54 protein-coding genes and 1 riboswitch (1 of these 55 running past the window's edge) are annotated in these 57,671 nt (G+C 52.7%); of the genes, 35 read left to right on the top strand and 19 right to left on the bottom strand.

Going from position 1 to position 57,671, the window contains the following annotated elements; translation table 11 throughout:
• Positions 1-962 precede the first annotated feature (962 nt).
• From GC101_RS23335 to GC101_RS23395, 13 genes are all read left to right on the top strand, one after another.
• On the top strand, positions 963-2,168 hold the full coding sequence (locus GC101_RS23335; RefSeq protein ID WP_171719229.1) for an MFS transporter: 1,206 nt from the start codon (positions 963-965) through the stop codon (positions 2,166-2,168).
• A 121-nt stretch (positions 2,169-2,289) separates the two neighbouring features.
• Complete coding sequence (desA, locus tag GC101_RS23340; RefSeq protein WP_039303661.1) at positions 2,290-3,357, top strand: Delta(5) desaturase DesA; 1,068 nt, start codon at positions 2,290-2,292, stop codon at positions 3,355-3,357.
• A gap of 150 nt (positions 3,358-3,507) precedes the next feature.
• Positions 3,508-4,644, top strand: a complete 1,137-nt coding sequence (locus GC101_RS23345) for a sensor histidine kinase (protein WP_171719230.1) — start codon at positions 3,508-3,510, stop codon at positions 4,642-4,644.
• Positions 4,644-5,246: a response regulator transcription factor gene (locus tag GC101_RS23350; protein ID WP_042136705.1), complete on the top strand. Its 603-nt coding sequence runs from the start codon at positions 4,644-4,646 to the stop codon at positions 5,244-5,246. The genes GC101_RS23345 and GC101_RS23350 overlap by 1 nt, the downstream gene beginning before the upstream one ends.
• Before the next feature lie 576 nt (positions 5,247-5,822).
• A complete protein-coding gene (locus tag GC101_RS23355; protein WP_171719231.1) occupies positions 5,823-7,268 on the top strand; it encodes an SWIM zinc finger family protein in 1,446 nt (481 codons plus the stop codon).
• Between the two features lie 74 nt (positions 7,269-7,342).
• On the top strand, positions 7,343-9,190 hold the full coding sequence (locus GC101_RS23360) for a HEAT repeat domain-containing protein (protein WP_171719232.1): 1,848 nt from the start codon (positions 7,343-7,345) through the stop codon (positions 9,188-9,190).
• Between the two features lie 60 nt (positions 9,191-9,250).
• Positions 9,251-10,354 carry an AAA family ATPase gene (locus GC101_RS23365; protein ID WP_039303646.1) on the top strand — a complete coding sequence of 368 codons (1,104 nt, stop codon included), beginning with the start codon at positions 9,251-9,253 and terminating at the stop codon, positions 10,352-10,354.
• Positions 10,351-12,699, top strand: a complete 2,349-nt coding sequence (locus tag GC101_RS23370) for a DUF5682 family protein (RefSeq protein WP_171719233.1) — start codon at positions 10,351-10,353, stop codon at positions 12,697-12,699. The genes GC101_RS23365 and GC101_RS23370 overlap by 4 nt, the downstream gene beginning before the upstream one ends.
• On the top strand, positions 12,700-13,926 hold the full coding sequence (locus GC101_RS23375) for a VWA domain-containing protein (RefSeq protein ID WP_171719234.1): 1,227 nt from the start codon (positions 12,700-12,702) through the stop codon (positions 13,924-13,926).
• 122 nt (positions 13,927-14,048) lie between these two features.
• Positions 14,049-15,134 carry an aspartate-semialdehyde dehydrogenase gene (gene asd / locus GC101_RS23380; RefSeq protein ID WP_042136717.1) on the top strand — a complete coding sequence of 362 codons (1,086 nt, stop codon included), beginning with the start codon at positions 14,049-14,051 and terminating at the stop codon, positions 15,132-15,134.
• Between the two features lie 146 nt (positions 15,135-15,280).
• Entirely contained in the window at positions 15,281-15,478 is a 198-nt protein-coding gene (locus tag GC101_RS23385; RefSeq protein WP_171719634.1) for a DUF3934 family protein, read from the top strand.
• Between the two features lie 85 nt (positions 15,479-15,563).
• Positions 15,564-16,265 carry a pseudouridine synthase gene (locus tag GC101_RS23390; protein ID WP_171719235.1) on the top strand — a complete coding sequence of 234 codons (702 nt, stop codon included), beginning with the start codon at positions 15,564-15,566 and terminating at the stop codon, positions 16,263-16,265.
• A 56-nt stretch (positions 16,266-16,321) separates the two neighbouring features.
• Positions 16,322-17,266: a hypothetical protein gene (locus GC101_RS23395; RefSeq protein WP_171719236.1), complete on the top strand. Its 945-nt coding sequence runs from the start codon at positions 16,322-16,324 to the stop codon at positions 17,264-17,266.
• 90 nt (positions 17,267-17,356) lie between these two features.
• On the opposite strand, the gene GC101_RS23400 is transcribed toward GC101_RS23395, so the two are convergent.
• The 9 genes from GC101_RS23400 to GC101_RS23440 form a co-directional block, all read right to left on the bottom strand.
• A complete protein-coding gene (locus GC101_RS23400) occupies positions 17,357-19,189 on the bottom strand; it encodes an ABC transporter ATP-binding protein (protein WP_246354481.1) in 1,833 nt (610 codons plus the stop codon).
• On the bottom strand, positions 19,189-19,665 hold the full coding sequence (locus tag GC101_RS23405) for a MarR family winged helix-turn-helix transcriptional regulator (RefSeq protein WP_171719237.1): 477 nt from the start codon (positions 19,663-19,665) through the stop codon (positions 19,189-19,191). The genes GC101_RS23400 and GC101_RS23405 overlap by 1 nt, the downstream gene beginning before the upstream one ends.
• A gap of 207 nt (positions 19,666-19,872) precedes the next feature.
• A complete protein-coding gene (gene thiE, locus GC101_RS23410) occupies positions 19,873-20,544 on the bottom strand; it encodes a thiamine phosphate synthase (RefSeq protein WP_171719238.1) in 672 nt (223 codons plus the stop codon).
• Positions 20,541-21,368 (bottom strand): bifunctional hydroxymethylpyrimidine kinase/phosphomethylpyrimidine kinase, encoded by an 828-nt coding sequence (gene thiD / locus GC101_RS23415; protein WP_171719239.1) that lies wholly within the window; start codon positions 21,366-21,368, stop codon positions 20,541-20,543. The genes thiE and thiD overlap by 4 nt, the downstream gene beginning before the upstream one ends.
• Positions 21,369-21,395: 27 nt before the next feature.
• Entirely contained in the window at positions 21,396-22,193 is a 798-nt protein-coding gene (gene thiM, locus GC101_RS23420) for a hydroxyethylthiazole kinase (protein ID WP_171719240.1), read from the bottom strand.
• Between the two features lie 77 nt (positions 22,194-22,270).
• Complete coding sequence (locus GC101_RS23425; RefSeq protein ID WP_171719241.1) at positions 22,271-23,350, bottom strand: ABC transporter substrate-binding protein; 1,080 nt, start codon at positions 23,348-23,350, stop codon at positions 22,271-22,273.
• Positions 23,347-24,123, bottom strand: coding sequence for an ABC transporter permease (locus GC101_RS23430; protein ID WP_171719242.1), 777 nt, complete (start codon positions 24,121-24,123; stop codon positions 23,347-23,349). The genes GC101_RS23425 and GC101_RS23430 overlap by 4 nt, the downstream gene beginning before the upstream one ends.
• The gene (locus tag GC101_RS23435) at positions 24,104-24,886 is read right to left on the bottom strand and encodes an ABC transporter ATP-binding protein (RefSeq protein ID WP_246354482.1); all 783 of its coding nucleotides are present in this window, start codon (positions 24,884-24,886) and stop codon (positions 24,104-24,106) included. Before GC101_RS23435 ends, GC101_RS23430 begins: the two co-directional genes overlap by 20 nt.
• A 112-nt stretch (positions 24,887-24,998) precedes the next feature.
• Positions 24,999-25,101, bottom strand: a riboswitch (TPP riboswitch).
• A gap of 68 nt (positions 25,102-25,169) precedes the next feature.
• Positions 25,170-25,871 (bottom strand): TetR/AcrR family transcriptional regulator, encoded by a 702-nt coding sequence (locus GC101_RS23440; protein WP_171719243.1) that lies wholly within the window; start codon positions 25,869-25,871, stop codon positions 25,170-25,172.
• Between the two features lie 297 nt (positions 25,872-26,168).
• On the opposite strand from GC101_RS23440, the gene GC101_RS23445 reads away from it, so the two are divergent.
• From GC101_RS23445 to GC101_RS23460, 4 genes are all read left to right on the top strand, one after another.
• Positions 26,169-27,689 (top strand): DHA2 family efflux MFS transporter permease subunit, encoded by a 1,521-nt coding sequence (locus tag GC101_RS23445; RefSeq protein ID WP_171719244.1) that lies wholly within the window; start codon positions 26,169-26,171, stop codon positions 27,687-27,689.
• 262 nt (positions 27,690-27,951) lie between these two features.
• Positions 27,952-28,806: an amino acid ABC transporter substrate-binding protein gene (locus tag GC101_RS23450; RefSeq protein WP_171719245.1), complete on the top strand. Its 855-nt coding sequence runs from the start codon at positions 27,952-27,954 to the stop codon at positions 28,804-28,806.
• Positions 28,807-28,899: 93 nt separating this feature from the next.
• Positions 28,900-29,568, top strand: coding sequence for an amino acid ABC transporter permease (locus tag GC101_RS23455; protein ID WP_171719246.1), 669 nt, complete (start codon positions 28,900-28,902; stop codon positions 29,566-29,568).
• A gap of 12 nt (positions 29,569-29,580) precedes the next feature.
• A complete protein-coding gene (locus GC101_RS23460) occupies positions 29,581-30,330 on the top strand; it encodes an amino acid ABC transporter ATP-binding protein (RefSeq protein ID WP_039303603.1) in 750 nt (249 codons plus the stop codon).
• A gap of 115 nt (positions 30,331-30,445) precedes the next feature.
• Here the strand turns inward: GC101_RS23460 and GC101_RS23465 are convergent, their stop codons facing one another.
• Together GC101_RS23465 and GC101_RS23470 are read right to left on the bottom strand one after the other, a co-directional pair.
• Positions 30,446-31,120: an S-layer homology domain-containing protein gene (locus GC101_RS23465; protein WP_171719247.1), complete on the bottom strand. Its 675-nt coding sequence runs from the start codon at positions 31,118-31,120 to the stop codon at positions 30,446-30,448.
• Positions 31,121-31,252: 132 nt separating this feature from the next.
• On the bottom strand, positions 31,253-31,828 hold the full coding sequence (locus tag GC101_RS23470; RefSeq protein ID WP_171719248.1) for a hypothetical protein: 576 nt from the start codon (positions 31,826-31,828) through the stop codon (positions 31,253-31,255).
• Between the two features lie 253 nt (positions 31,829-32,081).
• Here GC101_RS23470 and fur point away from each other — a divergent pair, with 253 nt between their 5' ends.
• Positions 32,082-32,555 (top strand): ferric iron uptake transcriptional regulator, encoded by a 474-nt coding sequence (fur, locus tag GC101_RS23475; protein WP_171719249.1) that lies wholly within the window; start codon positions 32,082-32,084, stop codon positions 32,553-32,555.
• Between the two features lie 138 nt (positions 32,556-32,693).
• The gene (locus GC101_RS23480; RefSeq protein WP_039303591.1) at positions 32,694-33,284 is read left to right on the top strand and encodes a TetR/AcrR family transcriptional regulator; all 591 of its coding nucleotides are present in this window, start codon (positions 32,694-32,696) and stop codon (positions 33,282-33,284) included.
• A 102-nt stretch (positions 33,285-33,386) separates the two neighbouring features.
• Here the strand turns inward: GC101_RS23480 and GC101_RS23485 are convergent, their stop codons facing one another.
• Entirely contained in the window at positions 33,387-34,067 is a 681-nt protein-coding gene (locus tag GC101_RS23485) for a TIGR00266 family protein (RefSeq protein WP_076244752.1), read from the bottom strand.
• A gap of 260 nt (positions 34,068-34,327) precedes the next feature.
• Here GC101_RS23485 and GC101_RS23490 point away from each other — a divergent pair, with 260 nt between their 5' ends.
• A complete protein-coding gene (locus GC101_RS23490) occupies positions 34,328-34,540 on the top strand; it encodes a hypothetical protein (protein WP_171719250.1) in 213 nt (70 codons plus the stop codon).
• A gap of 2 nt (positions 34,541-34,542) precedes the next feature.
• Here GC101_RS23490 and GC101_RS23495 read toward each other — a convergent pair whose 3' ends face one another.
• Positions 34,543-35,361: a helix-turn-helix domain-containing protein gene (locus GC101_RS23495; RefSeq protein WP_039303582.1), complete on the bottom strand. Its 819-nt coding sequence runs from the start codon at positions 35,359-35,361 to the stop codon at positions 34,543-34,545.
• Positions 35,362-35,674: 313 nt separating this feature from the next.
• On the opposite strand from GC101_RS23495, the gene GC101_RS23500 reads away from it, so the two are divergent.
• From GC101_RS23500 to GC101_RS23520, 5 genes are read left to right on the top strand one after another with little or no spacing between them, the layout of a single operon-like run.
• Complete coding sequence (locus GC101_RS23500; RefSeq protein WP_171719251.1) at positions 35,675-36,442, top strand: sugar phosphate isomerase/epimerase family protein; 768 nt, start codon at positions 35,675-35,677, stop codon at positions 36,440-36,442.
• A complete protein-coding gene (locus GC101_RS23505; RefSeq protein ID WP_171719252.1) occupies positions 36,435-37,532 on the top strand; it encodes a Gfo/Idh/MocA family protein in 1,098 nt (365 codons plus the stop codon). The genes GC101_RS23500 and GC101_RS23505 overlap by 8 nt, the downstream gene beginning before the upstream one ends.
• Before the next feature lie 48 nt (positions 37,533-37,580).
• Positions 37,581-38,651 (top strand): Gfo/Idh/MocA family protein, encoded by a 1,071-nt coding sequence (locus GC101_RS23510; RefSeq protein ID WP_171719253.1) that lies wholly within the window; start codon positions 37,581-37,583, stop codon positions 38,649-38,651.
• A 39-nt stretch (positions 38,652-38,690) separates the two neighbouring features.
• Positions 38,691-39,659, top strand: a complete 969-nt coding sequence (locus tag GC101_RS23515; RefSeq protein ID WP_042136766.1) for a sugar phosphate isomerase/epimerase family protein — start codon at positions 38,691-38,693, stop codon at positions 39,657-39,659.
• A 3-nt stretch (positions 39,660-39,662) separates the two neighbouring features.
• Positions 39,663-40,634, top strand: coding sequence for a phosphotransferase family protein (locus GC101_RS23520; protein WP_171719254.1), 972 nt, complete (start codon positions 39,663-39,665; stop codon positions 40,632-40,634).
• A gap of 85 nt (positions 40,635-40,719) precedes the next feature.
• Here GC101_RS23520 and fabV read toward each other — a convergent pair whose 3' ends face one another.
• Positions 40,720-41,910, bottom strand: coding sequence for an enoyl-ACP reductase FabV (gene fabV / locus GC101_RS23525; protein WP_171719255.1), 1,191 nt, complete (start codon positions 41,908-41,910; stop codon positions 40,720-40,722).
• Positions 41,911-42,180: 270 nt separating this feature from the next.
• On the opposite strand from fabV, the gene GC101_RS23530 reads away from it, so the two are divergent.
• From GC101_RS23530 to abnB, 3 genes are all read left to right on the top strand, one after another.
• On the top strand, positions 42,181-42,723 hold the full coding sequence (locus GC101_RS23530; protein ID WP_171719256.1) for an HXXEE domain-containing protein: 543 nt from the start codon (positions 42,181-42,183) through the stop codon (positions 42,721-42,723).
• 140 nt (positions 42,724-42,863) lie between these two features.
• A complete protein-coding gene (locus GC101_RS23535) occupies positions 42,864-43,934 on the top strand; it encodes an ABC transporter ATP-binding protein (RefSeq protein WP_171719257.1) in 1,071 nt (356 codons plus the stop codon).
• A gap of 280 nt (positions 43,935-44,214) precedes the next feature.
• The gene (gene abnB / locus GC101_RS23540) at positions 44,215-45,624 is read left to right on the top strand and encodes an arabinan endo-1,5-alpha-L-arabinosidase AbnB (protein ID WP_484549365.1); all 1,410 of its coding nucleotides are present in this window, start codon (positions 44,215-44,217) and stop codon (positions 45,622-45,624) included.
• A gap of 117 nt (positions 45,625-45,741) precedes the next feature.
• Here the strand turns inward: abnB and GC101_RS23545 are convergent, their stop codons facing one another.
• Entirely contained in the window at positions 45,742-46,908 is a 1,167-nt protein-coding gene (locus GC101_RS23545) for an MFS transporter (RefSeq protein WP_171719259.1), read from the bottom strand.
• Positions 46,909-47,074: 166 nt separating this feature from the next.
• On the opposite strand from GC101_RS23545, the gene GC101_RS23550 reads away from it, so the two are divergent.
• Positions 47,075-47,950 carry a LysR family transcriptional regulator gene (locus GC101_RS23550; RefSeq protein WP_171719260.1) on the top strand — a complete coding sequence of 292 codons (876 nt, stop codon included), beginning with the start codon at positions 47,075-47,077 and terminating at the stop codon, positions 47,948-47,950.
• 407 nt (positions 47,951-48,357) lie between these two features.
• Here the strand turns inward: GC101_RS23550 and fabF are convergent, their stop codons facing one another.
• Positions 48,358-49,596 (bottom strand): beta-ketoacyl-ACP synthase II, encoded by a 1,239-nt coding sequence (gene fabF, locus GC101_RS23555; protein WP_171719261.1) that lies wholly within the window; start codon positions 49,594-49,596, stop codon positions 48,358-48,360.
• A gap of 171 nt (positions 49,597-49,767) precedes the next feature.
• Here fabF and GC101_RS23560 point away from each other — a divergent pair, with 171 nt between their 5' ends.
• Both GC101_RS23560 and GC101_RS23565 read left to right on the top strand, forming a co-directional pair.
• Positions 49,768-50,613, top strand: coding sequence for a helix-turn-helix transcriptional regulator (locus tag GC101_RS23560; protein ID WP_171719262.1), 846 nt, complete (start codon positions 49,768-49,770; stop codon positions 50,611-50,613).
• A 119-nt stretch (positions 50,614-50,732) separates the two neighbouring features.
• Positions 50,733-51,842, top strand: coding sequence for a citrate synthase/methylcitrate synthase (locus GC101_RS23565; RefSeq protein WP_171719263.1), 1,110 nt, complete (start codon positions 50,733-50,735; stop codon positions 51,840-51,842).
• A 117-nt stretch (positions 51,843-51,959) separates the two neighbouring features.
• Here the strand turns inward: GC101_RS23565 and GC101_RS23570 are convergent, their stop codons facing one another.
• Positions 51,960-52,247 carry a hypothetical protein gene (locus tag GC101_RS23570; protein ID WP_171719264.1) on the bottom strand — a complete coding sequence of 96 codons (288 nt, stop codon included), beginning with the start codon at positions 52,245-52,247 and terminating at the stop codon, positions 51,960-51,962.
• Between the two features lie 358 nt (positions 52,248-52,605).
• Here GC101_RS23570 and GC101_RS23575 point away from each other — a divergent pair, with 358 nt between their 5' ends.
• Positions 52,606-53,373: an exodeoxyribonuclease III gene (locus GC101_RS23575; RefSeq protein ID WP_039303545.1), complete on the top strand. Its 768-nt coding sequence runs from the start codon at positions 52,606-52,608 to the stop codon at positions 53,371-53,373.
• A 79-nt stretch (positions 53,374-53,452) separates the two neighbouring features.
• Here GC101_RS23575 and GC101_RS23580 read toward each other — a convergent pair whose 3' ends face one another.
• Entirely contained in the window at positions 53,453-55,003 is a 1,551-nt protein-coding gene (locus GC101_RS23580; protein WP_171719265.1) for an amidase family protein, read from the bottom strand.
• A 30-nt stretch (positions 55,004-55,033) separates the two neighbouring features.
• On the bottom strand, positions 55,034-56,164 hold the full coding sequence (locus tag GC101_RS23585) for a VanZ family protein (protein WP_171719266.1): 1,131 nt from the start codon (positions 56,162-56,164) through the stop codon (positions 55,034-55,036).
• A 217-nt stretch (positions 56,165-56,381) separates the two neighbouring features.
• Between GC101_RS23585 and GC101_RS23590 the strand changes: the two genes are divergently transcribed.
• The 3 genes from GC101_RS23590 to GC101_RS23600 form a co-directional block, all read left to right on the top strand.
• Positions 56,382-56,729, top strand: coding sequence for a hypothetical protein (locus GC101_RS23590; RefSeq protein WP_171719267.1), 348 nt, complete (start codon positions 56,382-56,384; stop codon positions 56,727-56,729).
• 135 nt (positions 56,730-56,864) lie between these two features.
• The gene (locus tag GC101_RS23595; protein WP_171719268.1) at positions 56,865-57,413 is read left to right on the top strand and encodes a hypothetical protein; all 549 of its coding nucleotides are present in this window, start codon (positions 56,865-56,867) and stop codon (positions 57,411-57,413) included.
• A 103-nt stretch (positions 57,414-57,516) separates the two neighbouring features.
• Positions 57,517-57,671, top strand: partial view of an aminopeptidase gene (locus GC101_RS23600; RefSeq protein WP_171719269.1) — the beginning only. It continues 1,078 nt past the right edge of the window; the window shows 155 of its 1,233 coding nt (coding positions 1-155); the start codon lies at positions 57,517-57,519; the stop codon falls past the right edge of the window.

The raw sequence follows: 57,671 nt of genomic DNA on the forward strand, positions 1-57,671 counted from the left end.
TAAAAACGCTATTGTAATCTGCATGCCCATGAATGACGAACATCGGAAAGCCGTATGAGGGAAAACCTCACGTACGGTTTGATGAGGAGGGGCTGGGTCATACCAGCCCCTTACTCTAGTTATAGAAATGATGATGTTCTTCAGTAACCCCTCTGGTTTCACCGGACGCGAGCCTAGGGAGAGCCAATGTATGCGAAAAACCGAATACAATGTGTCTCCGCGAAGGTAATCCGGCCGAATGTATGCGAAAAATCGAATACAATATGTCTCCGCGAAGGTAGATGGACCAAATTTATGCGAAAAACCGAATACAATGTGCCTCCGCAAAGGTAATCAGACCAAATGTATGCGAAAAACCGAATACAATGAGCTTACGCGAAGGTAACCGGACCAAATGTATGCGAAAAATCGAACACAATGTGCCTCCGCGAGGGTAATCAGGCCAAATGTATGCGAAAAACCGAATACAATGTGCCTCCGCGAGGGTGTTAGGGCCAAATGTATGCGAAAAACCGAACAGCAATGAGCTTCCCCGAGGATAATCAGGCCGAATGTATGCGAAAAATCGAATACAATGTGCCTCCGCGAGGGTGTTAGGGCCAAATGTATGCGAAAAACCGAATACAATGTGCTACCAGGAAAAATGAGGAGGATACGGGCGTTTGTTTCTGGAGGCGGCCCAAAAGTAATCTAAATGAAGTAATGTGCGGTGGTCTTCTTAATATCTTATAAGCTGAACAAGCCGCACAAGCTCCAGGATCATTCACTTGATCGGAGCTTTTTTCATGGAACAGTGTCCATCTGTGACGTTATAGGATTCGATCCGCATTTACAGTTATAAATTAGATCAATAAAATAATAATCTATTTTATAACTAGACAAAACAACTTAATATCTATATATTAATAAACAGATTAGATATATATCTATTTAGTCTATATTAATGTATGGGGGATAGGATCGTGTTAAGGAACAAGTATGTAAGAACGATTATTATGTCAAGGGTATTGCTGCAGCTTGGAGTATGGGTGAGGAACTTTGCGATTCTGCTGTACGTGACGGATATTACGCATAATGATCCCTTCTATGTCTCGCTCATTTCGGTGGCCGAATATGCTCCGATCTTTCTGTTTGCCATTATAGGCGGTACCTTCGCGGACAGGTGGCTGCCCAAGCGGACGATGATGATCAGCGATGCGTTATCGGCGTGTTCCGTCATTGTGGTGCTGCTGGTTGTCATGTCCGGATCGTGGAGAGCACTGCTGCTGGCCACCCTGGTATCAGCAATATTGTCACAGTTCTCGCAGCCTTCTGCGATGAAGCTGTTCAAACAGCATGTGCCTGAAGATCAGCTCCAGAGTGTGATGGCCATGTTCCAGTCACTGTCTGCTTTCTTCATGGTGATTGGTCCGGTAATCGGCGCTTTCATCTATAATCATTACGGGATTGAGGTATCGCTGGCTGTAATGGGCGGTATGTTCATTGGCTCTGCGCTCATACTGGGCCTGCTGCCCAAAGACGCGCCGCAACAGGCCGGAAAGCTCCGGAACGGGATCGTGGCTGAAATGAAATCCGGACTGGATTATGTGCGTTCGAGCCGGGTGCTGAGGAATCTGGGTGCAGCTTTTGCGTTTGCGGGGCTTGCCGCAGGACTGATCCAGCCGCTGGGGGTATTCGTAATCATTGAGAATCTGGGCAGGGACAGAGGGTTCCTGCAGTGGATTATGATGGCGAACGGGGCATCGATGCTGCTCGGCGGAATGCTTATTATGAGCAAAGGCAAAGCCGTGAAGCCACAGACAATGCTGGCATTCGGCCTCCTGGTGAGTGCGGCTGGAACGGTCGGCGTGGGGTGGTCGCATCATACAGCATTGACGGTCACACTGCAGACGCTGACCGGATTCTTTTACCCGTGTATCCATATCGGCATCAACACACTGATTCTGCGGAATACCGAGGCCGGCTATATGGGCAGGGTTGGCGGTATTATGGGGCCGATGTTCATGGGCTTCATGGTAATCGGGATGTCTGCCGCGGGCTATTTGAAGGAAGCCTTCTCGCTGTTCACGGTATTCACCGGAAGCGGCATACTGTTCCTGATCGCGATGCTGATTCTGCTGCCGATGGTCAGGGCGAAGGAGCCGGGACAGCAATCTCTTCAGGGGTGACTATGACATATGTCATACACCGGGGTTGATGTTTGTGACTTACAGGGGTGACACTTTCTTCTCTATAATGTAGAGAGATAAGTATCCTTGAATGGATGCATCCGAGGAGGAAACGATCCCGATGACTACAAACCAGACATCCCAGCTCTCCAGCTTGAAGAAAAGCGTAGCCCCTTACGAAAAAACAGACCGTAAAGCGAGCATCTACCAGCTCATTAATACACTTGGACCACTAGTGCTCCTATGGACTGCTGCTTATTTCAGCTTATCCGTTTCCTACTGGCTGACGCTGCTGTTCGCCGTTCCGGCTGCAGGTTTTGTCATCCGCACCTTTATTATTTGTCATGACTGCTGTCACGGCTCATTCTTCAAGAACCGCAAAGCGAACGATATTTTCGGAACAATAACCGGTGTGCTCACTCTGGTCCCTTACCGCCAGTGGAAGCACAGCCATTCGATACATCATGCGGGAAGCAGCAACCTCGACAAAAGAGGCATCGGCGACATCTGGATTATGACCGTGGATGAATATGCAGCCGCGAAACCGCTGCAGCGACTATACTACCGGATCTATCGTAACCCTCTGGTTTTGTTTGTACTCGGACCCATTGCCGTCTTCGTGATCCAGTACCGTTTCAACGCCAAAGGTGCCAGACGCAAGGAACGCATGAATACGTATTTGACGAATGTCTCGATAGTAGCTCTGTACGGTACGATGATTATGCTTGTCGGTTGGCAGGCATTCCTGCTGGTGCAGCTGCCGGTTGTGTTCGTCTCCGGGTTTCTCGGCATTTGGCTGTTCTATGTGCAGCATCAGTTTGAAGATACCTACTTCGAGCATGATGAGGAATGGAGCTATGTCAACGCCGCAGTAGAAGGAAGCTCATATTATAAGCTGCCGAAGCTGCTGCAGTGGATTACCGGTAACATCGGTTTTCACCATGTGCATCATTTGAGCCCGAAAGTGCCTAACTATAACCTGGAATTGGCCCACAATGCCACCCCGCCGCTGCAAAAAGCGACAACTATTACACTCAGCACCAGTCTGCAGGCCTTGAAGTACCGTCTGTGGGATGAGGAGCACAAAACGTTCGTCAGCTTCAAGGAAATGAAGCAGCGGCTGCAGCAGAAGAAGCCTGCGGCAGCCGAGGTGCTGAAGGTAATCAAACCGGGATTCCAGAGTAAATAGTAGCCGCCACAGAAGAGGAAGGCAGGACCGGGAGCGCAGTTGCCGGGCCTGTTCTTTCTTTTTGTCCGAAACATTGCGCGGAATTGCCGGTTGCAGGGTGGTTTATGCTAAAATGGGGGTATAATCTTGCTGGCAAAAAGGATGGCTAACATGCAGAAGTGGCATCATATTTTTCATAAAAGCACGGGACTGAGCCCTTATGTATGGGTCGTTTTTTACATTCTTCCGTTCTATTCGATCTTTCGCTCGGCCTCGGCAGGCCGCTGGGTATACGGAATTCTGATGATTATCGTCTTCTTCGCCTGCTACGTGCTGGCATTTAAGTCGAAAGGATGGGTAGTCTATTTCTGGACCAGCGTGCAGATTGTGGTCTCAATAACGATGACGCTGCTCTTCGGGTATATGTACTTTGCGCTGTTCCTGGCTTTTTTCATCGGAAATATCCAGAAAAGGGCCGCTTTCTTCACCCTATACTCGATTCATCTGCTGACAACGATCGTGGCCATCAACTATGAGCTGATTACGCGTAATCCGGTATTCCTCTCGCAGCTGCCGTTCGTGCTGGTCAGTATCATTGCCGTGGTGCTGCTGCCGGTCACGACCTATAACCGCAACAATCAGGATAAGCTGCAGGGACAGCTGGAGGATGCCAACAAACGGATCTCCGAGCTGGTCATTATGGAGGAGCGCCAGCGGATCTCCCGTGATCTGCATGATACGCTGGGGCAGCGGCTGTCGCTGATTGGCCTTAAGAGTGACCTGGCCGGCAAGCTGATCACTAAGAATCCGGCGCAGGCCCAGATCGAAATTAATGATGTCCGGATGACGGCCCGCAGCGCCCTCAAGGAAGTCCGGGAAATGATTACCCAGATGCGGGGCATCCGGCTTGAAGATGAGCTGGTCCGTATCCGTCAATTACTCCAGGCGGCAGAGATTGGCTACATGCTGGAGGGTGACCCTAACCTGACCAACACTTCCCTGATTACCGAGAATGTGCTGAGCATGTGTATGAAGGAGGCCGTGAACAATGTGGTCAAACATAGCGGTGCCTCGCTCTGCCTGATTCAAATCGAACCTTCCCGGACCGACCTGATCATCAAGGTGAAGGATAACGGCGCGGGAATTGAAGGGACTAATCACTACCATAAAGGTCATGGGCTGCAGGGGATGAGGGAACGGCTTGAATTCGTCAACGGCAGTATGGAAGTGGTGCGTGACGAAGGAACAACGATTGTCATTAAGGTGCCCAATGTTGCACAGCGGCCGGAAATGGAGGTAAACGTGTAATGATTACGATAGTGATTGCCGAAGATCAACGCATGCTGCTGGGGGCGCTCGCTGCTCTCCTGGATCTGGAGGAGGATATGAAGGTTGTGGGCCGGGCAGGCAACGGGGAAGAGGCTGTGAAGCTGGTGAAGCAGCATCAGCCGGATATTTGCATCATGGATATTGAAATGCCGGCCATGACGGGTCTCGAAGCGGCGGAAGCGCTGAAGGGATCGGGCTGCAAAATCATGATTCTGACCACGTTTGCCCGGACCGGTTATTTCGAACGTGCAGTTAAGGCCGGAGTTGATGCCTATCTGCTCAAAGACAGTCCAAGCGAAGAATTGGCCTTGTCGATCCGCAATGTGATGGACGGCAGACGGATATATGCGCCGGAGCTGATGGATGAGGCTTACAGCAGCGAAGCTAATCCGCTCACGCAGCGTGAGAAGGAAGTGCTGGGGCTGATCGCAGACGGCAAGAATACGAAGGAGATCGCCAGCCAGCTGTATATTACGACCGGAACGGTCCGTAACTATATCTCTGTGATCCTGGACAAGCTGGATGTCGGCAACCGGATTGAAGCGATCACGCGCTTTAAGGAAAAAGGCTGGTTTAAATAAAATAACTTGCTTGGAATATAGGAACGGCAGCTGTCTTCTGTGACAGCGGGCCGTTTCTTTTTTTTGCAGACAGAGATAAGGCTTATTCTAGTGGTTGTAGGGCAGACGATTAGACGGGCAGATGTAAGGAGTGGAGCAGACCCGGACTTTGCTTGAAGCAGAGAAACCAGCCTGGCTCTAACTGTATTTAGTGCAACTAAAATCGCCTGACAGTACGAGTTAAGCGGGATAACTATATTTTATACACTTATATAGACTACCTTTCGTTGAATGATCACTTTTCGTAATTTTTAGTTGTACAGAATATAATTAACGGAACAAATCCGCTGGAAAGCCTGTTGTTAACTGTACGAAATACACTTATTCCCTGCCTGCGCTAACTGGATAAGTAAGCTAGGTCATATTAACTATTTTAACCCTGTGACAGCCTTCTGGATTGGATCGGTGGAATATTTTTGCTAAGATAAATGCAAACATGTGATCTTATCCGTTGAAGTTGGGTAATAACTTGCATGTGTCATAACCGCACTCCTATTTATGCCGCGTACATCCTATTTCAGCCGGGAGGAATCTGATTTGCCTGAACTTACTTCATCATACGTTGATTCACTTGCACCCAATGCTGCAGCCATCAAGAACGGTCAAGGTCTGGTCCGCAAAAAAAGCTTCATAGAGCTCCATCAGTCGGAGGACGGAGAGCTGCTGTTTGGAAAATGTGCAGGGAGCGGCAAAACTCCCTATGAGTGTTCTGTGGATTTCATCGTGCCGGACAATCCGGTATTCCGTTGCAGTTGCCCCAGCCGCCAGTTTCCCTGTAAGCATGCGTTGGGTCTGCTCTATGCCCGTGTAGAAGGCCAGACGTTCAGCCCTGCTCCCGTCCCTGAGGACATAGCCTCCAAGCGTGAGAAGGCTGAGAAGCGGGAAGAGAATAAGGTGAAGCAGGCGGCCGAAGGGGCAGAGCCTAAGCCGAAGAAGATTAACAAATCCGCGCTTAAGAAAAAAATTACCGCCCAGCTTGAAGGGCTCGATATGCTTGAGAAGCTGGTGCTGGGGTTCGTCCGCGGCGGACTGTCCACCATTGACCGTTCGAGCATGAAGACGATTCAGGAGCAGGTGAAGCAGCTTGGCAACTATTATCTGTCAGGAGCACAGATTGAGCTGCGCCGGTTTACGATTCTAATGTTCGGCGGCAAGGACCAGGAACAGAATTATACATATGCGATGGAGCAGTTGTCACGGCTTCATGCATTTATTAAGAAGGGCCGGGCGTATCTGCTGGCCCGGAGCGAGGACCCGGAGCTTGCACTCGACCATGAATCGACCATCGATGAGTGGCTGGGGCATGCCTGGCAGCTGAGCGAACTGAAGGAATACGGGCTGGTGAAGGATGGGGCAGAGCTGCTGCAGCTCGCCTTCTACAGCTTCAATGATATGGCCCGGCTGGAATATGTGGATCTCGGGTATTGGGTGGACCTCACTGCGGAAGGCGGGAGGATCCACCGGACGGTCAATTACCGGCCGTATAAGGCCGCTAAGCTGATGCGGGAGGAAGACAGCTTCTTCGAGATTGCTGTGGTCCCTCAGCTGTATACTTATCCGGGAGATATGAATGCCCGGGTCCGTTTTGAAGCCATGTCTCCAAGAACAGTGCAAGGCCCGGATATAGAACGGGCTACTGCTCAGGCTCACCGCTCCTACGCGGAAGCTGTCAAGATGGTGAAGAATCAGATCAAGAATCCGCTCAGCGACAAGCTGCCGGTGATGCTGCTGCATGCCGCCAGTCTGGGCATTACGGAGAGCGGCCAATATGTCATAACGGATGAATCCGGCAGCAGGCTGGCGCTGGAGGATATTCCGTCCCTGCCGCAGGGAACCGTGCATATGCTGCCGTTTGTGCCGGCTGCCGCGCATACGGATTGCTATCTGCTGGTGATGTTCGAGCATAACCTGGACAAGGGAAGGCTGACTGCCCAGCCGCTGACAGTCATTAAGGGTGAAGAAATCATCCGGTTGCTGTATTAGAAGTTCAAGGAAGGATAGCGGCGAGCATCTGAATTCTAAGGTAACTCAAGTTCATTCATATAGGAGGACAGTCCATGAGCACAGCGTTATTACAGGAGCTGCATCAGGAGATTAGAAGACTGTATATTGCCGGAAGCGGGCTGGCGGCCGGAGACTTCCGCCTGAAACGACTGCTTCCGCAGTTTCAGCAGCTGGGGGAACGCGCACCGGTCTTTAAGAAGCTGGGCGAGGGCGTGGCTTCATTACTGGAGCCTGACGGTGCTGAAGAGGCCGCTCCCGGTGTTCAACTGCAGGAGCTTACGCTGCTGCTGGAGTCAGTGCTGTATACCCAGGGGACAACAGCAGTGGACGGAACCCCCGGACCTTTGCCGGCCTTGAGCTTTGAACTTAAGACGAATCAGCCCTACCGCAAGATTGGTGCCGTTCAGCAGGCGCTCAGCACAACGGGAAGCGGAAGATATGAAATTGTAATTGATGCTTTTAAGGACGGTGTTTTTCAGGATTTGCGGCTGCTACCGCCGGCAGTCTCGGCACTGAACGATCCATATTCGGAACTTGCAGACTTTGCCATGACTGATATTCTTCCGTCCTATGGACCGGACATTGCCGGATTCCTCTTCGAAAGCCTGAATCCAGCCGGCGGCAGGAGCGAGGTCCGCAAGCTTGAGGTGATCGGCAAGGTGGGAGGAAACCGGTATCTGGAGGAGATGTTCCGCATCGCCGGAAGCGGCAGTGAAGACATCCGGGTAGCTGCTATGAAATGGCTCGCCGGTCATGAGCCGTATGTGGACGCACTCTTGGAGTGGACAACAGATAAGAAGAAGGCCATCCGTGAAGCTGCCTTCTCGGCGCTGGCTGCAGGCGGTTCGCAGCAGGGCGGTGAACGGCTTGTGGAGGCTTTCACGGCGAAAAAGGACCGTGAGATGGTTGCCGGTGTAGTGGCTGGCAGAGCTTCCGCAGAGGTGTCTGATAAGCTGGCGGTATTGTTCATGGAAGAACTGCAGAAGGCGCCGCAGAATAATGCGGACAAGAAGCTGACAGAGAGTGCATGGAATAGCCTTCTTCCATTCTTGACCGCTCTGCGCCATGAGCGGAGCCCGCAGCTGGATGAAATCTACAGCTATATCCTTCAGGAGTACGCCCGCTTCTCCCCGCTCGGCTGGATTCCGCTCATTGACCAGGCAGCCTGGTATAAAGAGAATACTCCGGGCGGAGCTGCGCTGGCAGAGCTGGAGGCACTGGATAAGCGCAGTGTGCGTTTCCTGCCGAATTATTTCCACGCCGCCCAGCGGGTAATGACGCCCAAGGAGCTGTACAGCCGGTTCGGCGGAACCTTTATGGACAAATTGAAAGCACTGGTGGGCAAGGATGCCAAAGATGCGGCTCAGCGCGCCCAGCTGCTGATTAGTACGATTGAGGAGCAGATCGTGGATATCCGCCGGAGAGCGTATGAGGTAGAGTGGGATGCTGCAGGAATCAGGCAGCCTTACAGCAGGGAGATGCTGTCAGCCGAGGAGATTGCGGCAGCCTGGGATTCCCGCTGGCTGGACTGGTTCATTCAGCATGATGCGGTGAACCTGGCAAGCGCTTTTGCCCGGCCGGGTCATAAGGGCGTGCGGGACTACCTGCTTGGTAAGCTCCAGGAGCCGTTTAAACGCACGACGTATGATCTCCTTTCTAATATTTTCAAGGGTCTGGAGAGGGCGGGGGTGCCGGAGCCGGAGCGTCTTGAGCTGCTGATGACCGCCCTGGAGAATAAAAATGTTCATACAGCTTACACATTTGAGCTCTACTTATTCAAACTGATGGAGCGCTTCCCGGTCAGCTATGTGGGACGTCTGGAAGCGATTGTCCCTAAATATAGATATGAATGCAAGCAGCAGCTGGAGTATGTGCTGAACAGCTTGAAGAGTGCGCAATAATCCTGGGCGGATGTAGCTTAAGAAATCTAATTGATGAGTTCTTATAAAGGAGAGGTGTTCATGTCGACGGAACAAAGTCAGCTTCAGGATTACATGCGTCTGCCAGCCGAGGTTCTATACCGTGAGGAACTGGAGGCGTTGCGCAGGGAAGATACAGGCCGTATCCCTGCCGGGTGGCAGATGTCGCCGCGTTCGGTGTTAACCTTCATTGCCGGAGGCAAGGCGGGCAAGACCGTGATTACCCCGAAATATATCGGTAACACGCGGCTGATAGAGATGGCAGTGGCCACGCTGGTAACAGACCGGGCGCTGCTTCTGATCGGTGAGCCGGGAACGGCGAAGTCCTGGCTGTCCGAGAATCTGGCGGCTGCGATCTACGGCAACTCGGGCCTGGTCGTGCAAGGGACTGCCGGAACCAGTGAGGAGCATGTACGTTATTCATGGAACTATGCCATGCTTCTGGCGAACGGGCCAACGCCGGAGGCGCTGGTCAAGAGTCCGATTATGCGGGCAATGGAGGACGGCGGGATAGCGCGGTTTGAGGAGATTTCCCGCTGCGCTTCCGAGGTGCAGGATGCGCTGATCTCCATCCTCTCGGAGAAGACGATCTCCGTGCCGGAGCTGGGCAAGGAGACCAGTGCCCGCAAAGGCTTCTCCATTATTGCCACTGCCAACACGCGTGACCGCGGCGTGAACGAAATGTCAGCGGCGCTCAAGCGCCGGTTCAACATCATTGTGCTGCCGGCACCGTCTGATCTGGAGACCGAGCTGTCGATCGTGAAGAAGCGGGTTGCAGAGATTGCTTCTTCGTATGAGCTTCAGGCTTCTGTTCCGGCGGATGAAGCACTGCTCAAGGTAGTGACGATCTTCCGCGAGCTGCGCAGCGGCATGACGCTCGACAAGAAGGAGAAGGTGAAGACACCGGCCGGTGTAATCTCCACGGCGGAAGCCATCTCCCTGCTGACGAACAGCATGGCCCTGGCAGCCAGCTTCGGCAGCGGAGAATTGACCGATGGGGATCTGGCTGCCGGCCTGCAGGGGGCTATCGTCAAGGATGATGACAAGGATAAGCTGGTCTGGAAGGAATACCTCGATAATGTAATGAAGAAAAAAGGAGCGGACTGGCGCGGATTGTATCAAGCCTGCAAGGAGATGAACGAGTGAGTGGGGCGGCTGTTGCTGCCGTTGTGAATATTTTCGGGGTGCGCCATCTGTCTCCGGGCGGTGCGAAGCATCTGCTGGAATACTTGAATGAGCTTCAGCCGACCGCCGTCCTGATCGAAGGACCCAGTGATGCAACTGATGAGATCCGTCATTTGACTCACACCGTCACGAAACCTCCGGTTGCGATTCTGGCCTTTACTGAGGATTTGCCTGTGCGGACGGTGCTGTGGCCGTTCGCTGTCTACTCCCCGGAATATCAGGGGATGCGATGGGCAAAGGAGCATGGGGCAGAAGCGGAATTCATCGATCTTCCCTCATCCGTAACCCTGGGTCTGCAGGATGCCCTGCGGCTTGAATCCGGGAGCAGGCCGGTGCTTAAGCCTGCGGCGGATGAACAAGGTGAGCCTACGGATGATGAGCTGCAGGAGCAGGAATCAGTATACAGCCGGATTGCCCGGCTCGCTGGTGAATCTGATTATGATATGTATTGGGAACGCAATTACGAGCATAACGCCAGCAGCGGAGCGTACCGTGCGGCGATACTGGCGTTCTCTGCCCGGATGCGTGAGCTGTCAGAGTCCCGGGAGCTGATAGAGCAGCCCCGCGAATATGCTTATAACGCGCTGCGCGAAGCTTATATGCGGCGCCAGATCCGGAAGAAGATTGAAGCCGGCCATCAGCCGGAGAAGATAGTAGTGATCTGCGGCGCTTACCATGCTGCTGCACTGGCAGATCTTGCAGACGGGATGACCGACAGCGAGCTGGCGTCACTGCCTGCACGCAGCACGAAGCTGACGCTGATGCCGTATTCGTATTACAAGCTCTCTACAATGTCCGGTTATGGTGCAGGCAACGGGGCTCCGCATTACTTCGAGCTGATGTGGGAGCTGATGGAGTCCGGCAGGGCTGAGGAGCTGCCGCATCTCTACCTGTCCTCCGTGGCTAGGCAGGTACGAAGATCCGGGACGCACCGCTCCACGGCTGAAGTCATTGAAGCGGTCCGGCTGGCAGAGTCGCTGGCAGCACTGCACGGCGGGAGCGCGCCTACACTGCGTGATCTGCGCGATGCCGCCCAGACACTGCTCGGCCATGGCGACCTCTCGGTTGTTGCCGAATCGCTGGCCCGGGTAGATGTCGGTACGGCGATCGGCAGCCTGGCCGAAGGTGTCAGCCAGACACCGATCCAGGATGACCTGAACCGGCTGCTGAAACGGTATAAGCTGGAGAAATACAAGTCCACTGTAGCCAGTGACCTGGCGCTCGATCTGCGGGAGAACCGCCGGGTATCCAGCGCCGAAGCGGCCTACCTGGATCTGCACCGTTCCGTGCTGTTTCACAGGCTGGAGCTCCTGGGCATATCCTTCGTGCGGAATATGCCAAGCGGTCAGTCCGGGGCAACCTGGTCAGAGCACTGGATTATCCAGTGGTCACCGGAGGTGGAGATTCAGGTGGTTGAATCGACTCTCTTAGGCGAGACCATTGAAGTCGCTGCAGCTTATGTGCTGAGGGAGAAGCTGCTGGAGTGCCGCTCCATTACTGATGCGTCTGCGCTGATCCGCATCGCCTGCCAGTGTGCGATGACCTCGCAGATGGAGGAGAGCAGCCGGGTGCTGCAGAGCCTGGCGGTGGACAGCCGCGATGTAGTTGCTATTGCCGCCGCTGCCCGGGAGCTGGCGACAATTATCGGCTTCGGCGATATCCGCAAGGTGGATACCGCTCCGCTCGTGCCGCTGCTGGAGGAGCTGTTCCGGCGCGGCTGCCTGTTCCTGCTGGATGCGAGCGGCTGCAATGACGAAGCTGCGGCGCTGATGATCAGCGCCATGAATGAGCTGAACGGCATCTCGCTGGAACATAGCGGGACTCTGGATACTGCCCTGTGGCTGCAGGAGCTGCAGCAGCTGTCACAGCGGGATGACCGTAACCCCCGGCTGTCCGGCTTCGCCTGCGCGATCCTGATGGAGCGGGCTGCGGTCTCTGCGGAAGATGTGGCCGCAGAGGTGTCGCGCCGGCTGTCTCCAGGTATCCCTGCTGATCTGGGGGCGGGCTGGTTCGAAGGGCTGTCTATGCGTAACCGCTACGGCCTGTTATCGCGGATGAGCCTGTGGGAGCAGCTGAATGATTATATTAATGCCCTGGACGATGAGGAATTCAAACGTGCCCTGGTCTTTCTGCGCCGGGCATTCAGTACCTTCTCTTCCCGGGAGAAGACGATGATCTCCGAGCTTCTGGGTGAGCTGTGGGGTGTGAACACAGAACAGGCTGCTGAGATTCTTACAGGCGAGCTGAAGGAGGAGGAAGCCAAAATGCTGGATGAGCTGAATGATTTTGACTTCGGTGACCTATAGATGGCGGAGGATATTAAGGATAACGGGCGGAACGGGGCTGTGTCGCGCTGGAGGCTGATATTGGGCCAGGAAGTAGAGGAAGCTTTATCCGGTTACGGGGCAGGCGGCGGGCCTACACTGACCGAGGAAGAGCGGATTATGGATGCGGCGCTGGCTGCCATCTATAATGAGGCAGGTGCTGGCGGAGCTGACGGGACCTCTCAAGCGGGTTCGAAGGGCAGAGGGGCGGGATCAGGGCATGCCGCTATTAACCTGTCCAAATGGCTTGGGGACGTGCGCACCTTCTTCCCGGAGGATGTTGTCTCAATTATCCAGAGTGATGCCATGGAGCGCAAAGGCTGGAAGCAGCTGCTGTTCGAGCCGGAGCTGCTGGCGGCAGTGAAGCCGGATATCCAGCTGGTCGGTACGCTTCTGGCACTCAAAGGCAAAATTCCCGAGAAAACAAAGGACACCGCAAGAATGCTAGTCCAGGCACTGGTTGATGAGCTGGTCAAGCTGCTGGAGACGGATATCCGCCGTGCGGTCACCGGCGCGCTGAACAAGCGGCAGCATTCTCCGCTGCCGTCCCTGAGCGGGCTGGACTGGAAGCGGACCATTGAGCGCAATCTGAAGCATTATGATGCAGAGCGGCGGATGATTATCCCCGAGCGGTTCTTTTATTTCGACAGGGCCCGCCGCAGCAAGGAATGGACCGTGATCGTGGACATTGACCAGAGCGGATCGATGGCCAGCTCTGTCATCTGGGCTTCGGTGATCGGCTCGATCTTCGCCAGCATTCCGGCGCTTAACACGCGTGTGGTCGCTTTTGACACTGAGGTTGTAGATTTGACTGAGCAATGTGCCAATGATCCTGTAGACATGCTCTTCGGCATTCAGCTTGGCGGCGGCACGGATATCCATAAGTCCGTGAAGTATTGTGAGCAGTTCATTGAGGAGCCGAAGAAGACGCTGTTCATCATTGTTTCCGATCTGTATGAGAACGGCAACCAGGCCGGACTGGTCCGGCGGATGCGTGAGCTGCGCGAATCCGGTGTGCGGACGATGACACTGCTGGCCCTGTCGGATGAAGGGAAGCCTTCCTACGACGAGCGCCTGGCCGCCCAGCTCACCCGTGACGGAACCCCTTGCTTTGCCTGTACCCCGGCGTTACTGCCTGTTTTGGTCGAGGGAGCGCTCAAGGGCCAGGATCTCGGTGAATTGTCCAAGCGTCTGGGGATGGCGCGATAATTTTAAGGAACAGGAAACACTTACTTTATAATCACATATTGTGTAACATGCATATATCATTTATAATCGGTTATTAAAAAGCACCTATCGCTAGGCGCTGCTTGAAAGGAAATGAATTTCTTATGTCAAGTAAGTTGAGAGCGGGTATTGTTGGCGGTACCGGAATGGTCGGCCAGCGTTTCATTGCACTTCTTGAGAATCATCCCTGGTTTCAGGTAACGGCTATTGCCGCGAGCGCGAATTCGGCCGGTAAGACGTACGAAGAGTCCGTCAAAGGCAGATGGAAGCTGTCTACACCCATGCCGGAGGCCGTTAAGAGCATTATGGTTCAGGACGCCTCCAAGGTAGAGGAAGTGTCTGCGGATGTGGATCTGATCTTCTGCGCTGTAGATATGAAGAAAGAAGAAATCAAGGCACTGGAAGAAGCCTACGCACGCACCGGCACTCCGGTTATATCCAACAATTCCGCGCACCGCTGGACGCCGGATGTTCCGATGGTGATTCCTGAGATCAACCCTGAGCATCTTGAGGTGATTGCCCAGCAGCGCAAACGTCTGGGTACCGAAACCGGATTTATCGCTGTCAAGCCTAACTGTTCCATTCAGAGCTACATGCCTACACTGCATGCGCTTCATGATTTCAAGCCTTCGAAGGTTGTTGTGACGACGTATCAGGCGATTTCCGGAGCCGGTAAAACCTTTGCCGACTGGCCGGACATGGTGGACAACGTGATTCCGTTCATCGGCGGTGAAGAAGAGAAGAGTGAGCAGGAGCCTTTGCGGATCTGGGGGAAGGTAACCGAAGAGGGGATTGTCAAAAGCGAACAGCCAGTGATCACCACACAGTGTATTCGTGTACCGGTTGCTGATGGCCATATGGCTGCGGTATTCGCCTCCTTTGAGCAGAAGCCTAGCAGGGAAGAGATTCTGGAACACTGGAACAGCTTCCAGGGACGTCCGCAGCAGCTGGGACTGCCAAGCGCACCTAAACAGTTCATTACCTATTTCGAAGAAGAGAACCGTCCGCAGACCCGTCTGGACCGTGATATTGAGAACGGAATGGGAATTTCGGCCGGCAGACTCCGTGAAGATTCACTCTATGACTACAAATTTGTCAGCCTGTCCCACAACACTGTAAGAGGTGCTGCCGGCGGTGCTGTCCTGATCGCTGAGCTTCTGAAGGCTGAAGGTTATATTCAGCCGAAATAAGCAGCAGCAACAGCTTCATTTCCGTTCGTAATGCAGCCTGCCGGAGCCTCTCCGCGCAGGTTGTTTGCGGTTTTACCTGACATTACCCCCGGAATAATGGTAAGATAGAGGAATGCATGACGAAAACTGAATACTGACGGAGTGATATTGTGGCAAAAAGTAAAGGCGGCGGCACAGGCAGAGGGACAGGGAGCAAGGGCTGGACCCGCTGGAATAAGACGGCGAAACCCGTGAAGCCGGCAAAAAGCGGACCTCCCGGAAGCCCGGGTACCAAACCGGGAACTAAGGGAGCAGGCGCAGCCAAGGGCAGCGGCGGCGGCAACAAAACCGGAGGCAGTAAATAAGGCGGCCATGTGCCCATATGCAACATCTGATTTGTAAGTGAATCAGGTGTTCTTTAATATGTAGGGCAGGAAAGCGGGTACTGGAGTGAGAATTAATAAATATATAAGTGAGACAGGCGTATATCCGCGCAGAGAGACGGACCGGCTGATTGCGGCGGGACGGATAACCATTAACGGTATAGCCTGTACAGCGGGGGCCAGTGTTGAGCCTGGAGATACGGTGGCCGTTGACGGCGTTACGCTGAGCCCGGACCGGGAAGAACGGGTCTATCTGGCTCTTAACAAGCCAGTTGGGATTACCTGTACAGCTGCCCGGCAGGTGGAAGGGAACATCATTGATTATGTCGGTTATCCTTCCCGGATCTTTGCTGTTGGCAGGCTGGACAAACAGTCCGAAGGGCTGATACTCATGACCAATGACGGGGCCGTGGTTAACCGGATGATGCGCTCCGAGCATGGGCATGAGAAGGAATATAACGTTACGGTGGACAAGCCGGTGACTGAAGCATTCCTTCAGGAGATGTCAGCCGGTGTGGATATTCTCGGGACCCGGACCAAGCCTTGCCTCACCCGCAGGATCACGGACAACGAGTTCGCGATTATTTTAACCCAGGGGCTGAATCTTCAGATCCGCCGGATGTGCAAAGAACTGGGTTACCGGGTGCTCCGCCTGGAGCGCATCCGGATCATGCACATTACGCTCAGCGGCCTTGAGCGGGGGCAGTGGAGGCATCTGACCGCAGAAGAGCTGGCTGAACTCCACTCCAGACTGGACGCAGAGCAATAGGGATTCACAGCATTTAAGCGTTTGCTGACACACTGACAAACCATCAGGAGGATCAAATGAGAATAATAAGTTTGCTATTAGCGCTAATGGTTATAGCCGGTTGCTCGGAAACCGGCAGTAATGAATCTGCGGAGCCGCCGGAAGCATCTGTGACTTCAGAAGCAGCAGCACAGTCAACTGCACCACAAGCCTCTCCGGCGGATGCAACCGCTGATTTTACGGGGGAAGTACCGGAAGTCTCCCCGGAGATTTCGGATAAATATTCAGGCTTCTTACATATGGATGCCGTTCAGCTGAACGGGCAGATCTACGAGGTGTATTACTGGAACAAAGGGGAGTTTACGTATACGCAGTTTGCGGTTGTGAAGGACGGGAAGATTGTCTTTGACAGCAAGCAGGCCGGAATTAAGATTGAAGGCGGCAATATCTGGAGTGAGGAAGATGATCTCTGGGCGGAAGCGCTTGTGCAGAATAACCATGCCACCTTTTTGTTCAGTCTGATGGATAACCGTCCTGAATCATCCTATATTGTCGTTGAGGAAATCGACGGAGTCATGCAGGTAACTGTTAACGATAATGTCTCGGTGAACTATGAGGATACGGATCAGGACGGAGATGAGGATTTGCTGGCAAGTCCCTTTTCCGGGCAATTGCCGCTTGGTCCAGCGCTGGTAGGCGTGTATGAGCTTCAGGGAACACGGTATGTACCGGATAAGACCCTCACCAAGCAATATGCGGAAGATCAGCTGCGGCTAAGTGAGCAGGAGTACAAAAATAACCCCACAGACCTGACATTGGACAGCCTGCTCAGTGCCTATCTGATTCTGGAGCAGCGTAGTTTTGCGTTGACGCGGTTTGAAGAATTCTATGAGTGGGCAGGACAGCGTGCCGGAGACGGCGGTTTTGTGGACGAATATTATGACCGCTTGAAGAAGAACGAGACGCCGGAATACTTCAGCGGATGGATGGACAAGCTGGAGCCATTGCGTACAGAGAGATAAACCTGGACTTGTCTGTTCAATTATAAAAAGGGATTCCGGAGGCAGCGGTTAATGGCCTCCGTGAATCCCTTTTTTCCATTCCGTACAACATCAAGTGGCGGACTCTGACGCCTGAAACTGCTTGTTATACAAATCCCTGTAGACCCCGTTGTCCGCCAGCAGAGAAGCATGTTGTCCAGACTCCACAATAGCGCCGTCCTGAACGACGAGAATTGTATCGGCAGCCATAATGGTGGAAAGCCTGTGGGCGATAACGATGCTGGTCTTGCCCAGCAGCAGCTGATGCATCGCCTGTTGGATATAGAACTCCGACACCGTATCCAGTGACGAGGTGGCTTCATCCATGATGATAATGGGCGGATTCTTGAGCAGCACGCGGGCGATCGAGATCCGCTGCTTCTCTCCGCCGGACAGCTTGATTCCCCGGTTACCGACTACCGTGCTGTAGCCTTCGGGCAGCTTCATAATGAAATCATGAATATAAGCGGCTTCACAGGCGGCAATCATCTCAGCTTCAGTGGCGCCGGCGCTTGCATAGAGCAGGTTCTCTTGGATGGTCCCGTTGAACAGATACGTATCCTGCGTGACAAGCCCGATCTGAGAGCGGAGCGAATGCAGCGTGAACTCACGGATATCCTTGCCGCCGATGCGGATCACACCCGAATCCAGTTCATAGAGTCTGGGGATGAGGTTGGTAATGGTTGTTTTACCCGCTCCGCTGGGGCCGACCAGCGCAGTCAGTGATCCGGCGGCAGCCGTGAAGGAAATCCCCCGCAGGGCCGGTTTGCCCGGCTGATAGGCGAAATTCACCTTGTCGAAGACGATATCCTGGCCGTCAGCACTGCTTGGCAGGGCCAGCGGCGAATCCACAATCAGCGGGTCCATATCGAAATAGTCAAAAATCCGTTCAAACAGCGCCACCGACCGGTTCACATCCACATACAGATTGGTCATTTGCATCACAGGCCCGTATAATCTGCCCAGCAGCGCCACAAAGGTGATAATCGCACCAACCGTCAGCTCTCCCTGAATAAATAAATAACCCCCGTACAGATAGATCAGCATGGGCCCGATACTGGTGAAGGTGGTGAGAACCAGCATAAACCAGCGGCCGGCCATCGATTCCCGGATCTGCAGGCGTGTCGCCTGGGCATTAACGCTTCTGAAGCTCGCCAGCTCGTTGTCTTCCTTGGTGAACAGCTTCATGAGCATATATCCGCTGAGACTGAGCGTTTCCTGGATGATCTGGTTTTGCTCGGAGATCTTCTCCTGGGTTTCCTTGGCCAGCTTCCAGCGCACATTGCCCATTTTGCGGGTTGGCATAATGAACAGGGGGACGACCAGTATGCCCAGCAGCGCCAGCTTCCAGTTCATAATAAACAGAGTTACGGCTGTCGTAGTCAGAATGAACAGATTGCTGGCAAAATTGACGATGGTGCTGTTGAACACGCCCTGTATCCCGGCAATATCACTGGTCATCCGGGTAATGACTTCCCCTTGCTTGACCCCTGAGAAGAACTGCAGCGGCATGCCCTGCAGATGGCGGTACATCTGATTTTTCATATCGTGTACAATATTTTGCGAGATAAAAGAGTTCAGGTAATTCTGCAGCACGCCCAGCAGACCGGACACTACAGTTGTACCGAGCGAGGCGAGGACAAGCAGAACCAGCAGCCTCAGGTTTTTATCCGGGAGCGCACGGTCGATAATATGCTGAATCAGAATCGGTGGAAGCAGCCCGAGCACTGCAGTAATGCACAGCACAATCATCACCAGCAGGGTCTGCTTCCAGTAAGGCAGGAAATATTTCACGATGCGGAGGAGCAGCGTCTTGGATATATCCGGCTTCGCCTCATCATCATCGAACTTTAATTTGCCATGCCCGGGCCCGCCGAATCCCATTGGACCGAAACCTCTGCCCATTATTCATCACCAGCTTTGTGTGTATTTAAGTTATCCTGATCCCGGGTCAGCTGTTCGAGCAGCTGGGAGTGCATTTGAATGAGCGACTGGACTTCTTCTCCGGAAAAATGATCCAGCGCCGCCCCCAGCATTTGGTATGAGTAGGCGTCTTCATTGTATTGCCTGCACAGCGCTTCACCTGCCGGGGTGAGATTCAGCCTCGTTTCCCTGCGGTCTGCCTCGGAGGCGGTCCGGGTCACCAGTTCCTTCTCGGCCAATGCATCAATATGCAGGCTTACGCGGCTCTTGGCAAATACCAGACGCTCTGTTATTTCCTTCTGCGATTGACCGGGATGCTTGAGCAGAGAATTCAGTATACCGATCTGATGCACGGTTAATCCAAGATCCGCAGCGCTCTGATGGGCCAGCTTACGGAGCTGACGGGCAACGGAGAGCAAGGAATGATACACCTCTATCGTTTGCGCCGGATCTGTCATGGGGCAACCTCCTCTGACCTGATAATAGTTTCTTTTGTTAACAGTTAACAATGTAAACTGATTATACGCCTGAATATTCCAAAAGTAAATGTTACGCTGAAATAGCGGTATACAGGTTATGCCGGAATGCATAAGAAACACCCGCAGCGCCTGTGTGAAGGCAGCTGCGGGTGTTTTTGGAATTGAAATACACTCATTTATTTAAGCTCATTCCGGAAGCATTCCGCTTTGTATAATCCGCCCGAACGCCCTCGCGGTCTCCCGGATATCCTCCGCTCCGGCAATGGCGGAGATTACGGAGATTCCGTCTGCACCGGCCCGGATCACCGGCAGGGCGTTACCCAGGGTTATACCGCCGATCCCTACCAGGGGAATATTAAGTCCGCTGCGGCGGAGCGTATCAATGACAGCCGTCCCTTGAACGGCTTCGGCATCGTCTTTGGAGGAGGTGGGGTAGACCGGACCGACCCCGAGATAATCGGCTCCGTCCGCAATCGCCTGCTGCGCTTCCGCGGGATTATGGGCGGAAACGCCGATGATCTTGTGCTCACCGAGCCGCTGGCGGATCGTCCGGGCCGGCAGATCATCCTGGCCCACATGGACTCCGTCTGCATCAAGTGCAACCGCCAGCTCCAGGTCGTCATTGACGATGAACGGAATCCGCTTGTCCCGGCAGATTGCCCGGAGCTGCTGTCCAAGCTCTAGCAGAGCAGCGCCGGTCAGAGCACCGGGACCCTTTTCACGGAACTGGAATAAGGTGATTCCCCCGTCTGCTGCGGCAGATAAAGTCTCGGCTGGAGAGAGGCGGCAGTTCACGCTGCCCATAATGAAATATACCTTAAGGAGCTTACGCATATCCTCACTGTCAATCCGTTTCATAGCTGCTTCCTCCCTGATCTGATACGGTTCCCGTAAGCAAAATGATTGGTCGGCCCTTGTCCTGCCCCGATGTTCAGACTGTCCTCAATGGCTGCCTGAATGAAGGCTTTGGCTGTATGCACCGCTTCATTGATAGAGTGGCCGAGCGCAAGTCCTGCCGCCACCGCCGCCGAGAAAGTACAGCCGGTCCCATGCGTATGTCTGGTCTCAATCCGCGGACTGGTCAGATATTGGAATTCCCGGCCGTCATAGAGCAGGTCCACCACCTGATCGCCTTCCGGATCATGTCCGCCCTTAAGAACAATGTACTGCGGCCCCATCTGATGGAGGAGTCTTGCAGCCTGTTCTCTGTCTGCCATTCCATTAATCTTCATCCCCGTGAGCATCTCTGCTTCGGGAAGATTGGGGGTAACCACAAGAGCCAGAGGCAGCAGTCCGGTAATCAATGCCTGCACGGCTTCCTGCAGCAGCAGAGCGGATCCGCCCTTGGCAATCATTACCGGGTCGATCACAAGCCGCTGCTGCCAGCCGTACGCTGTCACCTTATCCGCGACAACACCGATAATCTCACTGCTGAACAGCATGCCGGTCTTAATGGCATCAGGTATCAAGTCACTGCCAATAGAATCCAGCTGAGCGGCAACGGCTTCCGGCTCCAGCGGATATACCCCTTGAACGCCTAGGGTATTCTGTGCCGTGACCGCAGTGAGCGCGGACATTCCGTAGACTCCAAGCTCCTGGAAGGTCTTCAGATCAGCCTGGATACCGGCACCTCCGCCGCTGTCAGAGCCGGCAATCGTTAACGCTTTACGTATACTGGTCATCAGGTATTCTCCTTTAAGAGGTGCGGTTTATTGTTCAATCAGCTGCAGGCGTGACCGGCTGCTGTAGATATCTGGTGTCACCAGGGACAATTGATTCAGGAACTCCATCTGGAAGCTGCCGGGTCCTTGTCCTTCAGCGGCTTCAGCGGCAATCTCGGCCGCCACGCCGTAGAACGAGAGTGCTTCGGCTGCTGCCTCAAGCGCATTCCCGCCGCTTACTGCAAGAAATGCGCCAACTACGGCACTGAGCAGACAGCCGGTTCCCGTGACTTGGGTCAGGATGGAATGGCCGTTGCTGGCGATGTAGGTGCGTGTGCCGTCGGTAATGATATCCTCCTTGCCGGTGATAATCACCACGCAGTTCAGCTTCCGCGCAGCCTTGTTCGCCAAGGCGATCACATCGCCTTCACCTGCTCCGGCATCGACGCCTTTGCTGGCCCAGCGCTCTCCGGCGACATTGGCTACTTCGGCCACATTACCGCGCAGAGCGGTCAGCTGCAGCTCACCCAGCAGCTTCGCGGTAACGTCAGTGCGGTACGGTGTAGCGCCTGCTCCAACGGGATCAAGCACGAGCGGGACACCATGCCGGTTCGCGGCTTGTCCGGCCTTCACCATTGAAGCGATGGCGGCTTCATTCAGTGTACCGATGTTCAGCACGACCGCCCCGGACATCGCGGCAACATCCGCCACCTCTTCCAGTGCGTCGGCCATGAACGGGGAAGCCCCCAGCGCCAGCAGTCCGTTAGCGGTGAAATTAGCCACAACAATATTAGTAATATTATGTACGAGCGGATTTGCCAGCCGTACCTTGGATAGAAAAGACATGAATTATTCCTCCTGAAAGTTTTGATAGCATACGCATCCTTGAGATCATTTCGCAAAACTAACTTCGAAAGCATGATCTATAAATTAATAAAAGCATCCGCACTGTCAACTTCCTCTGCCAGCAGACCGCCCTCGCTCAGCCATTTACGGACATTCTCCCAGGAAGCGGTATCCTGATATCCGAAGGGCTGTGACCCGGCGTCCATCAGCGGCAGCAGAATTTCCAGGCTGCGCTTCTCGATGGCTTCATCAAGCGGTGCGGTGGCATCCTGATGCTCCAGCAGAAGCTTCAGCGCCTGCTCCGGCTGCTTAGTGACGAATTGCTGACCCTTGCGCGCAGCATTCATGAACTTCTGGAAATATTCCGAGGAATTCTGCAGACCCTGGTCACTTGCGACCAGCACCAGCTCATAATAATCAGGAACCCCGTAGTCAACCGGATTGAACGAACGCACAGGATGCCCCTCCTGCTCTAATATCAGCTGCTCATGGTTGATGAAGCCGCCCATAATTCCATCCACACGCCCGGTGGATAGGGCAGGGATAAGCTCAAAGCCGACGTCAATCAGCTTCAGGGAGGCGGGATCGCCGCCATCGGTTTGGATCATAGTGTGCAGCATGGCTTCATACAGCGGAATGGAGGAGTAACCGGCTTGCTTGCCTGAGAGCTCCCCGGGCCGGGTTATTCCGCTGTCTGCGGAAACCATGAGATGGTTCAGGGGATGCCGTACCAGAGCGGCGACGGATTTGACCGGAATCTGCTCTCCCCGGGCCATCAGCACCTGCGGCTGGTAGCTGAGTGCCAGATCGACTTGTCCGGCAGCTACCAGCTTCAGCGCGTCGTTGCTGTCGGCAGGCATCTGTATCTCAACATCGAGCCCTTCTTCGGCAAAATACCCCTCACTCTGTGCCGCATACAAAAAGGAATGAACGGCGTTCGGATACCAGTCGAGCATGATCGTCAGCTTATGGGCTGTACCGTCTGCGGCTGCCGCCGGAGTGGATGATGCCGATGATGAGCCGGAGCCAGCCGGCACGTTATTGCCGGCGCAGCCTGGCAGAACCAAGAGAACAGACAGGAGCAAAACATAAGGCAGCAACTTATAAGGTTGAGCACTACGGGTGTAGAGATAACGGTTATAGCGGATTGGAGTCATGAATAACGTCCTCTTTTCTTCAGAAATAACTTCTCGAGCGTAGCAATACACAGAAACAAAGTGATCCCAAGGGCGGACAGCAGCACGACAGCGGCAAACATCTCGGCACTCTGCAGATTGCCGGCCATTCTCCGGCTGAAATAACCGAGCCCCCGGCTGCCTCCAAGCCATTCGCCGATGGTAGCGCCAATGACGCAGTACACCACCGACAGCTTCAGTCCGGAGAAAAAGGACGGCAGGGCCAGCGGAACAGCAGCCTTGCGGAGAATCTGCCAGCGGTTCGCGCCTAAGGTAAGCAGCAGCTCACGGTACTGCTCCGTATTCTTGCCCAGCCCGTCGTAGGTGCCGACAACCACCGGGAAGAAGGCGGTCAGGAACACTACGGCAACCTTACTCCACAAGGTGTAGCCGAACCACATGATAAACAGGGGAGAGAGGGCAACCAGCGGAATCGTCTGGCTGATAATCAGCAGCGGATACAGCGCTTTGGCCAGCGGCCTGAACAGATGCATGCCCGTTCCCAGCAGACTGCCGCAGAAGACGGACAGAGCGAAGCCTGTAAGTACCTCAAGCAGTGTTGCGGGCATGTGCACACCGAAGAGCAAACCCCGCTCCTCCATCAGAGCACTCCAGATGGCCGTGGGAGCCGGCAGGATGAACGGAGGAATCTGCCCCAGCCGGGACACCGTTTCCCAGACCGCAAGGATCAGCAGCACAAGCAGAATAGCCGGGCTGTACTCTCGCAGCAATCTTCTATAGAAGACGGTTGTCATACAGCTTCAGCTCCAAATCCTGCCGCAGGGCAACAAACTGCGGTTCGTAATTCTGACTGTGATGTCTGGGGCGGGGAAGACCGGTGATGAACTCCTGCATACCGCCCCCGGCACCGCCGGTCATCAGATAGATACGGTCACTAAGCAGAAGCGCTTCTTCAAGGTCATGGGTAATGAACAGCACAGTCTTGTCCAGTCCCGACCATAATTCCAGCAGCCAGCGGTGAAGCTCCCGCTTGGTTATGGCGTCCAGTGCCCCGAACGGCTCGTCCAGCAGGAGCAGCTCATTCCCGGCGGCAATGGTGCGGAGTACTGCAACCCGCTGGCGCATACCGCCCGACAGCTCATGCGGATACGCAGACCCGGTATCACCAAGACCGAACTGCTGCAGCATGCTGCGGATCTGAATAACGGCTTCCTCTTTGGAGCCGCTCCGCTTCAGTTCCCAGGGCAGCAGGCAATTGTCCAGTACGGTTCTCCAGGGCAGCAGGAGATCCCGCTGCGGCATATAGCCGACCTGGCCGAGCCGCTCCGAGGCGCTATTAGGCGGTTGCCCGTGCAGGGAAACCTCGCCGCTGCCGGGTTCCAGCAGGCCGGCGATAATCTTGAACAGCGTGCTTTTGCCGCAGCCGCTGGCACCCACGACGGAGATGAACTCGCCGCGGCGGACCTTCATGGAGATCCCGGAGAAGACCGGAGCCCTTGAAGCTGCGCCGAAAGAATAGGACAGGTTAGCGATGTTGATCATAGGATGGGGAAGCAAGCCTCCTTAGGGAAAAGTGATTACGCTACGAAAACAAGAAAGACCCATCCATTTCCGGAGGAAATGAATGGGCCTGAAGGTACAGTCAGTTTGCAAAGACGCGGAACCGCTGATACATTCTGCTCCACTTCCCTCCGCTGGTATGATCCAGATCAGGTTCCAAGGGTCCGGAGCTTAAGCTCCGTCTCAGTCGGCCGACTCCCCTAGTGAAATAACAGGTGCTATTGAATTCGTAATTGCTACTTAATATACCATAATTTCCCCGCTTGTAAAGAGTCAGGGCTCAGCGCTTGGAGAGGCCGGTGATGAACAACGCAACAATTCCCCGCGAGATTTCCTCTTTGGAGGAGCCGTTCCGTTTCTGTTCATACAGGTAAAGATCGGGACTAAGTACAGAGATCAGCGCTGTGGCAGCAAAGCGGGGATCGATCCCGATAATCTCACCATTCGCGGATGCGCGGTGCAGAAGTTCACCCATAATCACCCCGAGCCGCTGGAAAAAAGGATGTTCGAACTGGGTAAGCTGCTTCTTGCCGGTGAATTCGGATTTGATCATATTCAAGAGCTCCGCATATTGCTCAATGAAACCAACGACCTGCTCAATGCTGCTCTGCAGATGCGCGAGGGCAGCCGTTTCACCGGCGCTGGCAGCGAGCTGCTGTTCCATTCCCGACAGAAACTGCTCGGTGCTGTCCAGCAGCAGGGCTGAACAGATTTCGCCCTTATCAGTGAAGCGGCGGTAGAGAGATCCCTGTCCTATGCCGGCCCGTTTGGCAATGCCGTACATACTCACAGCTTCAAGGCCGCTCTCGGTGAACAGCTGGCGGGCGGCTTCGAGAATCCGCTGCATATAAGGATCGGCGGGTTCTTTTGCAGCGATGTCTGTGTTCACTGTGTTATCTTTGTTCTCTGTGTTCTCTGTGTTCTCTGTATTGTCCGGAGCTGCTGATGTTACAGGTTCAACTTCCGTTTCTGTTTTTTTCATGATATCCCCTTTCATATACTTGCAGTTCCTACAACAATCCATCCGGATACCCGGCTATCCATGAATCAAAGCTGCAAAATATACAACATTTATGCCTACAGTGCGTACTAAGAAGTCTCTATTCTGCCGGTAAACGAATCAAGTGTGGGGAATTGGCGTATTCCGCTTGACACATCGGACAATTGTCCGTAGACTATGAAATGCGAACGCGGACAATTGTCCGTTCACTAATTATATAGACAAACCTGCCCGCAGGTCAACGTAGATGACAGCGGACAGTTCAGGAGGAGAAGGAGTATGAATCAGACCTTGAAGCAGGATGCGGATTTCCGGTTATCTAGCATTTTAGTTCCGCTGCTGGCGATTATTGCCGGTGTATTTATGGTTGTGCTGGACAGTACGGCTATGAATGTGGCATTGTCCAGACTGGTAGTGGATTTCAATACAGATCTGCACACGCTGCAATGGGTTGTAACCGGATATATGCTTGCGCAGGCTTCGGTGATTCCGCTGTCGGGCTGGCTGTCTGACCGGTTCGGGGCTAAGAACGTCTTTTTGACAGCAGTAATTGTGTTTACCGTTGGATCCATTCTGTGTGCAACCCCAAGTAGTGCAGAATGGCTGGTCGTTTTCCGGGTATTGCAGGGTCTTGGAGGGGGTTGTGTGCTCCCGGTCGGGATGGCGTATGTATACAGACTGGCTCCGAAGAGTAAAGTGGGCGTTGTTATGGGGATTATGGGAATTCCCGTGCTGTTCGCACCGGCGATTGGTCCTGTATTGTCCGGCTGGCTGGTGGAATACCACTCCTGGCGCTGGATCTTCCTGATTAATATCCCCATCGGTATTATCTGTGTGCTGATCGGGCTGCGAAAGCTGCCGAATGCGGCGAAGAACACCGTTCCCGGCATGGATAAATTCGGAATGGTGCTCGGACCGCTGGCTTTTGCTTCACTCACTTACGGTGTTAGCCAGGGCGCGCAGAGCTGGACCTCGGACAAAACGCTAATCGGGTTATCTCTGGGAGCTGTGGCACTGATTGCCTTTGTCATTGCCGAGCTGCGTTCCAAGACCCCTTTACTGGAGCTGCGGATTCTGAAATCTGTGGATTTCACCACCGGAATTATCGTGCAGTGGATCGCCCAGTTCGGCTTATATGGTGCTTTATTTCTGCTGCCGCAGTTTCTGCAGCAGGCCCGCGGCTTCGGCGCATTTGATACCGGACTGACCCTGCTGCCGCAGGCCATTGCTTCCGGGCTGATGATGCCGATTGCCGGCATTCTGTTCGACCGGATCGGAGTGCGCTGGCTGGTGGTCTGCGGACTCAGTCTGGTCTCTGGCGCATTGTTCCAGTATTCCCATGTCGATCTGACCACCCAGAGCCGTGATCTCATTCTTCCGCTGATCATGTGCGGTGCAGGGATGGGGATGATGATGATGCCGATGAATACGCATCTGCTGAACAAGGCGCCAGGCAATCTGGTCAACCGGGTAACCTCCCTCACCAACTCGATGCAGCAGGTCATCAACTCACTTGCAGTGTCGACACTGGTTACGATTCTGACGGCCAGAACCTCCGCGCGTGGTCTTGAAATGCAGGAGGCGGCAGCCGCTGCCGGGCAGACGGTGGACGGAGCCTCGAGGGAGGCCCTGCAGCTGGCCAAGCAGACTGTATTGGCCCAGGGCTTTGCCGACACCTTCCACATTATGATTTTTGTAGCTTTAGGCGGCGCCGTCCTTGGGCTGCTGCTGCGCCGGGGCCGCAAACCAGAAAGCGGAGGCTCCAAGGAGAAAGCGGTGCCTGAAATCATGCACGGTTAATAGGTGCATTCACATTCATAAGAAGTAAGGCGGCGATTCTCTGTTACTGGAGGGTCGCTGTTTTGCGTTGTGGATCATTTAGTTTGTCTTCCACTGATGTAGAAATGCAATTTCGGGGCAAGCTAAACTATCAAAAACCGATATAGCATAAATCCGATGTTTATTATCGGAAAAAGTTATTGACGGATGTAACAGCTCAATGTTACGATTCATTTTGCCGGCAAGTCCGGAACATAAAGAGAGATGAGAGGGGATTAATCTTATGAAAAAACTTAGTCTGACAATTATGCTGCTCCTGACCATGGCCGTGGTTGCGGCATGCGGCAACAACAATAACAATAATGCAGCAACAGGCGGCAATACGGCGGCTGAACCTACTGCAGCAGCTACAGATAGTGCGGCACCTGCTGAGCAGAATAGCCTGGAAGCTGTCAAAGCCAGCGGCAAGCTGCGTATCGGAACAGAAGGCACCTATGCCCCGTTCACATATCATGATGCCGACGGCAAGCTGACAGGCTTCGATGTGGAAATTGCTGAAGAAGTAACTAAACGTCTGGGCGTGGAAGCCGAGTTTATCGAGACTCAGTGGGACGGTATTTTTGCCGGTATGGATGCCAAGCGGTTCGATACGATCTTCAACGAAGTTTCCATTACGGATGAGCGCAAAGTGAAATATGATTTCTCCGACCCGTATATCGTATCCAAGGCTGTGCTGATCGTCAGTGAAGATAATGAAGATATCAAATCATTCGCGGACCTCAAGGGCAAGAAAGCCGGCCAGTCCCTGACAAGTAACCTTGGACAGATTGCAACGGATAACGGTGCAGAGATTGTATCCACAGAAGGCTTCAATCAGGCAATTGATCTGCTGACCTCCGGCCGGATTGATGCAACCGTCAATGATGGCTTGTCCTTCCTGGATCTGAAGAAGCAGAAGCCGGATATCAAGATCAAGCAGGTTGATGAGATTGCAGAAGGCTCGTATAGTGCAGCGGTCTTCCTGAAGGGTAACGATGAGCTTGTACAGGCAGTGAATGAAGCGCTGACTGCCATGCATGATGATGGCACATATCTGAAGATTTCCGAGAAATACTTCGGAGCTGATGTATCGAAATAAGCTTGCCTGCTTGACGGCAGTCTCAAATAACTTATGGACACAGGGCGGAGCCGGATGCTTCCGCCTTGCCGTTCCAAGAAGGATGTCAGAACGATGGATGACCGCAAAATACAAATATTTCTTGACTCACTGCTGCCTCTGTTCAAAGCCGGGGTGGCTTTTACCATTCCGCTAGCGTTGGTATCCTTTGCACTTGGGCTTGTGCTGGCTATCATTACCGCGCTCGCCCGGTTGTCCTCCTGGAGAATCCCTAAGCTGATTGCCCGGTTCTATGTATGGGTGATCCGCGGAACTCCGTTGCTGGTACAGTTGTTCATTATTTTCTATGGACTGCCCGCCGCAGGTATTGTGCTTGATCCGTTCATCGCAGCCGTTATCGGCTTTACTCTAAGCGTCGGGGCATATTCCTCGGAAATCGTCCGTGCGGCTATTCTGTCCATACATAAAGGCCAATGGGAAGCTGCTTTCTCCGTCGGTATGAGCCGTGGACAGGCTTTGCGGCGGGTGATTCTGCCTCAAGCTGCCCGGGTATCGGTTCCGCCATTATCAAATTCATTCATTAGTCTGGTGAAGGATACATCACTTGCGGCAAGCATCACTTATGTAGAAATTTTCAGAAAGGCACAGCAGATCACTGCAACAACCTATGAGCCGCTGCTACTATACTGCGAAGCGGCGCTGTTCTATCTGCTGTTCTGTTCAGTGCTGTCGGCGCTGCAAAATGTTCTGGAGAAGCGGCTGGACCGGTATTCGGCCAGTTAAGGAGGCATACCCATGATTGAAATACGTGATTTACATAAATCCTTCGGTCCGCTGCAGGTCTTGAAGGGTGTTGATCTTACAGTTGAGCATGGCCAGGTGATGGTCATTATCGGACCTTCCGGCTCCGGCAAAACCACCCTGCTGCGCTGCTTCAACCTGCTGGAGACTCCCGACAAAGGCAGCCTGGCTCTGAATAATATTAAGCTGGATTTCACTCCCGGCGGCAAAATTCCTCAGCGTACCGTGCTGTCTCTTCGCCAGCAGACGGGAATGGTCTTCCAGTCCTACAATCTGTTCCCGCATATGACGGCACTCGGCAATGTAATGGAGGGTCAGGTGACCGTTCAGAAGCGTTCCAGGGAGGAAGCCAGAACGAAGGCGCTTGCCCTGCTGGATAAGGTAGGACTGGGCGACAAGGCGGATACCTATCCGCATCAGCTGTCCGGCGGCCAGCAGCAGCGCGTGGCGATTGCCCGGGCGATGGCGGTCGAGCCGGAGGTGCTGCTGTTCGATGAGCCAACCTCGGCGCTCGATCCGGAGCTGGTCGGTGAGGTGCTGAAGGTCATCAAGCAGCTGGCCCGGGAAGGAATGACGATGGTCATTGTTACCCATGAGATGAAATTCGCGGCCGATGTGGCCGACCGGATCATCTTAATGGATAACGGGGTCATTCTGGAGCAGGGGACTCCGCAGCAGGTGCTGGAGCAGACGAAGAATCCGCGCGCCCTGCAGTTCCTGAACCGGCTCAGCGGAGAAGACTAAACGAATGTGGGCATTAATGCAAAAAGGCAGTCCGGGAGGGGAATCCCGGACTGCCTTTTCAGCTTGTAAATTCATCATGCGCGGGGGAGGGCATGAAGGATTACTCAGCCATTAGTTAGTTCTGTGTTGCTGCATCACTGCGTGAGTTCAAATAGTCCAGTGCGTTGTAGAGCATAATTGCCGCTTCGGCGCGGGTGAGCTGGCTCTTCGGGTTGAACTTGCCGTTAGCATCCAGTGTATTGATGTTGTATTTCAGGGACCGCTGGATAGTGCCCTGGTAGGATGGCTCAAGCGCATCTGCATCGGCGATGTCCACCGGTACGATGTTGATCATTGGCAAGTTGCCTGCCTTCTCAACGCCTTGAATCAGCAGGCTGGTGAACAGCTCTTTGGTAATCGGTTTGGATGGATCAATATCAGCGGGAATATCCACGTCATTATAGTGTGCATTGATGAAGGCTTCTGCGTACCAGGCGTTGTCTTTTACTTTGGAGAAGATCGCACTGGCTACGGGAGCCTTGTTGAAACTGATTGCGGCCAGACTAAGCTGGAGTCCGCCCGTTATAAACTGAACGCCTTGTGCTGTAGTTACAGTGGATGCGGGCAGAAACTGGGTATCCGATATCCCTTTGATCAGGCCCTGCTGCTTCAGAGAGTTGATTTTGTCCTTACCGGTTACACTGTCAATATCCTTAAAGCTGCTGCCGGCTGCAAAAATTTGTCCGCCGAAAGAGAAGGTAAGAAGCGTTACGGCTGTAAAAGCTGCGATCGTGTTTTTTTTGATACTCATCTGAATTCCACCTCTATTGTAGGTTGTACCACTAGATTTCCCGCTGATCCGGTGATTGTCCGTTACAGGACGGCGTAACCGTTTCAACTTGACTCTAATGACGCAATGACAATAGAAAAGGTTGCAGACGTTCTACATCATTTCCTGAAACAGCAGGTTGCGGTAAGGGTATTTACTGAACCGGGTTCTGAACAGCAGCGCGATCCCGCTCTCTTCAATGGTTACGGATTTAAGCGAATCCGCTGTGACGAGGCTGCGTACCATCGCTGTTACCGCACCGCGGTCCCTGCGCCGGATGGCTGCAGCCAGACTCTCCGCGAAGCTGTTATTTACAGAGAGCTCCCGGTAGAGCGGAATAACGGCCCGTGCGATGCTCCGGTGGGCTGCTGTACTGAAGGTGAACTGGACCGTGCCCGGCGGAATCGTTGTTCCATTCGTGTAGAACGCAACCGGCAGCGGAAAAGGAAACGAGATGAAATAGCCGATGCCGTTCGTCCCATAATTCTCTACCCTGGCAAGGGTGGGAATTCTGGCCAGCAGTCTGCCCATCAGATCAAGATCTGCGGAGACAACAGCGGTTGTCCAATCAGCGGCATAACTGCTGTTGCCGGCAATTTTCCGGTAGAACGGCAGCATGGCCGTGGCTACTCTGCGCAGTACACGGGCTGTCACAAGCCGCTGGGTCTGCTTAGGTTTTATTTTCACCATCCGGATCATCCTCACTTATAAGAGATTTAGTCTATATAAGGTATGGAGGGAGGGCGCACTTCGGATTGGGCGTAAGACTAGCCGGCGATAATATAATCATAATCCGCAGAACCTATTTATACGTTTTTGGGGAAAAGTGATGTTATACTGGTGTCAGGCCTTTTCTTTGACGGACAAGTTTGTTATGCTTATATCGTAAAGATTACTAATTATTGTCGGGAATTGTTCAACTTCCGGAAAGGTGGGAACCCGGGTGAACCGAGTAGCAAATATCAGCCAGCAGTTTGCGGCGCAGAATTATAAGCTTACGCCACAGCGCGAGGCTATAGTAAGAGTATTGCTGGACAACGAGAAGGATCACTTAAGCGTGGAAGAGGTCTATATGCTGGTCAAGCGCAGTTATCCGCATTTGGGACTTGCGACCGTATACCGTACCTTGGAGCTACTGTGTGAACTTCATATTGTAGAAAAGATGAATTTCGGCGATGGCGTTGCCCGCTACGACCTGCGCGGTGACGATCATGTTCATATGCACCACCACCTGATCTGCAGTGTATGCGGCAAGCTGGAGGAGATCAAGGATGATTGGCTGGCGGACCTTGAAGCGCGGCTGGCCCGTGAGTACGGCTTCAGTGTGACCGATCACCGGCTTGATTTCAAAGGCACCTATAATACCTGCAAGGGAAACGGCTGCAAGGGCGATAAAGAATGCCGGGCTGTATCCTGAGCCGCAGCAGGGGCACATTCAAAGACGCATGGCTGATTTAACAGCCGGCGTCTTTTTATTTGATTGCAGCGGAGAATCAGCGCATTTGCGACTTATGGAGCAGGGATATAAGGCTGGTGCACATGCTATAATGACGTTATGCCAAAAAAAGTGGACCATGACGAACGCCGTAATCATCTGGCGGAGGCGGCTTGGCGGATCATCCGGCGTGATGGTCTGGAAGCTGTATCCGTGCGGAATGTTGCCAAGGAGGCGGGCATGTCGCTGGGATCGCTGCGGCATTATTTTGCCAGCCAATCCGAGCTGCTTGCCTTCTCCATGAGACTGGTGAGTGAACGAAGTTACCAGAGAGTTGAGGTCTTTCAATACTCGGGGAATCCCCGGGAGGATGTGGAGAGGCTGATTCATGAATTAATGCCTATTGATGAAGAGAGGAGAGCGGAAGCGGAGGTCTGGCTGGCTTTTGTCGGACGGGCAGCAGCGGACCCCGCCATACAGGCGCTGAAACAGGAAGTACATAACGGGCTGTATAGCGGCTTCTGCCAGATGATGGAGTACCTGGATGCCGTGAATCTGTTAAGACAGGACCTGGATCTGGACCGGGAAATCAAGACGCTGCATGCATTAGTAGACGGATTGGTCGTCCATAGTGTGATCTATCCCGAGATGGTTACACCGGAAGATATGATTCAGCTCATTTCCAGTCATTTCGACAAGCTGATGGCCTAAGTACCCGGTCAAACGCGGATGAAATTCCAAAAAGATTGAACCTGTGATTCTTCTATACAAGTTCAATCTATTTTTATGTTCGGAATCGGCAGCCCGCCGCTGCTACGGCCGGTTCGGCACGAAGGACTTGATCCACGTCCCGAAGCTTCCGGGATTGCGGGTCTGGACCAGAACAACACCTTCGCCGCGGAACCGGCAGACCAGTGCCTCCCCGCTGGTTAAGCTGTTCAGCCAGCCGGAGGCTGCCTTTTCCACCTTATAATCCATATAATCCGGCCAGGCCACGAGGTGGCCGTTATCAATGATCATTTCCTCGCCAGGGCCGAGGTTAATCGCATGAATGGCTCCGAAGGAAGAGAGGAAGACCGTACCTCTGCCGCTGATTTCTACAATGAAGAAGCCTTCGCCGGAGAATAGGCCGCGGGTCAGATTCTGCATTTTGGTGTTCACTTGAATACCGTGGGTTCCAGCCAGGAAACCATCCTTCTGCACCATCAGCTTGTACGAGCCGTCCAGCTCAATGGCCTGAATATCCCCGATTGCCCCTGGTGAGAGCAGCACTTCACTCTGTCCGCGGGTGGCGGTCAGCTCCTGGAAGAAGAATTTCTCCCCGCTCAGCATCCGGCCGAGTCCGCGCATGAGCCCGCCGTCTACCGTGCCTCTCAGCTCCACATTCGGCGACATGGCGACCATCGCCCCCATCTCCGCCTTCACACTTTCGCCTGACTCCAGGACTACCTTCAGCATGGCAAAAGCGCCGTCATACAGCACATCGTATTTCATTAATATCTCCTCCTGATTCTGCCTATTCCATTCTAAGTATAAGTGATGACTTTCTTCTGCCAGACGCATGTACCTTGTCCATCAAGAATACTGTAATAAGCTGCACCGCCGCAAGCGGAGGACAAGGCAGTGTAAGCCGGCCGCAAGGTAACAGACTATTATAGTTAATTATACCGGGCAGCGGTGTGGTGATTATGTTAAAATTAAACTAACAGTACCGCATGTACTGAATAAGCTTATGACAAGGAGTGTTACCGCATATGGCACGTACACGCACGCAAAAAGCTCTGCTGAAGGCAGAACGCTCCGGCACCTGGTGTGCCGAAAGAAACCGCAGGATGAATCAGGATTACGGCGCCATCTCCCAGCATGTACGGATGACACCCGGCAAGCGCCATCAATTGAATAAAATCAAACACAAGGAGCGGATCTATGGTGATGGCGCTCCTTTTGCATGTCTCCTGGTCTCGTGAGCTTACGCCTGCGCCCTGCTATGGATACGGTACTGCTTGGGTGACATTCCGAACCGGCTGCGGAAGACACGGTGGAAGTACGTATAGTTGGCAAACCCGCAAGTTTCAGATACATGCTCCAGCGGCATCGGGCTGAAGGTAATCTTCTCCCTGGCCATATCCAGCCTGACGTCATTTACATATTTCACAATCGTAGTGCCGAACGCCTCTTTGAACAGATGAACCGCGCGGGAGACGGAAATATCGACATGGCCGGCCACATCCTCCAGACGGAAGGCGTACGCGGCATGCTCTTCGACATATTGCTTCATCCGGTAAGCAAGATAGGCCTTGGGTGAAATTGCCGGCTGCTCGGACATCAGCCTGTCAATCTCCATACATAGAATCTGCAGATAACACGCGGAGATATCCGGTGAAGAATCCGATAAACGGCGCTGCTCCAGCACAAGCTGGCGGAACAGGCCAAGAATATGATCGCTGAGCGGCAGCCGGAGTACGGCCGGGCGATGCTTGCGTCCCCACCATTCTTCAATCCAGGGACCGCTGCAGAAAATATGATAGTCACCGCTCTCAATCCGAGGCTTGCCGACAGGGTAGACTTCCTTGTCGATACTTAAGTAGTAGGGATCGGTCGGTGCGAAGAGCATCAGATTGCCGCTCTCCACAGTAGTGATGACTCCGCCCTCCATGGTCCGGCTGCGTCCTTCGGTCTGGAGGCGCAGCAGATAATACTGGACGCCTTCGCTGCGGGACATATGAAACGGCTTGCGGTGGAAGGAGAATCCGGCGGATAGGATGTGGCAGGCTGCGTTAGGTGTCATGAGTCCTCCTAGTTGTTAAATGATAAGCAGATTGTTCATGTTTTAATCATATTATTCATTTTATTATATACGCTTTCATATTACCATGTACCTAAGCAAAAAACATACAAATGATGTGGGGGAGGCTGTATTGCGGCTCTGATCGCTACATAGGCAAACACTGGAAGCAGCGGATGGCAGATAGACAGCTATATTACATCCTATGTTTACAGCCCGTTTGTTCAGGTGGAATGCCTGGCATAGGTGCGGGGCAAAGGGCGGTGGCGGCAAGATCAGTCGGACTCTCGGATCAAACTTAGGAGTGAGAGCAATAATGTTGAAGGTAGGACTTCAGCTGTATACGCTGAGAGACGAACTGGAACAGGATTTCGAAGGGACAATACGCAAGGTTGCCGAACTGGGCTACAGCGGTGTGGAATTCTTCCACTATTTCGGCCGGACGGCCGGGCAGGTGAAGGCACTGCTTGAGGAAACAGGACTCGTTGCTCTAGGAGCGCATCGCCCGTACGATGTTATGCTGAACGATACGGAACAGGAAATCAGCTTCAATCTGGAGATTGGCAACCGTAATCTGATCGTGCCATTTCTGACGGAAGAACAGCGTAATTGGCCTGAAGTGGCTAAGAACCTGCGGCTGATCGGCGACAAATGCCGGGCAGGCGGAGCTGTTCTTTCTTATCATAATCATGATTTCGAATTCACGGAGAAGGTGGGCGGCCGCACAGCTTTTGACTACCTGTTCGAAGAGGTGCCTGCTGAGCAGCTTCAAGTGGAAATGGACACATGCTGGGTGTATTATGGCGGATATGATCCGGTAGAATACATCAATAAATACGCAGGACGCCTGCCGATCATCCACCTCAAGGACCTGAAGAAACGCGAAGACGGTTCTCCGGAGACTGTTGTACTGGGTGAAGGTGAAGTCGATCTGGCTGCAATTGTTGAAGCAGCAGCGGCGGCTGGTGTGGAATGGGCAGTGGTTGAACAGGATTATTGCAGCCGTTCACCGCTTGCCAGTGTAGCTGACAGTTTGAATTGGATCAAATCATATGGTAATCAAGGAGGAAATATTCATGTCTAACAAACTCAAAATTGCTATTATCGGTTGCGGTGGTATCGCAAACGGCAAACATATGCCAAGTCTTTCCCGTCAGGCGGATGCCGAAATGGTGGCATTCTGTGACATCGAAGAAGAACGTGCTCAAGAGGCTGCCAAGACCTACGGCGCTGAAGGCGCTGCTGTATTCACCGATTTCCGTGAGATGCTGGCTGCCGGCGGATTCGACATCGTACATGTATGTACACCTAACGACAGCCACTCCGAGATCACTGTGGCCGCCCTCGAAGCCGGCAATCACGTGCTGTGCGAGAAGCCGATGGCGAAGACCACTGCCCAGGCGAAAGAAATGCTGGATGCCGCCAAGCGCACAGGCAAGAAATTGTCCATTGCCTATCAGAACCGTTTCCGCGCAGACAGTGATTATCTGAAGGGGCTGTGCGAGAGCGGAGAACTCGGCGATATCTATTACGGTAAGGCTATTGCGCTTCGCCGCCGTGCCGTTCCGACTTGGGGCGTATTCCTGGATGAAGAGAAGCAGGGCGGCGGACCGCTGATCGATATCGGTACACATGCACTGGATCTGACGCTCTGGCTGATGGATAACTACAAACCGCGTATGGTTGTAGGCTCTACCTTCCACAAGCTGGGCCAGAAGAAGAATGCGGCGAATGCTTTCGGTCCATGGGATCCGGAACAATTCAAGGTGGAAGATTCCGCATTCGGCTTCATTACAATGGAGAACGGTGCTACAATTGTGCTTGAAGCCAGCTGGGCGCTGAATGTGTCAGAATTTGGTGAAGCCAAAACGATGCTCGCCGGTACGGAGGGCGGAGCAGACATGAAGGACGGCCTGCGTCTGAACGGCGAACGTGCCGGACGCCTGTACGAAACCAAGGTTGATCTTGGATCAGGCGGAGTAGCCTTCTACTCCGGTGCTGCTGAGACTGAAGCTGACCGTGAAGCGCGTCTGTGGCTGGAAGCGGTAAGAGAAGATAAAGATCCGGTTGTATTGCCGGAGCAGGCTTTTGTTGTTACCCAGATCCTTGAAGCAGTGTATGAATCAGCACGTACCGGTCGTGCCGTTTATTTTGACGGAAGTTCTGACAACTAAGAGCACCTCCGGTTCACGCGACTATTAGAGAAAACAGGAGTGGAATCCATGAGTTCAATCAAACATACTGTAGTTATCGTTGGTTACGGCGGAATGGGAAGCTATCACACGCAATTAATTAAAGAAAGTGACCGCGTGATAGTGAGCGGAGCCTTCGATCTGCTGGAGGAGCGGCGCGCTCTGGCTGCCGAAGCAGGTTACACCGCTTATTCCAGCTATGAGGAAGTACTGGCAGATCCGGAGGTGGACATTATTCTGATCGCTACACCGAATGATGTGCACAAGGATATTGCTGTTCGTGCATTTCAGGCGGGCAAGCATGTGGTCTGTGAGAAGCCGGTGGCCATGTCTTCGGCCGAATTTACCGAGATGCAGGCAGCGGCAGATGCGGCCGGACGTGTGCTGATAGTGCACCAGAACAGACGCTGGGATGAGGATTTTCGCGTAATCAAGGAGATGTATGAGAAGGAGACGATTGGATCACTCTTCCAGCTTGAGTCCCGGGTGCATGGTGCTAACGGGATTCCCGGCGACTGGCGTCATGTGAAAGCACAGGGCGGAGGGATGCTGCTGGACTGGGGCGTTCATCTGCTGGATCAGCTGCTGTTCATGATTGACAGCAAAGTCACAAGCGTAAGCAGCAGCTTGAGCTATATTCTCGGCAATGATGTGGATGACGGTTTCGAGGCCAGCCTGCAGTTTGAGAATGGGATCAAAGCCATCGTTGAAGTCGGAACCACCAACTTTATCACGCTGCCAAGATGGTATGTGAAGGGACTTGAGGGAACGGCTATTATTGAGGACTGGTCTCTGAGAGGAAGAATAGTCACCCGCAATAACGCATCCGAGAAAATAGAACCGACACCGATCCGTGCAGGTGTAGGGTTAACCAAGACGATGGCTCCGCCATCGGAAGGCTCGACAATTACCGGAGACCTGCCGGCGGCGTCTGAGCTATCCTCCAGCTTCTATGATAATCTGGCTGCTGTAATCGAAGGTACAGCTGAACCGATTGTCAAGAACGCTGAAGTGCTGCGTGTGCTTATTCTGATTGAAGCTATCTTTGAAGCGGCAGAGAAGAATGAGACCATCAAGAATTTCGATATCTACGGTGCATAACAAGATACGAGAACTGATCAGGGAGAGGTGGCAACATCAATGAAACTTGGAGTATTTATGGTATTGTTCGGCGGCCGCAAGCTGGAGGAAGCGCTGGATTACGTAGCATCCAAAGGGCTGAAGGCAGTTGAGATCGGCACCGGAGGTTATCCCGGCAACAGCCACTGCGATCCGAAGCTGCTGCTTGAGAATGAAGCGGCGCTTAAGGAATTCAAGCACGCGGTAGAATCCCGCGGTCTGATTATCAGTGCGCTTAGCTGTCACGGCAACCCGCTGCATCCGCAGAAGGAGCTGGCAGCCAAGGATCATGAGGATTTCGTGAACACGGTTAAGCTGGCACAGAAGCTGGGTGTTAAGGTTGTGAATACCTTCTCCGGCTGCCCTGGTGACCACGAAGGCGCGAAATACCCGAACTGGCCGGTTGCACCTTGGCCGAATGATTACCAGGAGATCCTGACCTGGCAATGGGAGAACAAAGTGATCCCTTATTGGACGGAGCAGGCTGCTTTCGCAACTGAGCATGATGTGAAGATTGGCCTTGAACTGCACGGAGGATTCTCGGTGCATACGCCAGCTACACTGCTGAGACTAAGAGAAGCCGCAGGGGAAGCCATCGGTGCGAACCTTGACCCGAGCCATATGTGGTGGCAGGGGATTGATCCGGTGCAGGCGATTCATATTCTGGGCCGTGAAGGCGCAATTCATCACTTCCATGCGAAGGATACGGTAATCGATCCGGTCAATGTCAACAAGCATGGCCTGACCGATATGCAGTCCTATACGAATATGCTTGACCGCGCGTGGCAGTTCCGTTCCGTAGGCTACGGACATGATGTCAAGGTGTGGGCGGACATGATGAGTGCGCTCCGCCTTGTAGGATACGACTATGTGGTCAGCATTGAACACGAAGATGGCTTGATGTCCATTGAGGAAGGCTTCTCCAAGGCTGTAGACAATCTCCGCCAGGTACTTATTGAAGAGCCTCTTTCCGAGATGTGGTGGGTCTAACAGATGGAGAGCTTCACCAAGGTCAAGCTGAATGACCGGGAGCTGAGTCTATTAGCAGCCAGCGCCTTCGGTGCAGATGTAGCGGTTGTCAGCAGCAGAGAGCTGACCGGAGGTTTTTTTAATACAGGATATGACCTGGAGCTAAGCGATGGACGGTCGGTCATCCTTAAGGTTGCTCCTGGGCCGGAGACAGCGGTGCTTAGCTATGAGAAGGATATTATGCGTGCTGAAGTCGGAGCGCTCCGCCTGGTCCGTGCCGCAGGCGGGATTCCTGTGCCCGAAGTCTACAGTTATGATGAGAGCCTGCAGCTGATTCCATGCCCTTATTTCTTCATGGAGAAGATTGAAGGTGAGCCGTACAGTGATGTGAAGGAGAGCCTGTCTCCAGAGCAGCGTTCTTCCATCGAGTATGAACTCGGGCAGTACCAGCGTCTGATCAATGAGATTAAAGGGCCAGTCTTTGGATTATTCGGTGCAGATCCTGCCGGAGGCGGAATGGCCTGGAGGGAGACCTTCAAGGCAATGCTGCTGAATGTGCTTCAGGATGCTGTGAGACTGGATGCCGCGTTACCTGCATCGCTGCCGGAAATTGAGCAGGCGCTGGGGCGTTATCTGCCTGCGCTGGATGCAGTGACGCAGCCGCGTCTTGTACACTGGGATTTGTGGAACGGCAATATTTTTGTGCAGGATGGCAGGATCGTATCTATTATTGACTGGGAGCGGGCCATGTGGGGCGATGTGCTGCTGGAGTATTATTTCCGGCATTTCGAGAACTCGGAAGCGTTCTATGAAGGGTACGGGACAGCTTTCAGCAGTCCGGACGAATTGCTGCGGAAGCGGCTGTACGACCTGTATCTGGATCTTATCATGGTAATTGAATGTTATTCACGCCAGTATAAGGATGAGAATCATGTAAACTGGGCCCACGAGAACCTCGCGGAGTCCTGGAAGCTGTTCTCGGCTGTAACAGGATAATACAAACAGGAGGCCGGTTCTCTTCGGAGATCCGGCCTCCTGGCTGTTGTTGAGTACATCAGAACAGAAGGATTTCAGTCAGCACTTAGTACCTGTTACGGATGGCGATAACGGGATTAATGTCTGCTTCGTAGTCAACGCCGTCAGTCTCGAAGCCGAACAGCTGGAAGAACTCACGTCTGTAGCCGTCCAGATCGGAATATTGATAGACATTCTCCGTACTTAGCTTGGGCCAGATGCGGTCCACTTCTGTCTGCACAGCTGGGCTCATCTCATGATCATCAATCCGGATACGCCCTTGTCCGTCTACCGGAGTCCCTTCCGGGTTGTACAGGAAACCGGTATACAGCCGGTATGCTTGTTCGATGCAGCCTTCGTGCAGTCCCTTTTCTTTCATGACCTTGTAGAGGACGGAGATGTAGAGCGGAACTACAGGGATCGCCGAGCTGGACTGGGTGACCAGGCCCTTGCTGACTGCTACATAGGCGCGGCCTCCGCTTGGTGATAATTGGGCATTCAGCTGTAAGGCTGTGGCTTCCAGATGATCTTTAGCCCGGCCGATGGTGCCGTCGCGGTAGACGGCCTGTGTTAGCTCCGAACCTATATAGGAGAAGGCGAGGGTGACCGCATCTGCGGCCAGAACACCGGAATTCCGGAGCGCTTCAATCCAGAGCTGCCAGTCTTCTCCGCCCATCACATGAACCGTGTCATCGATTTCAGCTTCGGTGGCCGGTTCAATCTGTACCGTGCTTAGTTCTCCGGTATGGAAATTGACCGTTGTATTGGTATAAGTGCTGCCGATCGGCTTCAATACAGACTGATGAACTTCTCCGGTCTCTGGGTCTGTTCTGCGTGCCGAGGCTACGCTGTAAATGACAAGATCAACTTGTCCGAGCTCGCTGCGGATCAACTCTATGGTACGTTCTTTCGTTTCAGCAGTGAAAGCGTCCCCGCATACGCTGTAGGAGCGCAGGCCGGCCGTATAGGCCATTTCCTCAAAAGCTGCGGAATTATACCAGCCTGCGGAGGCTGTCCGCGTCTCGCTGGCTGTGCTGGGTCTATAGACGCCTACAGTTGCTGCTCCTGCACCGAAGGCTGCTGCAATCCTGACTGCAAGTCCATACCCGGTTGAAGCCCCGATTACGAGTACATTGCGGGGTCCTGTAAATTTACCCTGATGTTGTACATAGTTCACTTGCTGCTGTACCTGATGCGCACAGCCTGCGGGGTGGGCAGTCGTACAGATGAAACCGCGCGTTCTGGGTTTTATGATCATTATAATATTAACCTCGCTTTCATCGATGGTTGCTGGGATTGGAGAATGGAGAGGAGTTGCCTGATTCGGAGTGAGTATTTTCTCATGGTGAACCTCTCAGGTGATCCTTATAATGAAGTGAAGAAACATCTGAGCTCCCAGATCAGGCTGTATGATTGCTATATTGATCTAATTTACTTCATTGAATGTTGTTCCCGCAAGTAAGGCAGGGACGATGGTCAGCAGAGAACATACCGGATGACAACTTTCCCGCGAAAGGAGACGGATGTTATGATGTTGAACTGGCTGCAAATACATATGGACGTAACAAGCTTGCTCTGGCTGCTGCCTGTATTCTTCATGTTTCATGATTTTGAGGAAATTCTTACAGTTGAGGCATGGGGGAACAAACACGGTCCAGCTATAACAGCGTCGCTTTCCCCGTCATTGCAGAAGCGCCTGGCGCCTATGATGGGCATGACCACCAGGAATTTTGCTATGGATGTGCTCTTCGTGTATATTCTGATAGTGGGGGTAACCTTCGTTGCGGTGTTTTTAGAGTTCTACTGGCTCTACTTAGCCGTGCTCGCTGTGTTTCTGCTGCATGTCTTCACACATTTGGCACAAAGTATTGTTCTGAGGCTGTATACCCCGGGTGTAGTGACTGCTGTGCTCGTAGCATTGCCGTACTCGATATATGCTTTTTACCGCCTGCTGTATGAGAATGTTGTCAGCGAAGCTGACATAGGGTGGTCGGTGCTGCTCATGCTGATCCTGACACCACTGCTTGTATGGGGCATGATGAAGAACAGGACAAGACATAACATCAGCTGAGAATGATGATTTGTTACGGTGACGTTTTCAGAAAAATCTTGACGTGACCCCCTAATGATAGATAAAATAATATTATTGCGTGTTTTTTGGCTACTGAGAATTATTATCATACTTTGAAAAGAAGCAGAGAGGGTGACAGGATGGAGCGCCTTTTAGAGGTAAAAGACCTAGCTATATCATTCAGAACACGCGGAGGAGAAGTCCAAGCAATCCGTGGTGTCAGCTTTCATGTAAATAAAGGGGAGACACTGGCGATTGTAGGCGAATCCGGTTCCGGTAAGAGCGTAACCTCGCAAGCAGTCATGAAGCTGGTTCCTCAGCCTGCGGGCGAATATAAGCGTGGACAGATTCTGTTCGATGGACAAGATCTGATCGGCAAGAATGAGAAGCAAATGCAAAAAATCCGCGGTAAAGAAATCGGTATGATTTTCCAGGATCCGATGACCTCGCTGAATCCGATGATGAAAGTCGGCAGACAGATTACCGAAGTACTGTTCAAGCACGAGAAAATTACTAAAGAAGCTGCTTACAAACGCGGCATCGAGCTGCTTAATCTGGTGGGAATTCCTTCACCTGAACGCCGTTTCCAGCAGTACCCGCATGAGTTCAGCGGCGGGATGCGCCAACGTGTCGTGATTGCTATGGCACTTGCCGCTAACCCTAAGCTCCTGATTGCCGATGAGCCGACAACCGCGCTTGACGTTACCATTCAGGCACAGATCCTGGATCTGATGAAGGACCTGCAGAAGAAGATTGATACAGCGATCATTTTCATCACCCATGACCTTGGGGTTGTGGCGAGAATGGCAGACCGTGTAGCCGTAATGTACGCCGGTCAAATCGTTGAAATGGGCACAGCGGAAGAGATCTTCTATGATCCAAGACATCCGTATACTTGGGGCTTGCTGGCTTCCATGCCTAGTCTTGAGAGCAAGGGTTCCCTGCTTACAGCGATTCCAGGAACACCTCCCGATCTGATCAAGCCTCCTAAGGGTGATGCCTTCGCACTGCGGAGCACATATGCCATGGCGATTGACATGGAGAAAGAACCGCCAATGTACAAGGTTTCAGATACTCATCTTGTGAAGTCCTGGCTGTTGCATCCGATGGCACCTGCGGTAGAACCGCCGGATGTCGTGAAGAAGCAGCGCCGCGTCTTGAGCAATGCCTATCCGGAGCCGGTTCTCGTGCAGAACAGCAGCGAGTATTAAGAACCGGGCTATAGCACATACTATTAAGATTAGCGTCAGGCCGATTGCGGCTTGGCGCTTTTTTGACGATTCAGGAAGCAATGAGTTTCTTCGAAGGTGGACGAAGCTTAAAGTTACCGCAAAGAACATGCCCGGCCGATCTGCCTGACTTTAAGTTTATAAAAATATAAAATAATACATATATATATAAATAAAAGTATTGACTAATTTGTCATTGCGCAGCAAAATGTAAGGGTATACATAAGGGGGTTATAAGTTGAGAACAAGAACGCTAACATCTTTGATATCCTTAGCTTTGCTGTCTGCCTGCAGTGGCGGGAATGCTGCAAGAACACCTGAGTTTGAGAATGTATCGGTACACGATCCCTCCGTGATCAAGGCTGACGATACTTATTATGTGTTTGGTTCACATTTGGCCTCGGCCAAATCCAAGGATCTGATGTCATGGACTCAGATTTCCTCCGGGGTAAAGGATGACAATGTGCTTATCCCCAATGTAACGGAGGAACTCAGCGAGACTCTCAGCTGGGCACAATCGGACACGCTCTGGGCGCCTGATGTCATTCAGCTGGCTGACGGGAAATTCTACATGTATTACAATGCCTGCCGGGGGGATTCACCGCTGTCGGCACTCGGCATCGCAGCCGCTGACAAGGTCGAAGGCCCTTATAAGAATAAAGGAATTATCCTTAAGTCGGGAATGGCCGGCACCGGAGATGACGGTGAGGTCTATGATGCTACCGTGAAGCCGAATGTAGTAGACCCTGATGTGTTTTTTGATAAGGACGGCAAGCTGTGGATGGTCTACGGTTCGTATTCCGGAGGCATCTTCATTCTGGAGCTGGACCCGGCTACGGGATTCCCGCTGGCAGACCAAGGGTATGGCAAGAAGCTGCTGGGGGCGAATCATGCCCGGATAGAAGGGCCTTATATGCTGTACAGTCCGGAGACGGATTACTATTACTTGTTCCTGTCTTACGGCGGACTCGATGCGAACGGCGGCTATAATATCCGTGTTGCCCGCTCCAAGAATCCGGACGGACCGTTTGAGGATTCTGAAGGCAAAGCTATGATTGACGCGCAGGGGACGGCTGGTGTTCTGTTTGATGATCCGGCATATGCCCCTTACGGGGTGAAGCTGATGGGGAATTATGAGTTCCTGAACACGGATCAGGAACCTTCTGCCAGCGGTGCAGGGTATGTCTCTCCCGGACATAACTCGGCATATTATGATGAGAAGAGCGGGCAATATTATCTGATTTTCCATACCCGGTTCCCGTATCTTGGCGAGCAGCATGAAGTGCGGGTACACCAGATGTTCCTGAACGAAGCGGGCTGGCCGGTTGTGGCACCTCACCGCTACAGCGGGGAGAAGATCGGCAAGTACTCCGGTAAGGATGTGACCGGAGAGTACAAATATGTGAATCACGGTAAGGATATCACCGCTGAGATTGTGAAGTCGGAGATCATTAAGCTGAATACAGACGGTACGATAAGCGGCGCAGTAACAGGTACATGGAGCCTGGGTGATGAGCATAATGCGAAGCTGACTATAGACGGGACGGAGTATAGCGGCGTGTTCCTGCGTGAATGGAATGAAGCGACCGCCAGCAACGTAATGACATTCACGGCATTGTCGGCGGAAGGCATCTCAGTCTGGGGAAGTCATGTATCCCTGCAGAACAAGTGAATTTATCCCGGTCAAGGCTATAGTTATTGTAAGCAGAAATATAAAGTAAAGGGTTAACCAGTTATACGAAACAGCGGCAGCAAAGGACCAACTATAGTCCCTGGCTGCCGCTGTTTTTTATTCTGGAGAACTTTTTTTGTTCCCAATTGCCAATTGAACGATAATCTGAAGCACGATGATGCCAGCCAAACCATAGAATGCTTGTACGAAGCTGCCCGTAGCATCGTAGTACCAGCCCATGGCCAGCGGCCCAAGCGCTCCGAGAATATAACCGCCGGATTGGGTCATTGCAGACCAGCTGCTGGCTTCCTGGGCGTTGCTTGTTTCATCAATGGGCAACATTAATGCAATCGGAAACAGTCCGCCCACACCAATACCGAGCGGGACGGCCGCGAGCCAAGGGCTAACGGACAGGTTCAGCATCAGGACACCGGTCAACTCCATTAACGCACACCCGACAAGCCAGAATACACGTCTTTGGTAGCGGTGTACAAGCATGGGAATGAACAACGTAGAGGGCAGCGATATCAATGTAAATAAGGTTTGGATGTTTCCGGCCGTCTCCTGGCTGTACCCCTGGCTTTGGATGGCTGGCGCGAGCCAGGCGGTTAAGGAATAGAAGATCGCTGCCATCAGCCCGAAGAATAGGGTCAGCACCCAGGCACGCCTGTTTTTCACCGGAAGAGGTGCATGAAGTACACTCTTAGTTATACCGGATTGCCGGTCTGTGTGCGCAGACCAGGCTAACCGCAACCAGACAGGCAATGCAATGGCTGCGGGGAATGCCCATACAGCCAGTGAGCTCCTCCATGATCCCCCCAGCAGATGCTGAAGCGGAACCGAAAGTCCCACACTAATGCTCGCACCCGCCACCATCGCTGTAGAGTAGATCCCTACCATGGCTGCCACCCGGTCAGGGAAATGCTGTTTGATGAAGCTGGACAACAGCGGCCCTGCCAAGGCAATTCCTACACCCGATAAAAAAGAAGTGAACATCATCAATGGAGTTGTGTCCACAAACAAGCGTAATCCCGTACCCAGCCCGATGAGGATTAGAGCCAGAACAATGGCCTCTTCATTTCCCCACCTTCTGCTTAATCTAACGGAGAACGGAGCAAATAGGCCCATGCATAATACCGGAAGTGTAGTTAACAGACTGGCGGTAATCCCGCTTATACCCAGATCATTTTGTATGGTGCTCATTAGAGGAGAAATGGATGTAATAGGTGGCCGTAAATTCAGTGAAGCCAGGATAAGCGCCAAGACGATGTAAAAAAGTTTCATTCTGAATCTCCTCATGGTAGTAGTATTGTAGCATTCACCCGTGATCATGAGCCCGTGACAGAGCATTGGGGGATGCACGGTTAAGTATAGAATCATTAGAATGATTGAACAATACTATTGTTTCTATTAAAATGATTACTAAAATCAATGATTGGAGGTGGCCAATATGGAGATTCGTCAGATGGAAAACTTCATTGCGGTGTGCGAGGAGCTTCATTTCACACGGGCAGCTGAGAAGCTTGGCATATCCCAACCTACCCTGAGTCAACAAATACGTGCGCTGGAGGATGAACTCGGCGTTCCCTTATTCGACCGGGTCGGCAAAAGGATTGTGATGACACAGGCAGGAAATCTGTTTCTGGAGCACTGTGTACAGATGATCCGTCATTTACAGAATACCCGGGATGCATTAGCTGAATTCCGCAATGATCAGCGGGGCCGCCTGGTACTCGGTGTTCTACCTTCCGATCTGGACTACCGGATTACTCCTTTGCTGGCGGATTTTCATACCCGGTTCCCTAAGGTGCAGCTGAAGGTTGTCTCTTCGGTCTTCGTCTTGAATCAAGTGCTGGAGAATGAAGTAGACATCGGCATCGACGTCTCGTCTGCTCCGGATGACCGGCTTGTACGCATTTCTTTGTGCAGTGAAGAATATGTGCTGGTCGTTTCAGAGAATCATGATTGGGCGAAGCGAAGCTCGATTGGTATCCGGGAGCTGCGTGATATCCAAACGGTGATGTTTCCCGAAGGATTTACAGGCAGAGAGCTGGTGGATAACTATTGCCGTAAGTATGGCTTCAGCTTAAATACGATTATGGAGATCAGTTCGGCCACTTCCATTATTAGCCTGGTAAAAGCCAATGTCGGAGGAACCCTGCTGCCGTATCCTCTGATCCAAGCGATGAATGAACCGACACTGCGCTGCATCCGAATTACAGATGATCCACCATACCGTCACTTTGAGATCATTCACCGGTCAGACCGGTTTCTGACTAAATCGGCCAAGGCATTTATTGAGAAAACTATTGCGTATTTCAATTGATTTGAATGCAGATCCTGATAAGGTAACTTCTTATAAAATCATGCCCATAATACAACATTTCCCTGATCCAGGCGGCCGTAATTCAAGATTGTTGTATAGAATGCAGGATTTCAGCGTTTTCAAGCGGCTTAGCCGGATTATTCTTGTATTTTCTACAACAATCCTGCCGAACACCCGGCTACTTATCGGTCAGAGTTGCAGAACGTACAACATTTAGGTCTAGAGTGCTTTCTAAAAGTCTCCATTCTCCCAGTAACGAATCCAATGGCAGGTATTGTCGCCTGTGTTCCAGTCCCGCTGCGTGACCGGTAACTTGTATGACAAACAGCGGGTCTCCGCCTGGAGATCCGCTGTTAAGTAGTAACATACTATTCTTAGGCCATTGAATGCCGCGACTTCATCCTGACTTACTCCTCATACCTGCGCAGCACGATGACTGCATTATGTCCGCCGAAGCCAAAGGAATTGGAGATCCCGATCTTCAGATCCGCCTGACGGGCATGGTTAGGAACATAATCCAGATCGCACAATTCGTCAGGCTGCTCCAGATTGATTGTTGGCGGAATCAGGCCTTCCTGAATGCTTTTGAGCAGGGCGATCGCTTCCAGGCCTCCGGCTGCTCCGAGCGCATGTCCGGTCATCGACTTGTTCGCAGTGACCGGAATCCGGTAGGCGTCCTCGCCGAACAGCTTCTTAATTGCCATGGTCTCAGAACGGTCTCCGACGATCGTACTGGTCGCGTGGGCACTGATTACATCCACCTCTGCCGGGGCGATTCCGGCCTCTCTTAGCGCCAGCTTCATCGCCTGGTAGGCGCCTATGCCCTCAGGATGAGTGGCTACCATGTGATAAGCATCAGAGCTGGCGCCATAACCGGTTACCTCGCCATAGATGACAGCATCCCGCTGTAAGGCATGGGAGAGCGACTCCAGGATGACAATTGCGCCGCCTTCCCCGATGACAAAGCCGTCGCGGCTCTGGTCAAAAGGCCGGCTGGCCTTCTGCGGCTCCTCATTGCGGGTGGATAGGGCGGTTGCATTGCCGAAGCTGGCCAGGGCAATTTCGGTCACCGCCGCTTCGGCACCCCCGGCGAGGATCACATCGGCTCCGCCGTAACGGATCAGGCGGAAGGCTTCGCCGATGGCGGTGTTACCAATCGAGCAGGCAGTGACCGGCGAGAGGGTCGGTCCTAAGGCTCCAAGCTTAATGCTGATCATTGCGGCTGCCATATTGGAGATCAGCATCGGGATCAGGGTTGGACTTACCCGCTCCGGGCCACGCGAGCGCAGCAGATCACCCTGCTCCATTAGGGTCTGGATGCCGCCTACTCCGGAGCCTACATAGACACCGAGCCGTTCGCGGTCAATCTTGTCCAGCTGCAGGCCGGAATGCGCCCAGGCCTCCTCGGCGGCGGCAAGCGCGAACTGGCTGAACCGGTCCATGCGTCGCGCTTCCTTGCGGCCGAATCTGGCGTCAGGATCAAACTCCTGTACAGAGCCGGCAATTTTGGTCTTGAAATGTGCTGTATCAAAAGTAGTAATCGGCGAAATTCCCGATTCACCAGCAGCCAAGCGGCTCCAGAACTGTTCTACGGTATTGCCAAGCGGCGAAATAACGCCCATTCCTGTGATCACTACGCGTTCCATACGATAATCCTCCTAAAAGTTATGTGAGCATATACTTAAGTTTTGTAAGTATAACCGGATGCTTTCTAGACCTATTGTTCCACTTAACTTATCCTATTACAAGTTGTAGTTTATACTAGTATAATTACTACTACACTAATAGGCAGACCAACCGGAAGGCAGGGAGAATCAATGTCCAATCAGAACAGGCTGCAAGCATTATCCGATTTCCTGAAATCCAGACGTGCGGCCATCTCGCCGGCAGCGGCAGGACTGCCGGAAGGCTCGCGCAGAAGGACGCCGGGGCTAAGACGCGAAGAGGTGGCACAGCTGGCCGGGGTCAGCAATACCTGGTACACGTGGCTTGAGCAGGGGCGTGATATTAAAGTATCTCCATCCGTTCTGGATTGTATTGCCGCAGCACTGCGGCTGACCAAGGATGAGCGGAGCTACTTATTTGCCCTGGCCTTGGATAACGGGCCGGGAAGTATGATTTATCCTCAAGAGGAGAGCTCAGTGATTCATCCGTCCCTGCAGAAGATCCTGCAGGAGCTGAAGAGCTGTCCGACAATCATCTCGGACCGGCACTGCGGCATTGTCGGCTGGAATGAGGCAGCCGCACATGTGTTTCTTGATTTCGCCAAGCTGCCGCCGGAGCAGCGCAATATGATCTCCCTGCTATTTGTACGCAAGGAATTCAGACGGCTGGCCGTGAACTGGGAGCAGTTTGTCCGGGGGTACCTGTCGATTTTTCGCGCCTATTACGGGCAATATCTGGAGGACCGCTGGTATGATGAATTCATTGCGGAAATGAAGGACCAGCATCCGGAGTTCAATCAGCTATGGGAGGAGAGCCGGGTAAGCTCCGCTCCGGACGTAGTACTGGAGTTCCGGCATGCCAAAGCCGGCAAAATGCTGTTCCATCTGACCTCGCTTCAGGTGCAGGGCAGCACGGATCTGCGCTGCAGCATCTACACCCCCGCCGGAGATTCCAACACAGAATCCAAGCTGAAGCAGCTGATGGAGCCTGAATCGTAGGGCGATAACTATTTTTTATGGATTCATAAAAAACTATAAATATGCAATATCGAATTTGCCGTTTATACTCCTTATATGATGAATTAATTCCTGCGGGATCGTAAAAGGGGCAAAGGTCAATGGCTAAAGTAACCGGATTGGAAGGCGTAGTTGCCGGAGAAACTGAAATCGGATTGGTCGATGGAGAGAAAGGACATTTGGTATACCGCGGATATTGGGCCAAAGAACTAGCGGTAAGCAAAAGTTATGAGGAAGTAGCTTATTTGCTCTGGAACGGGCATCTGCCGGATGCAGAGGAGCTGGCGCTGCTGAAGGCACAGATGGCAGAGGAGAGAGTCATTCCGGAATATCTGTGCAGGATGCTGGATCTGTATCCGGCGTCGGTACCGCTTATGCTGGTGCTGCAGAGTGCAGTTGCCGCACTAGGCGATAAAGAGAATACAACCTGGCCGCCAACGCTGAAGCAAGCGGTACGGCTGACGGCCGTTCTACCGGCGATCATCGCATACAGAGCCCGCAGCCTGCAGGGCCTGACACCTCTGGATTCGCTTCCTGAGCTTGGCCATGCTGCGAATTATCTGTATCTGCTGACAGGAAAGCTGCCGGAGGAAGCCCATGTCAAGGCGCTCAGTGCCTATCTGATCCTCTGCATGGAGCATGGCATGAATGCTTCGACGTTTGCCGGCCGGGTAGTGCTCTCGACTGAATCAGATATCTGCGCAGCGGTATGCGGAGCCATTGGGGCGATGAAAGGGCCGCTGCATGGCGGTGCACCTTATGAAGTCATCTCAATGCTGGAGGATATCGGGACGGTAGAGCGGGCAGAGCCTTGGCTGCGCAATGCGCTGGATAACGGGACGAAGCTGATGGGCTTTGGACACCGCATCTATAAGACCAAGGACCCCCGTGCAGAAGCGCTGCAGATTGCCACGCTGGAGATGATCGGGAAGAATGCATCCTTTGACCTTGCCCTGCATGTAGAAGCCACGGCAATTGCACTGCTGGAGGAATACAAGCCGGGCCGGAGGCTGTTCACTAACGTCGAGTTTTATGCCGCAGCCATTCTGAAGGCGCTGCAGCTCTCACCGGAGATATTTACTCCAACGTTTACGGCTGGTAGAATTGTCGGCTGGACGGCCCATATACTGGAGCAAGCGGCCAATAACCGGATTTTCCGCCCGCAATCTACGTATATCGGACCGATGCCTGAATCAGAGGTTGTATCGTAATAGCAGAGGAATCCCCCTTATAACAGCACAAAAACATCCCCGGCCGTCAAACAGCCGGAGATGTTGAACAAGGGAATGTTAATGAGAGAGTATGAGGGGGATACTCTGACATTAGATTTAGAAATCAGAGGTTGCAACTTCGATGGTGCCGAAGACTGCGCCTGCAGCTGAGCTGAGAAGAGCAGCAACAAGCAGCAGGTTTACAGAAACTGTGAGACTGTTCAGCGCAGGAATAGTATAAGTGACGACTGGCGCATTGACTCTGTAAAGAACAAGATCCACAGGGAAACCGGAGTTGTTATTTACAGTTACAGCCGCGTTGATGCCTCCAGCCAGATTCTCATAATAAGATTTACCAACGCCTGCAGCCAGGTTGAAGAATTGTTGCGGTAACAAGATTGCCATGGTAATGACCTCCTTTTTCGTTTGATAGGATATCATATTCGCCGAAACTATGATTGCTGTAACGAATGTCTTGGGAGATTAGCACATTTTAATAGGGCGACGAGAGTTAGAAGCAAATAGAAGAAGAGCCTCTACCCATGGCGGGCGGGGGCTCTTTGCGGTTCGACTACTCTATGGATTAGGTCTATGACCTATGAAGCTGGTTTAATATACGCCTTATCTTTGGACCGTTTGCCGTAGAAGCGGTATAAGATAAGCCCGAAGAGCATTCCGGCAAAAGACAGGGCTGCTACGCTCAAATAGAGACAATATGGTACACTGGAAGTAATTCTAGTGAATGGTAAGGAGAATGACAACGATGAAGCTGGTGTCCTGGAATGTAAATGGTCTGAGAGCTTGTGTGAATAAAGGGTTTAACGAATATTTCCGGGAAAGCGCCGCAGACATCTTCTGTGTGCAGGAAACGAAGCTTCAGGAGGGTCAGATTGTTCTGGACCACGGTGAGGAGTATTCGCAGTACTGGAATTATGCCCTCAAAAAAGGATATTCTGGTACAGCTGTCTTCACCCGGATTAAACCGCTGTCTGTCAGATACGGTCTGGACAAGGAAACCGAAGACGAGGGGAGAATTATTACCCTGGAATTTGCAGACTTCTATCTGGTGAATGTATACACTCCGAATGCCAAACGGGATCTGTCGAGACTGGATTACCGGATGGAATGGGAGGATGAGTTCCGCAATTATCTGCTGAAGCTGGATGCGCATAAGCCGGTTCTCGTCTGCGGGGATTTGAATGTGGCCCATCAGGATATTGACCTTAAGAATGCCAAATCGAACCGTGGTAATTCAGGCTTCACCGATGAAGAACGCGGAAAGATGACAGAGCTGCTGGAGGCAGGGTTCGTTGATACGTTCAGATATTTCTATCCTGAGCTTGAAGGTGCCTACAGCTGGTGGTCTTATATGCCGAAGGTAAGAGAGAAGAATGTAGGCTGGCGTATCGACTATTTCCTGGCTTCCTCGCGGCTGGCCCCGCGCCTTCTGGATGCAGGGATAGAGTGCAATATTCTCGGCAGTGATCATTGTCCGGTAGTCCTTCATCTTGCCGATGCGGCGGAAGTGTAGATTTATATTCGTTATACAAAAGAACATAAAAGAACAGAGGCGGTATCCCGGGTGCGGGGTACCGCCTCTATTTGTAACATCAATCAGCTTCTCCGGCGGTATCAAGAAGCGGCGGACGCCGGTGTTTCGTGGCCTGTTCGAAGCTGTATGCAATGCCGATCAGCACGGCTTCGCTGAAGGCTGAAGCGGAGAAGGTGACCCCCTGCGGACCGTTGGTGATATAGCCTCCCGGTGCAGTTGTCCCGGTAGTGGTATATCCGGCCGGGACTGTAATGAGCGGATAGCCGGCTCTGGCTGCCAGGTCAGTACCGTGAAATCCGGCAAACATGATGGCATCCAGACCGTAATGCTCCAGTGCATAATCGATGCCTTGTCTGCCAGCCATGGACCGGGAGAATTGCAGCTGCTCCAGATATTCCTGCTCCGTAATCTCGTCTCCGGAAGTATCCAGCCATTCAAGCGTTCCCTGACCATATTTCAGCGCCTGTGCGCTGTGCTGGTTGTTGAATTCGATTAACTCCTGTAGGGAATGAACCGGGATAGAAGCAGGCAGGCCGCTTAAATAACGGTTTAAGCCTTTTTTGAATTCATATTGTAGTATAACAGCATTCCACTCGGCATTCTGGCAAGGAAGCTCAATAGGATCAATGACTTCAGCTCCAAGTTCTTTAAGAACAGCTATGGCAGATTCCATCAGGAGCAGTGCCTCCTCATCCAAATCCTTATAATAGAATCTCGGGATACCAATCCGTTTGGATTTCACGTATTCAATATCCAGAGCGGCAGTATAATCCTGTCTGCCTGCTGTCCCATCGGATGAAGCGCTGGGGGGATGCTCTCTGGTACCGGCAATGACACTGAGGAGTAGTGCGGCATCCGATACGCTTCTGGCCATCGGACCGGCGGTATCCTGACTGCCGATCCCCGGTATAATCCCCGCATTGCTTACCAGCCCCCACGTAGGTTTGATGCCGGCAAGCGAGTTCTGGGCAGCCGGACAAATGATGGAACCGGAAGTTTCCGTTCCTAGAGCGATTGCTGCCAGATTTGCGGCAACGGCCGCAGCACTTCCCGAGCTGGAGCCGCCAACGAACAGCTCGCCGGGCCCGTATGGATTCAGCACGAGTCCGCCGCGTGAGCTGTATCCAGCCCACATGGTGGGCGACATGAAGTTGGCCCACTCCGTCATATTGGCTTTTCCGAGAATCACAGCGCCTGCAGCCCGCAGCTTACTAATTACTACGGCATCTTCAACAGCCCTGTAATCTGCCAATGCCAGCGCTCCCGCACTGGTGTGCAGCTTGTCCGAAGTAGCGATATTATCCTTAACAAGTACGGGGATTCCGTGCAGCGGACTGCGTATTCCCTTATCCCGGCGTTCCTGATCCAGCATCCGGGCAATCTCCAGTGCATCAGGGTTAATCTCCAGAACAGAGTTCAGCAGGCTGTCATACCGGTCAATCCGTTCTAAATACAGCGCTGTTAACCGCTCGGAAGTTAAATTCCCCTGCTCCATTTCCTGCTGCATGGCTGTTATATCCGCTTCAATTATCCATTCCTGCCACTCCCGGGCGGGGGATTGAATGTTGTTGAGGGGGCTGCTGCTAAGGTCTGCATCATTATTTTTCATGGCTGTTTTCTTCCCTCTATACATAGTATTTTAGTTGGCCAGCGTCTCAGCGGCAGCTGCCGGCTGCGGGTCCGGCCAGGTAATCACATTGCGTGTCCGGCTCCACTCTTCGTAGAATAGCGGGCGGTCACGCTTAAACATCCGCAGCAGCAGATGAATGAAGAAGGTCAGATCGGCAAGCGCGGCTGTAATTCGTATAACCGTAGAGCCTGCTGTGCCGAAATTAAGCATTAGGACAGAATCAAGGGACAGGAAATTTATTCCTCCAAGCAATCCATAGAGTAGTCCATATCTCATCCACACCATCCAGAGTTTGAGCGGACCGCCATCCGCACTGCCCAGCCGGATACGCACCACCCATTTGCCGAGCGTCCGCCCTCCGGTTAAGAGAGGAACGATCAGGAAATACACCACACTTACTGCCCAGAATGAAATATTCAGGGATAGCTGGTTAAGCAGAAGTACCGCAGAGATCCATAGGACTGCATCCAGCAGGCAAGCAATGCCTCTGCGGGTGTAGGTAACCTTTTTGGCGGATAAATCCTCCTGGCTGTCCAGCTGTTCAATCCGCGGCAGCAGCCCGGAGATCCATAAGGCGATCCGGAATCCGGCAATTCCGCCGAATGTATTGGTGATCAGGTCATCGACATCAAAGATCCGGTAAGGATGGTCGAAGAAACCGTAAATCCCGGTAATCTGTGTAATCTCAAACAATAGCGACAGCCCGAAAGAAAGCATGATGCACACGACCCAGCGGGTCCGGAAATAGTAGCCCAGAAACAGCCCGAAAGGTAATGTCAGCACAACATTGAAGGCAGCCAGCAGGAAATCCGTTTCGCGCAGTACGCTCAGATAGCTTGACGGGTCATTACGCGAGAGATGCGTATTGCGCAAGATGTCCTGAATGAACTGCAGCGGCACAGGCTGGAGCATATGCCCGGTAGGCGCAGCGTTATGGCGTGAGTCCGGCATGGGCAGCAGCACCAGGAAAAAGGCGTTCAGCAAGTATAGGAGCAGCAAATAGAGGATCAGCGCCCGAACCTTGTTGATATAACCGTGCCGGCGGTATTGAACGATCAGGAACGGCAAAGTGAAGAGCAGTGCCGCTAACGGAAAAGCCATAAATGCATAAGAGATCGGAAAAAGATAGGATTGAAACATGGTTCACCTGCTGCCCTAGTTTTTGTTTGAACGATTTCACGATAGGATGCTAAACATTATGTATGAGACCCTAGTTCTTAACGTTGCAGACTATTTCCCCTATTATAACTTGCTTGAACCGACTTCAGTATAGAATTAATGCTGGGCTTACTCCATGGAATTAATCATTCTAGCCGTTCTTTCCTGCATACATATGTTGAGAGGAGCGTGATACAAGATGGAGAAGAAGGTGCAGCAGTATTATAAGTTAAAGACTAAGCAGAAGGAGCTGGAAAAGGAGCTGGCCGGGCTGAGGCAGGATATTCTGGCCTACTTTGCTGAACAAGGCAAGGCAGAGTCCGTTATCGGCAGCTACAAAGTGAAGCTTGTCACGCAGAACCGGAAGGAATATGATGATGATAAGCTTTACCAGACATTGTCAGATCCGGAACTGTGGAGGCTGCTCTCCAAGGCAGACCCGGCCAAAGTAGCGAGTCTCACGAAATTGAAAGTGATTGACGAAGAGAAGATTTCACATACGTATGATGTGAAGACAATTACGCTGCTGCAGGTGGATAAACAGTAGATTCTGCGGTACCGGAGGCGGAGGGGGAATGCACTTTCCGTTTCCGGTGCAGCAGGTCCGGGAGATCCGGAGGTAAAAGTACATAATATTGAGCTGCTGCAGCCGGGAGATTAATATGATTGGAGGGGGTTGGAAATGAACAGGACAAGGACCGGAATGAAGAAGTCCCGGTTTCGCCTCGTTGCGGGAGTGCTGCTCATTATCGCTCTAGGATTGCTTGCCTTTTTTTACAGGGAGATTTCTTCCGGACCGGAGAAGCTTCAGGCATGGCAGAAGGTATTTAGTCTAACAGTTCATGCTGCAGACGGAGCACCGGAGCTGGCGCAGCCGGATCGTGAGGCTTCTTATGGAAGCTACCGTGTAACCGACAGCAAGGCCCCCGGATATACGCTGATTGTGAATGCTGAAGATGCGGATGAGATCAGGCTGAGTGCAAGTACGGGCAGCTTCATACGCTGGAATGCGCCAGATTATAAGGTGAACCAGGCTGGTAAGGAGATTACGATAGCGCCGGGTGAGACGATCTATTGGACTCCGTTAACCGGAGAATCATCAGAGGCCATAACAGAGAGTGAGCTGACAATGTCTGCTTACCGGCATAACTCGGTGTTCAGCGAAGCCCGGTTTATGATCCGGAGTGATGAGAGCGGCGTCTATACAGGAAAATGGGCAGAGGGGGATTAACTGATCGCCACATGCCCTTTTTTGCGTTAAAATAACAAGTGGGTTTGTTCAAAGTAAGGCAAGAATCATTCACAGACGGAATAGATACGGAGGAAGAGAAAACATGAAGGATTTTGATCTGATGCTGGAGAAATATGCAGAGCTTGTGGTAAAGGTTGGCGTGAACGTGCAGCCAGGGCAAGTGCTGATGGTGCATGCACCGCTGGAGACCGTAGAACTTACCCGGCTGATCGTGGGCAAAGCCTACGAGGCCGGGGC

Source organism: Paenibacillus phytohabitans (genome assembly GCF_013141775.1).
GTDB lineage: Bacteria > Bacillota > Bacilli > Paenibacillales > Paenibacillaceae > Paenibacillus_AQ > Paenibacillus_AQ phytohabitans.

Coding starts and splice junctions, on each gene's coding strand:
- GC101_RS23375 (WP_171719234.1), top strand. CDS start 12,700: ATGGCGGAGGATATTAAGGATAACGGGCGGAACGGGGCTGTGTCGCGC.
- GC101_RS23350 (WP_042136705.1), top strand. CDS start 4,644: ATGATTACGATAGTGATTGCCGAAGATCAACGCATGCTGCTGGGGGCG.
- GC101_RS23405 (WP_171719237.1), bottom strand. CDS start 19,665: ATGACAGATCCGGCGCAAACGATAGAGGTGTATCATTCCTTGCTCTCC.
- GC101_RS23570 (WP_171719264.1), bottom strand. CDS start 52,247: ATGGCAATCTTGTTACCGCAACAATTCTTCAACCTGGCTGCAGGCGTT.
- GC101_RS23505 (WP_171719252.1), top strand. CDS start 36,435: ATGTCTAACAAACTCAAAATTGCTATTATCGGTTGCGGTGGTATCGCA.
- GC101_RS23365 (WP_039303646.1), top strand. CDS start 9,251: ATGTCGACGGAACAAAGTCAGCTTCAGGATTACATGCGTCTGCCAGCC.
- GC101_RS23470 (WP_171719248.1), bottom strand. CDS start 31,828: ATGGTGAAAATAAAACCTAAGCAGACCCAGCGGCTTGTGACAGCCCGT.
- GC101_RS23560 (WP_171719262.1), top strand. CDS start 49,768: ATGTCCAATCAGAACAGGCTGCAAGCATTATCCGATTTCCTGAAATCC.
- GC101_RS23530 (WP_171719256.1), top strand. CDS start 42,181: ATGATGTTGAACTGGCTGCAAATACATATGGACGTAACAAGCTTGCTC.
- GC101_RS23585 (WP_171719266.1), bottom strand. CDS start 56,164: ATGTTTCAATCCTATCTTTTTCCGATCTCTTATGCATTTATGGCTTTT.
- GC101_RS23400 (WP_246354481.1), bottom strand. CDS start 19,189: ATGGGCAGAGGTTTCGGTCCAATGGGATTCGGCGGGCCCGGGCATGGC.
- GC101_RS23580 (WP_171719265.1), bottom strand. CDS start 55,003: ATGAAAAATAATGATGCAGACCTTAGCAGCAGCCCCCTCAACAACATT.
- thiD (WP_171719239.1), bottom strand. CDS start 21,368: ATGACCAGTATACGTAAAGCGTTAACGATTGCCGGCTCTGACAGCGGC.
- GC101_RS23345 (WP_171719230.1), top strand. CDS start 3,508: ATGCAGAAGTGGCATCATATTTTTCATAAAAGCACGGGACTGAGCCCT.
- thiE (WP_171719238.1), bottom strand. CDS start 20,544: ATGAAACGGATTGACAGTGAGGATATGCGTAAGCTCCTTAAGGTATAT.
- GC101_RS23455 (WP_171719246.1), top strand. CDS start 28,900: ATGGATGACCGCAAAATACAAATATTTCTTGACTCACTGCTGCCTCTG.
- GC101_RS23450 (WP_171719245.1), top strand. CDS start 27,952: ATGAAAAAACTTAGTCTGACAATTATGCTGCTCCTGACCATGGCCGTG.
- fabF (WP_171719261.1), bottom strand. CDS start 49,596: ATGGAACGCGTAGTGATCACAGGAATGGGCGTTATTTCGCCGCTTGGC.
- GC101_RS23490 (WP_171719250.1), top strand. CDS start 34,328: ATGGCACGTACACGCACGCAAAAAGCTCTGCTGAAGGCAGAACGCTCC.
- GC101_RS23520 (WP_171719254.1), top strand. CDS start 39,663: ATGGAGAGCTTCACCAAGGTCAAGCTGAATGACCGGGAGCTGAGTCTA.
- GC101_RS23545 (WP_171719259.1), bottom strand. CDS start 46,908: ATGAAACTTTTTTACATCGTCTTGGCGCTTATCCTGGCTTCACTGAAT.
- GC101_RS23465 (WP_171719247.1), bottom strand. CDS start 31,120: ATGAGTATCAAAAAAAACACGATCGCAGCTTTTACAGCCGTAACGCTT.
- GC101_RS23565 (WP_171719263.1), top strand. CDS start 50,733: ATGGCTAAAGTAACCGGATTGGAAGGCGTAGTTGCCGGAGAAACTGAA.
- GC101_RS23460 (WP_039303603.1), top strand. CDS start 29,581: ATGATTGAAATACGTGATTTACATAAATCCTTCGGTCCGCTGCAGGTC.
- thiM (WP_171719240.1), bottom strand. CDS start 22,193: ATGTCTTTTCTATCCAAGGTACGGCTGGCAAATCCGCTCGTACATAAT.
- GC101_RS23590 (WP_171719267.1), top strand. CDS start 56,382: ATGGAGAAGAAGGTGCAGCAGTATTATAAGTTAAAGACTAAGCAGAAG.
- GC101_RS23495 (WP_039303582.1), bottom strand. CDS start 35,361: ATGACACCTAACGCAGCCTGCCACATCCTATCCGCCGGATTCTCCTTC.
- GC101_RS23425 (WP_171719241.1), bottom strand. CDS start 23,350: ATGACTCCAATCCGCTATAACCGTTATCTCTACACCCGTAGTGCTCAA.
- GC101_RS23485 (WP_076244752.1), bottom strand. CDS start 34,067: ATGAAATACGATGTGCTGTATGACGGCGCTTTTGCCATGCTGAAGGTA.
- GC101_RS23595 (WP_171719268.1), top strand. CDS start 56,865: ATGAACAGGACAAGGACCGGAATGAAGAAGTCCCGGTTTCGCCTCGTT.
- desA (WP_039303661.1), top strand. CDS start 2,290: ATGACTACAAACCAGACATCCCAGCTCTCCAGCTTGAAGAAAAGCGTA.
- GC101_RS23440 (WP_171719243.1), bottom strand. CDS start 25,871: ATGAAAAAAACAGAAACGGAAGTTGAACCTGTAACATCAGCAGCTCCG.
- GC101_RS23430 (WP_171719242.1), bottom strand. CDS start 24,123: ATGACAACCGTCTTCTATAGAAGATTGCTGCGAGAGTACAGCCCGGCT.
- GC101_RS23550 (WP_171719260.1), top strand. CDS start 47,075: ATGGAGATTCGTCAGATGGAAAACTTCATTGCGGTGTGCGAGGAGCTT.
- GC101_RS23480 (WP_039303591.1), top strand. CDS start 32,694: ATGCCAAAAAAAGTGGACCATGACGAACGCCGTAATCATCTGGCGGAG.
- asd (WP_042136717.1), top strand. CDS start 14,049: ATGTCAAGTAAGTTGAGAGCGGGTATTGTTGGCGGTACCGGAATGGTC.
- GC101_RS23535 (WP_171719257.1), top strand. CDS start 42,864: ATGGAGCGCCTTTTAGAGGTAAAAGACCTAGCTATATCATTCAGAACA.
- GC101_RS23445 (WP_171719244.1), top strand. CDS start 26,169: ATGAATCAGACCTTGAAGCAGGATGCGGATTTCCGGTTATCTAGCATT.
- GC101_RS23360 (WP_171719232.1), top strand. CDS start 7,343: ATGAGCACAGCGTTATTACAGGAGCTGCATCAGGAGATTAGAAGACTG.
- GC101_RS23395 (WP_171719236.1), top strand. CDS start 16,322: ATGAGAATAATAAGTTTGCTATTAGCGCTAATGGTTATAGCCGGTTGC.
- GC101_RS23515 (WP_042136766.1), top strand. CDS start 38,691: ATGAAACTTGGAGTATTTATGGTATTGTTCGGCGGCCGCAAGCTGGAG.
- GC101_RS23510 (WP_171719253.1), top strand. CDS start 37,581: ATGAGTTCAATCAAACATACTGTAGTTATCGTTGGTTACGGCGGAATG.
- GC101_RS23500 (WP_171719251.1), top strand. CDS start 35,675: ATGTTGAAGGTAGGACTTCAGCTGTATACGCTGAGAGACGAACTGGAA.
- fabV (WP_171719255.1), bottom strand. CDS start 41,910: ATGATCATAAAACCCAGAACGCGCGGTTTCATCTGTACGACTGCCCAC.
- GC101_RS23575 (WP_039303545.1), top strand. CDS start 52,606: ATGAAGCTGGTGTCCTGGAATGTAAATGGTCTGAGAGCTTGTGTGAAT.